Origin of the sequence: Collinsella aerofaciens (genome assembly GCF_040926185.1) — a bacterium.
Taxonomy (GTDB): Bacteria; Actinomycetota; Coriobacteriia; order Coriobacteriales; family Coriobacteriaceae; genus Collinsella; species Collinsella aerofaciens_BC.
Map to the genome: position 1 here is coordinate 1 of NZ_JBCOIQ010000022.1, position 42364 is coordinate 42364.

Genomic DNA, 42364 nt, shown 5'->3' on the forward strand with positions numbered 1-42364 from the left:
GGTATCGGGTTCCCACATTCATCCGCACATGTGCGGATGAATGTGGGAAGTGTTCGGATGAAGTTGATAATCAAGGAAGTAGTCAAAAAAGCTCCGTCCCAAATTAGCTAGCTTGCTCTGGCGGGCGGGAGCAGGTAAGATATACCGAGCGCCTAGCGCGTTCGATGGGTTCGGATGACGACATGTTCCGAATCTGGTCAGGTCCGGAAGGAAGCAGCCATAAGGAGCCTCTGTCGGGCATCCGAATCCATCGAGTGCGCAGGCGTTTTTTTGGTGCCGCGGCTACCCGCGAGTGCCGGCAGGGCGCTTGGTGTCTCGCTGGTCCTCGGCTTCGCCTGCGGGATCGCTCGACTACCAAGCGCCCTGCCGGCACTCGCGGGTAGCCGACCAAAACCGCCTGAAGGGTCACATTTATCTGAATAGTTTAATCCCGTGCCTTTTGCTGCTCGCTGGCGTTGTCTGGGCATTGATGGCTACGTAGTTTAAGAGGCGGCGGTGCTGTTGTTTGAATTTTTGCAGTTAAAGAGGTCCGTTTCCCTAGGTGGGGAAACGGACCTCTTTTTGTCTCTGGGCTTGTGGATTGGCGAAGACAATAACCGCTGGCAGCTATTTTGAGTTCTTGATGCGGCGTGTGGCAGTGGCGGTTATTCCGAGGCCTGCGGCGGCGATTGCTGCGAGTGCGATTGCGCTCGGCGCTGTGTCGCCTGTGTTTGCGAGCTTGCCGGCGGTCGTATCTGCTTGTTTGCCGCTGTTTGTGTTCGCCTGCTTGGTGGAGCTTGGCGAGGTGTCTTTACCGGTCGCGGACGAGCCGGCGGGTGGTGTCGTCTCGGCGGGTTGCGCTGAGCCGGAGGGAGGCACTGTCTCGGTCGGTTTTGCTATCTCGGGCGAGGTGGCCTTGTCTGCCGCGGCTTTTGCCTCTTCGTATGCCTTGCAGGCGTCGTCATAGGCCGCTTGCGCCTTTTCCAAATCGCCGAGGAGCGCATCTCGCTTGGCTGTCTCTTCGTCGATATCGGTTTGACATTTTTCCGCATTGGCTTCGAACTTCGCGACGACACTTTCCTGGCTTTCGAGCCGGCGTTGGCAGTGGTGAAGATCATCTTCACAAGATTTTTCTCGCCTTTCTGCCGACATGATCTCACTTCGCAACTGCTTAATAGTTTCGTTAGAAGCTCCGTCGTCGATTGCCTTATTTAATTCTGCCTGAAGGCCGCTTGTCCGGTTGTGGGCCTCATCGTATTTGGCTTGGGCTGCATCGACGTTCGCTTGTAGGTAAAGAAGAGGTCCCCTTGAGTCGTCGGCTTCCTTCAGCATCCTGTCGCGGAGCGATTGCAAATCGGTAATCACATGCTCGATAGTCTCTAATATCTCAGGACCTGCGGCGTCTTTTGCGGCTTCGAGGTTTTTGAGCGCTTCCTGCATGGCCGCATGCGCTTTTTCTTTTTCGGTGGCCGCGTCTTCCGTCTGCAAGGCAACTGCACCGGTGGGGGAGCTGGTTTCTGCCGCGATCGCCGTTACGGGGGCGATTCCCGCGGCAAGTGCCACGGAAAGGGCGATGCCCATAGTTGCTCGTCTTGCTCTTCTTGCTCTTCTTGCGAGAATGTCGTTCATCTCGGCACCTCATTTCAAGGGTTGGCGACTCACTTGGTAGCACTAATGTAAGTATGTCAGGCGATTAACCCGCTCTTGAATCTCGCCAGAAATGACGAGTTGTTTACGCTTCTTTTGGGCTCACCGTACTATCATGATTCGAATTGAGTGTGAATGATGATAGGGAGCGCCTTTTTATGATTGAGTTGCTCAGGCGTTTTGGTGGTAAGTTTCGCCGGTATATGGTGATCGGCCCTGCGTGCAAGTTGATCGAAGTGATCTTTGACCTGCTGACGCCGCTCGTGATTGCCCAGATGATCGACAAGGGCATCGGTGCGCACGATGTCAACGCCGTCGTCCACTACGGTATGCTGCTTGGCGCCATGGCCGTGATCGGCATCTCGTTTACGCTCGTTTGCCAAAAGATGGCGGCGCTCACCTCACAGGGCATGGGCACCGATATTCGCGGCGCGCTCTACGGGCACATCAATAAGCTGAGCTATGCCGAGCTCGATCGCTTTGGCACGCCGTCGCTCATCACGCGCATCACCAACGACGTCAATCAGGTGCAGCTCGCCGTGGCGCTGGGCGTGCGCATGCTTATCCGCTGGCCTTTCCTGGCGGTGGGCTCCATGGTTGCGGCCCTCGCCATCGACCTTAAACTCGGCATTATCTTTTTGATCTGCACGCCCGCCATCGGCCTGGTGTTTTGGTTTGTCATGGCGCACTGCATCCCGTACTACAAGCAGCTGCAGGCAAAGCTCGACCGCATCGCGCTTATCTGCCGCGAGGGGCTTTCGGGCGCCCGCGTGGTCCGCGCGTTTGTGCGTGAGGACCATGAGCGTGAGCGTTTCGCCCAGGCGGCCGATGACCAGGCGCATGTCGCCATCGCGGTGGGCAGGCTCTCGTCGATTCTCAACCCCGTCACGTTTTTGGTGATGAACCTGGGCGTGTGCGCCATCCTGTGGGTGGGCGGCATTCAGGTCAACGTGGGCGAGCTCACGCAGGGCCAGGTCATGGCGTTCGTCAACTACATGACGCAGACCCTGACCTCCATCGTGTACGTCGCCAACCTGGTCGTGGTCTTTACCAAGGCGAGCGCCAGCGCGTCGCGTATCAACGAGGTGCTCAATTGCGTGCCGAGCATCACCGACGAGGGCAATCAGCCGGTTGCGCTGCCCCAGGCGCCCGCGACGGACGTCGACGCCCCGGCCCCTGCGCTGAGCTTTGACCATGCGAGTTTTTCGTTTGGCGCGGGCGCGGCAAATGCCGTCGACGATGTGACCCTGGAGCTGCCGCTGGGCAAGACGCTCGGAATCATCGGCGGCACGGGCAGCGGCAAGTCCACGCTCGTCTCGCTTATTCCGCGCCTGTATGATGCGGGCACCGGCAGTGTGAGCGTGATGGGTACCGACGTGCGCACTTGGCCGCTCGATCAGCTGCGCCATGTGGTTGCGACCGTACCGCAGCGCGCGTCGCTGGTGAGCGGCACCATCCGCAGCAACCTGACCTGGCGCGACGAGGCGGCAACAGACGAGGAGCTCTGGGCGGCGCTCGATATGGCGCAGGCCAGCGAGTTCGTGCGCAACAAGCCACAGGGGCTCGATGCCCCGGTCGAGGCGGGCGGCAAGAACTTCAGCGGCGGTCAGCGCCAGCGCCTGACCATTGCGCGTGCTCTGGTGGGCTCGCCGCAGATCCTGATTATGGACGACTCCGCCTCGGCGCTCGACTTTAAGACCGACGCGGCGCTTCGCCATGCCATCCGCAAGCGCAGCGTGCGCGGTGCCGCCGAGGGCGGGCTGCCGCTGACGACCGTCATCGTGAGTCAGCGCGTCTCGACCGTGCGCGACGCCGACATGATCTGCGTACTCGATCACGGCTCGGTTGCGGGCCTGGGCACACATGACGAGCTGTATGCAAGCTGCCAGCTCTACCGCGAGATTTGCCAGTCGCAGCTGCGCCGCGAGGAGCTCGAGGGCCAGCAGGGGAGCGCGGCGTCCGCGTCCGCCCCGACTGCCCCCGCATCCGTCTGCACAAAGGAGGGCTGTTAGATGAATCCGTATACTTCCTCCGGTTCGGTCGCCACGATGACGGCCAACGTGTCCGGCAACGATAACCTCAACGACCTGGGCGACGGTCCGCGCCAGCCCGGCGATCCCGAGCGCTATCCCGTGGGTGCGGTGACTCGCCGCCTGTTGGGCTACGTCCGTCCGCATCGCATTTCGTTTGCGGCGTCGTTTGTGAGCGCCGCCATCTCCGTTATCTTGCAGCTCTACACACCTATTCTCATTGGCGAGGGCATCGACCTGATTGTTGCCGCGGGCCAGGTGGATTTCGACGCACTGCTGCCGCTCGTCACCAAACTCTCGCTCGTCGTGGTGGGAGCCGCGGCCTTCCAGTGGCTGCAGGGCTACTGCGTTAACCGCCTATCCTACGAGACGGTGCGTGACATGCGCGTGGAGGCGAGTGATAAGCTCAGCCGCATGCCGCTCGGCTTTATCGACGGCCATGCCCACGGCGACCTCATGAGCCGCGTGGTCAACGATGTCGATCAGGTGGGCGACGGTCTGCTGCAGGGCTTCACGCAGCTCTTTACCGGCGTTATTACCATCGTGGGCACGCTCGCGTTTATGCTTTCCATCAACCTGACCATGACGCTCGTGGTGGTGCTCGTCACGCCGCTTTCCATCTTTGCCGCCGGCGCCATCGCCAAGCTCTCCAACAAAAGCTTTACGGCTCAACAGCGCATTCAGGGTCAGCTTGGCGGCCATATCGAGGAATACGTGGGCGAGCAGAAGCTTGTCGACGCCTTTGCCTACGGCCCGCGCGCTCAGCAGCGCTTCGATGCCCTCAATGCCGAGCTCTACACCGCGGGCGAGCGCGCGCAGTTTATGGGTTCGCTCTCCAACCCCGGCACGCGCTTTATCAACAACATCATCTATGCCGTGGTCGCTGTGATCGGCTGCGTGGGCGTGATCACGGGCGTGCCCGCGGCGCTCACGGTGGGCGGCGTGCAAATCTTCCTGTCCTATGCTAACCAGTACACCAAGCCGTTCAACGAGGTCACCAACGTCATTACGCAGATCCAGACGGCGTATGCCTCGGCGCGCCGCATGTTCGCGCTGCTCGATGCGCGCGAGCAGGAGCCCGATGCGGCGGATGCCGTGGAACTTGCTGCCCCGCAGGGCGAGGTCGCCTTTGAGCATGTGGACTTTAGCTACGTGTCCGACCGCAAGCTGCTGCAGGACATCTGCATCGAGGCCAAGCCCGGCATGCGCTTTGCCCTTGTTGGCCCCACGGGCTGCGGAAAGACGACGCTCATCAACCTGCTGCTGCGCTTTTACGATATCGATGCCGGCCACATCACGGTTGATGGCAGGTCTTCGCGTGACTACACGCGCGCAAGCCTGCGCCATGCCTTTGGCATGGTGTTGCAGGATACGTGGCTGTTCGAGGGCACGGTGGCGGAAAACATCGCCTACGGCTGTCCCGACGCCACGCGCGAGCAGGTTATCGAAGCTGCCAAGCGCGCGCATGCGCACAAGTTTATCGTGCAGCTGCCAGGCGGCTACGATACGGTCATCGGCGAGGACGGCGGCACGTTTAGCCAGGGTCAAAAACAGCTGCTGTGCATCGCGCGCGTCATGCTCACCGATCCGGCGATTCTGCTGCTGGACGAGGCAACGTCGAGCATCGATACACGTACCGAGCTGCAGGTGCAGGCGGCATTCGACGAGCTCATGGCCGGTCGCACGAGCTTTGTCGTGGCGCACCGCCTATCGACGATCCGTAACGCCGATTGCATCCTAGTCATGCGCGACGGGCAGATTATCGAGCGTGGCACGCACGACGAGCTGCTAGCGGCAGGCGGCTTCTACGCCGAGCTCTACCGCAGCCAATTCGCCCAGTGAGCAAGACGCGGGACATGTAACGCAGCGCTAGGGCGCGAGCGTGTCAACGGGGGCAACGATGATGCCCTCGGGCGTTGTGTGGACCGGCATGCCGAACCCGATGACGATGAGTTTGGCCGCGGGAGGCCTCTCGCCGCGTTCGACCAGCTTGCGCTCGAGTCGAAGCAGGTTTGCAGACGCCTCGGGGATCTGCGGGCTTCCGAGTTTTACTTCCACGGCAATCCAAGTTCCATCGCGCCTGTGTATAACGGCATCGACCTCGAGATCGTCGGCGTCGTGGTAGTGGGACACCGATGAGTCATTTGCGGCGGCATAGACCTTAAGGTCGTGCAGGACGAGGGATTCGAAGAGCAGCCCCAGTGTCTTCGGGTCGGATGCCAATGACTCCGGATTTGCTCCGAGCAGCGCAACGGCAAGCGAAGGGTCGGCGAGGTGCCTTTTCGCACTTTGCCGCAGCTTTACCGGCGACCTGAGCGCCGGATGCCAAGCCGGGATATCGTCGATGATATTGATTCGTCTCAGAGCATCCATGTATCTGGAGACCGAATTCTTCGAAACGCCGGTACCGATATCTTTATCGATGGACTTCGATCCAGCAAGTGTCGACTCATTTCGCGCAAGCGATGTCAAAAGAGACCTGACCTTGACCGGATCACGTTTGACGCCGTCAGTTCTAGAAACATCCGATTCGCATACGCCATCAACATAAGCAGCGGCAATCCGCATAGCATTTTCAGTTGTTTTCCCCATCGCTTGAGGCCAACCACCGCGACACAGCAAATCGGCGATGCCGGCGACACCAGCGATCGATCCGACCGCCTGCTTGGCGGGGTGGCCGGAAAGCAGCGCTCTAATCGAAGCCGCGCCCGAAGAAACGCCGAGCTCAAACAGCGTCATGGTATCCATTCGCAATCTAGCTATTCGCCCAACGCCGCTATGCATTGGCTGCTTCGAATCTTGCGGCGTTGCTGAGCCCGTAAGAATAAACTGTCCGGATTCTCCCTGTCTTGCGTCACACTCGAAACGTATGGCATCCCATAGTTTTGGTTCTTCCTGCCATTCGTCGATGAGTCTAGGCGACGGTCCTGCTATTGCCTGCGCTGGGTCGATCCGAGCCAACTGGAGAGCGGAAAAATTTCCAGCCGGATCGGAAAGAGACAAGGATGATTTGGCAAAACGTCTGGCCGTAGTGGTCTTTCCGCACCACTTCGGGCCTTGAATGAGAACCGCACCGAAGATATCGAGATTATGCCTGATTGCCTTGTCGATGCATCTGTCTACATACCTATCCATACCGTCACCTTCTCAACTTGCCTTGATTATGTATTTTACCAGCTGCGTGGTGACGATTGACGGTAATCTGTGGTGACGATTGATTACGAACTATGGTGACGATTGGCGGGTATCTGTGGTGACGGTTGTCATCGATTCGGGGCATAGGGCAGCTTAGCTGTCTCAAAGCTTATAGATTTCGGGGCTTGCGCTGCGGGCGTTTTTGTCCATTGATGTCGCCTGCGTCGCCAATCGGCAGACGGTGGTTTACATCTGTCGCGTTAGTACTAAGATATTCATCTAATAAATTGCATTAGTGGCTTTAGTTTTGGGGGAAACGAGCAACGTGACTATGACATGCTCTTTGGTGGTTAACAGCAAGAGCGGTAATACCAGGATGGTTTCGGGCGCGATCAAGCGCGCTCTGCAGGCTGCGGGCGTTGAGTTTGTCCACGCCGCGGCGTTGAGTGACGATGCGGATGCCGAGCAGGTCGCGCGCGAAGCGCAGGGGGCTTGCGCGGCCGATACCGTGCTCGTCGGTTTTTGGTGCGACAAGGGCGCATGCACGCCTTCGGTCGCGGCGTTGCTCTCCGCCCTACACGGCAAGCGCGTTTTCCTCTTTGGTACCTGCGGCTTTGGTGCCGATCAGAGCTATTATCAGCAGATTATCGATCGCGTGTCGTCCAATTTGGCAGAGGATGCCGAGCTTGCGGGCTGGGCGATGTGCCAGGGCAAGATGGGCCCCGCGGTCAAGCAGCGTTACGAGGCCATGCTCGAGCAAGATCCCGACAATGCCCGTTTTAAGATGCTGCTCGACAACTGGGTCGCCGCAAAGGATCATCCCACCAAGGAGGATCTGGACAACATGGCGATGGCCGCCAAGAAGGCCGTTCTGGGGGAGTAGGTCCATCTTCTAAATGCAATGCCCTCCCGGGTGGCGGCCCTTTATCGATGGAAGGCCTCATAAGCTGAAGTTCAATCCCCGGGATGCGTCCAGAGTGGGACGTGCTTTCCCGATGGGTGGGGTTTCGGAAAGTGGGGACTGGATTTTGAGCCTAGAGTGGGACATGCTTTCCCAAAGGCCGCTCAACGGGAAACCGCATCCCACTATTAGCCCGAGAAACGGGATGCACTTTCCCAAAGAGAGCCAACGGGAAACTACGTCCCACAATCAGCTTCCAAAGTGGGACACACTTTCCCGTTGAGGGTTGTTCCGGAAAGTGCATCCCGGAATTGATACTCAGAATGGGACGTCGTTTCCCGTTGAGGGTCTCGGCGAGACCGAGTTCAAGCGTGTGGCTGCCGATGGCAACCTCGCAGCCGGGACGGCCTCGACGCTTGGGATTGACCTGACCGCAGATGATGACGGCGCGCAGTACTACTGCCATGTGGGTTACAACGATGTTGGCCTCGATACCGGTGTGACGCTCGTGAATATCGCGACCGAGGAGACAGCACCCACAACGGTGAATGCCACCCCGATCCGCACGCGCCGCCTGTTCTCACAGGCAAGTGCGGGCGCCAAGAAGTTCTTGGACCATACGCTGGTAAACACTGCCGGCCCCACCGACTCCGAAGGCTCAAAGGACCCCGAGACTCCTGAGACCCCGACGAACCCGGACAAGCCCAAGTCCGACAACGGAGCTAAGACCGACACCAAGGTCAAGACTACGACCACAGCGAAGAACCTCGCAAACACCGGCGACCAAACATTCGCCCTAGTCGCCACCGCAGCAGCAGCGGGAGCAACGCTCGTAGTGATAGCCCTCATCATGCTGATCAAGCGCCGCAAGACCCACTAGTAGCCAGTCGAACATATCGACAAAGTAAAACCCGGGTAGCCAAACAACTGGCTACCCGGGTTTTCTCTTTATTAGAAATCAGAGTCTTCAAGGCAAGAGCCCGATTCAACCAGAGACACTCCGAATACTCCCCATGACAAGTCGCGCTCCAACAACGAGGCGTCTGCCCGGGCGGCGCGGAATGTAAGGTTCATCGCGAGTTCCGCACGAGCCGGAGAGCACTTAATGTGCTCTCCGTGCGAGCAGGACTGCCCGAGCAGGGAACCTTACATTCCGCGCCGCCCGGGCAGACGAACCGGGATAGACCCGCAGCGACCCGCTACTTGATCTTGGTCGTACCTGGCGCCAGGTTGGGGTCGGTTTCGTTGGCCTCGGTCTGGAAGTGCTCGGTGTACACGTTCTTGCCGTCGCGGAACATCTCGTAGTACTGCATCTTGGCGTAATCCTCGCGTGCCTTGGTGGCGGCTGCTGCGGCGGCGTCGTCACCGGTGACGTTGGAGGAGAGCGCCCAGCGCAGGCTGGCGTCCTCGTAGCCCACGGAGTTGATAGCGGGCAGCGACTCGCGCAGCGTCATGTGCGCTTTCTGGTAGTCGGTCAGCGGGGCGCCGATCAGCTGCATCAGCTGAGTGGACAGGTAGTTGGTGGACAGGTCATCGGTCTCGCTCGTCTGGTCGCAGCCGGCGACGTCGTAGTTAGCCCAGATGATGTAGTCGGTCTGCCACAGGCGCTCCTGGTGGGTGGCGTCGTCCTCGTCGGTAAACCACTTGTCATTGAACTTGGACGGGAAGAACGGCTGGTGGTCGCCCCAGAACACCACGACCACCTTGCGGTCGAGCTTGCTCAGGGCGTTGAGGAAGTAGCGCAGCGCCTGATCGGACTGCTCGATGCACGAGACGTACTCGTCGACATCGGACAGCGTGCCGTCCTCGATGGTCTTGGCGTCCAGGTCGGTCGTGTCGATGTTCAGGTGCACCTGCTTGTCGAGCGGCACCAGGCCCGTGTCGTAGCCCGAGTGGTTCTGCATGGTCACGTCGAAGATAAACTGCGGATCGGCGTTCTGGTCGAGCAGCTCAAGAATCTTGTCGTAGGTAGCCTGGTCGGTCACCATGCCGCGCAGGGTATCGGCGCCCTGGAAATCGTTGATGGACAGGAACTGGTCAAAACCAAAGTCCTTGTAGACGTTCTCGCGGTTCCAGTTGGTTGCGTGGTTGGGGTGCATGGCCGTGGTGGAATATCCGAGCGATTTGAACTGCTCTGCCAGATTCCCGGTCGTTTCCATGTTGTAGATGGTGTAGGGGTACACGCCCGAGCCCAGGTTGGCCATGGAGTTGCCGGTCATAAACTCAAACTCGGTATTGGCGGTGCCGCCGCCGTAGGCGCTCACGTAGAGCTTGCCGCGGCTGAGGCAGTTGGACAGGTTCTTAAAGTACTGCGGGCCTTCGTAGCCGGCGCGCATGTTCTGGTAGATCGAAAGATCCGAGAAGGTCTCGTTCATGATGGCGATGACCGTGGGCTTCTCGCTGTCGAACTGCTCCTTTGCGGCGGCGCGCTCGTCGCTCTTGGCCGCGTCGGACTTGTCGTAGGCCTTGGCGTACTTTTTGAGCGTGGCCTTGGCATCGTCGACGGAGTAGTCGGCGGGTTTGGGCGGCTTGATGGACTGCGCCGCACTAATAAAGGCAGGCAGGTAGCCCTCGCGCCAGTAGCTCTCGAGCGGGCGCCAGGTGTAGACGGTGATGCCGAGGGTGTTGTAGTAGTCGATGAGCGTGACGTGTGCGGTCACACCGCCCAGGCACAGCACGGCGACGAGCAGGTTGGTGAGCAGCATGCGCTTGGCGTTGGCGGCGCCCTTCTGACGGTGCGGTGCCACCAGGCCGGCGTACTCGCACAGCAGCATGGCGATGGCGGTAAAGCCCATGGACAGCACGCAGAACAGTGAGATCGAGAAGGTGTAGCCGGTGCCGGCGACCGCGGCGGCGGTGGAGATGGCCGAAAGGTCGCCCGGCTGGATGGGCATGGATTTAAACGTGATGACGAAGAACTCGGCAATGCCCAGGACAAAGAGGGCAAAGGCCAGGACCGCGGGAGCTGCGCCGTGGCGCTGGAACAGGAAGAACAGGCCGGTCATGAGCGTGGTGATGATGGCCCACTCGAGCAGGATGCACAGGGGGTAGACCCAGGTAAAGTCGTGGTTGGACGATACCTCCATGCCTAGCAGCGCAAAGACGCCGGCGAGCAGCAGGCACAGCACGGCGGCGACGAGTGGCTTGCCCACAAAGGCGCCGCGCAGGCGGGCGAGCTTGCCGGTGGGAGCGGGGGCGTCGGGCGCGGCGAACGCAAAGACGCGCGGGGCGATGCGGTCGCGTGCGATGCTGGCCCAAGCGCAGCCGGTGAGGATGGCGTTGGTCAGGATGAGCATCACAAAGGCGAGCGGCTCGTTTTGGGCGACGAGGCCAATGGCGCCCCAAATGGTCAAAAAGACCTGGAAAAGACCGAAGGCGACGCTCCACCCAAGAGCGCTTTTGGCAACGGTGCCCGACTGAGCGCGAATGGCCTTGGCCTCGCGCAAGACAAGGTAGACGGTCGCCGCAAGACCGACGAGCGAGATGGCGGCAGCGAACATGCTGAGACTCCTCACAAACTAAAACCTACGAAAGCGGGGGTTTACCCGATTGTTACTAAGATATGCGCTGCAATTGGTGGCTGCGCACAACAACCAGCCATATTAACGCGCACGTGTGGCGGTGTGGCGCAATGGAGTGGCGACCTGCGCGATAATGGACGGGAATTACACGGAAACGTAAAGGCTTCTTAAAGAATTAGCGAGGATAGAGCTATGGGCGAGCAGGTTTGTATGACGGGCACCGAGTACTGCGGCGGAGCTGTGGGCGTGGACGCGGGCGGCTATCCGGTCGAGACTACGGGCAACGCGGCGCTGGACATCTTGGAACACCGCTCGTCCACGCGTGCCTTCGCGCGTGATGACGACGACCGCCCCGTGGCGGTGACCGACGAGCAGCGGGCGGCGATCTTGCATGCGGCGAGCCGCGCGCCGTCGGCGGGCGCCATGATGATGTATTCCATCGTGAGCATCCGCGAGCAGGCTACGCTGGACCGCCTGGCCGACCTGTGCGACCACCAACCCATGATTGCCAAGGCGCCCTGGGCACTAATATTTGTGGTCGATTATGCCAAGTGGATCGATCTGTTTGAGCACGTGGGCTGCTTTGAGCCCGAGTTTGTCGAGCGCACGGGCAAGTCGCCCCGCCGCGCACCGGGTCTGGGCGACTTTGCCATCGCGGCGCAGGATGCCGTGATCGCTGCGCAAAACGCCGTGGTTGCCGCCGAGGCCCTGGGCCTGGGGAGCTGCTACATTGGCGACATCGTGGAGAACGCCGAGGAAGTTGCCGAGCTGCTCGATCTGCCGCCCTATACCATGCCGCTGTCGATGCTCATCATCGGTACGCCCCGTAAGGAGCGCCCGGCCATTGCACATCCCGTGGTGAACCTGGTGCACGAGGAGCGCTACTGCCGTGCGGACGACGCGACTATGGATGCGCAGGTGGCCGAGATGGATGCGATGTTTCGCCCGCACGCCCGCGAGGTGGGGGAGCGCGTCGTGGATATCTACACCCGCAAGCACACGAGCCCCTTTATGGCCGAGATGAGCCGCTCCATGGAGTGGTGGTTCAAAAACTGGCTCGGAAAATGACGGACGTGACAAAGGGACAGTCCCTTTGTCACATTCCATATCGCCGCGGTGGCCTAAAGGCCGTATAAATGTTTATTTAGCTGGGAAAACAGTGCCATTCAAACATGGGCCGATTACCTATAATTCCTTCGAACATTAAAGTTGGGAGGAAACCGGCTTATGGAACAGAAGGCCAAGGAAGCAGCCTCGCACGCTGCGATTCCTGTGAGCATCTCGGCGATGCTCGTCACGCTGGGCGTGGTGTACGGCGATATCGGCACCAGCCCTATGTATGTAACCAAGGCGCTCGTTGCCGGCAACGGCGGCATCGGAAGCGTGACGGAGGAGTTCGTGCTTGGCGCGCTCTCCCTTGTCGTGTGGACGGTCACGCTGTTGACCACCATCAAGTATGTGCTCATCTCGCTGCGTGCCGATAACCATGGTGAGGGCGGCATCTTTGCCCTGTACAGCCTGGTCAAGCGCTGCGGCAAGTGGCTTATCATCCCCGCCATGCTGGGTGGCGCCGCGCTGCTCGCCGACGGCATCCTGACGCCGGCCGTTACCGTTACCACGGCCATCGAGGGCCTGCGCACCATCCCGGCGGTCCATGCCGTGCTGGGCGATGACCAGGGCCGCGTCGTCGCCATTACGCTCGCCATCATCATCGCGCTCTTTTTGGTGCAACGCATCGGTACGGCCAAGATCGGTCACGCCTTTGGCCCCATCATGACGCTGTGGTTCCTGTTCCTGGGCGGCACGGGTCTGTTTTTTGTCTTCCAGCACCCCGCCGTGCTGCTGTGCCTCAACCCGGTGCGCGGCATCGCCTTTTTGCTGAGCCCCAACAACCACGCGGGTATCATGATTCTGGGCAGCTGCTTCCTCGCTACCACCGGTGCCGAGGCGCTCTACTCCGACATGGGCCACGTCGGCCGCGGCAACATCTACGCCACCTGGCCGTTCGTTAAGTGCTGTCTGCTGCTTTCCTATATGGGCCAGGGCGCGTGGCTTATCAACAACGCCGCCAACCCCGAGCTCATGGGTATCGCCGACCTCAACCCCTTCTACCAGATGCTCACCCCGGGCCTGCGTCCCTTTGCCGTCGGCCTTTCCACCGTCGCGGCCATCATTGCCTCGCAGGCGCTCATCACCGGCGCATTCTCGCTGGTGTCCGAGGCCAGCCGTCTGGACCTTATGCCGCACATGCAGGTCTTCTATCCTGCCGAGACCAAGGGCCAGCTCTATATTCCCATGGTCAACAACGTCATGCTCGTGGGCTGCGTCATCGTGGTGCTGCTGTTCCAGAACTCGGCGCATATGGAAGCCGCCTACGGCCTTGCCATTACGCTGACCATGATGTGCACCACGCTGCTGCTCTTCTTCTACCTGCACGAGGAGCGCAAGCTCAAGGTTGCTCCGTGGATCTTCGTGGCCTTCTTCCTTTTGCTCGAAGGCTTCTTCTTTGTGAGTTCGCTCACCAAGTTCTTCCACGGCGGCTATTTCACCATCCTTATGGCTGCACTCATCATGGGCATTATGGTGTGCTGGTACAACGGCACGGCGGTCGAGCAGCGCCAGTTTACGCTACTGCCGCTGCGCAGCTACCTGCCGCAGCTCAAGCGCCTGCGCGACGACGACCGTTACGAGCTCGTGAGCGACAACATCGTGTACCTGACCAAGGACACCCATACCGACTACATCGACCGCGATATCGTTTACTCGATCTTGGATAAGCATCCCAAGCGCGCCCGCGCCTGGTGGTTTGTGAATGTCGAGACCATGGACGAACCGCACACCTTTGCCTATTCGGTCGAGACGTTCGGCACCGACTACGTGTTCCGCGTGCATCTGTACCTGGGCTACAAGATCAACCAGCGCGTCAATGCTTACCTGCGTCAGGTTGTTCAGGACCTGGCTGCCACCGGCGAGCTGCCGCCGCAGACGCATGACTACTCGGTCTACAAGGATCCGGGTAACATCGGCACGTTCAAGTTCGTCCTGATCCGTAAGCTTCTGGCGCCCGAAAGCGATGTGGAGCCCAGCGAGCGTACGGCCATCACGCTCAAGTACATCATCCGCCGCGCCGCCGGCACGCCTGCACGCTGGTACGGCCTGGAGAACTCCAACGTGAGCTTTGAGTATGTGCCGCTGTTCACCAAGTTCAAGGCTGTGAACAAGATGCAGCGCCTGGCCCCCAACGAGCGGCCGTAGTCGACGCTCGAGGTTTGTCTGCGAACGGGCGGGTTTGTATTGACGGGGATTGAGTCCTGGGAGGAAACCATGGATGCAAAGGTGCTTGACGGTTGCGATCTTGCGACCGAGCTGGTGCGTGAGGTACGCGCCGATGCTGCCGAAGATCGGTTCTTTACGAATCGGGCCAACATGGATATGGCCGACCGCGTGATTTCGATCGTGGTGACGGTGCTTGTCGCGGCGTGCGTGTGCGCACTGCTCGCGCACGTGCTGTTTGTCTAACGACCGCAGGTTGCAAAGGCTTTACACTTGGAACCACCACAAGGGGAAACCACCACAAGGGTGCCTGTCCCCTTTGTGGTGGTTTTTGTTTTTGAGAGAGGGGCGGGACGCTGATGGACGTCCGTACGGACGGCGATATTGCCGATAGCTTTTGGTGGCGGCGCACAACGCTGACGCGCCGCACTCCTCTGTATGACGCCTGCGTATCGGTGGGGCTGCTGGTCGCGGCGACGATTGTGGGCGCGCTGCTCGACCATCCGGGTCTCGCGCCGAGCATCATGATCGTCTATGTGTTCGCCGTTCAGCTGTGCGCATTCTTTACCTGGAGTCGCCTGTATTGCTTGCTGAGCTCGGCTGCCGCCGTGGCGCTCTACAACTTTTTGTTTGTCGACCCGCGCTACTCGCTGTCGCTTATCGACCGCGGCTATCCCGGCATGTTCTTCATCATGTTCGTGGTTTCGCTTGTGTCGAGCTCGATTGCGTTGGCCCTGCGCCGCGCCTTGGCACAGGCTGCCGCCAGCGACCGCCGCACGCATATGGTGCTCGAGACCAACCGCATGCTGCAGCGGTGCGCCGATCAGCATCAGATCGTTCACGCCATGGCCACGCAGCTGGCGCGTCTTTCGGGCTGTCCGGTTGTGTGGTACAGCGCCGACGCCGAGGGCGATGACCTGCTGCCGCGTGCGACGTACACGGCCGTGGGCGATGCCGCCCCGGTGCACGAGCTGGCGCCGCAGATGCCGCCGAGGCTCTCGGCGTCCGCCTACGTGGGAACGCCGCTCGACGCCACGTTTGGCGGTTCGGCGTTTTATGGCATCTACCTGACGGTTCGCACGGGCGACGGCTTCGTGCGCTCGGGCGACCCCGCCTCGGTGGTGGGCGTGCTGGCTATCGTTGCCGAGCCCGATGTGCTAACACACGAGGAGCGGACACTTGCCGATGCCATCGTGAGCGAAGGCGAGCTGGCACTCGATCGCGCCCGCGCCATGGAGGCCCGCGAGGAGGCGGCGGTGCTCGCCAAAAACGAGCAGCTGCGCGCCAACCTGCTGCGTTCCATCTCGCACGACCTGCGCACACCGCTCACCAGTATTTCGGGTAATGCCGACGTGCTGCTCGACCAGGGCTCGACCGGCACCGCCGTGCTCGACGCCCAGACGCGTCGCGGCCTGCTCCTGTCCATTCGCTCGGATGCGCAATGGCTCAACGCCACCGTCGAGAACCTGCTTGCCATCACCAAGCTCGAGGGCGACGGTATGCATCTGTCGACTACGCTCGAGCTCATGGACGATATCGTCGAGGAGGCGCTGCGCCACGTAAATCCGGCTGTGCGCGAGCACGACCTTAAGGTGGTGGCGTGCGATGAGCCGGCGCTCGTCAATGTCGATGCGCGCCTGATGGTGCAGCTGGTGGTCAATCTGGTGAACAACGCCGTCACCTATACGCCCGCAGGCTCGCATATCGTGATTTCGATTGGCGTCGACGATGGGCACGTGACGTGCTCGGTGGCCGATGACGGGCCGGGTATTGCGCCCGAGGACCGCGAGCGGATCTTCGAGTCGTTCTATACCGCCAACCACGGTCTTGCCGACAGCCATCGCAGCGTGGGCCTGGGTCTTTCGCTCTGCCGCTCCATTGCGCTGGCGCATGGCGGTAGCATAGAGGTTGCCGCGGCGGACCCGCACGGCTCGGTCTTTACGATTGAGCTTCCCGTCGCCGACGTTTCGTTTGATAAGGAGTAACGCTGTGCCGAACTCTGCCGTAAAACCGCTCATCTTGGTCGTTGAGGACGACCCCGCCGTTCGTAACCTTATCGTTGCCGCGCTCGAGGCGCACGGCTTGCGCCATATGGCCGTGGAGACCGCCCATGCCGCCATCGCCGCCGCCTCATCGCAGACGCCGAGCATTGTGCTGCTCGATTTGGGCCTGCCCGATATGGACGGCGTCAAGGTGGTGGAGTCGGTGCGCACATGGTCGGGCATGCCGATCATTGTGGTCTCGGCGCGCAGCGAGGATGCGGACAAGATCCGTGCGCTCGATGCCGGTGCCGACGACTACCTGACCAAGCCGTTTTCGGTCGAGGAACTGCTCGCGCGCATTCGCACGACGCTCAGGCGCCTTTCGTATGCGCAGACGGGCGGCGTTGTCTCCGAGGGTTCGTTCGATACCGGCGAGTTGCATATCGATTTTGATGCCGGCATCGCCACGATGGATGACGAGGAGCTGCATCTGACGCCGATCGAGTACAAGCTCCTGTGCCTGCTGGCGCATAACGCCGACAAGGTGCTGACGCACCAGTTTATCCTGCACGAGATTTGGGGCACGGCAACTAAGAGCGACCTGGCGAGCCTGCGTGTCTTTATGGGCACGCTGCGCAAAAAGATCGAGTCCGACCCCGCGCATCCGCGCTATATCCAAACGCATGTGGGTATCGGTTACCGACTGGTCACCCAAGGCTAGATCGCCAACCACCATTCCAATATGAGTTGCGGTGAAATACGGTCTAAATATGCCTAATTCCAGGCAAAACAGTCCGTATTCCACCGCAACGTTGTTTATTTGCCCTTGGGCTTGCTGGCGTAGAACTTCTTCTTTTTGAGCTTGCCGGTGGGGGAGGGCTTGCCGGCAAAGTTGGACTTGCCGTTGCTGGCCTGCGCGTGCGCGGGTGCTGCCGCGCGAGGCTTGCGGGCCTCGGGGTTACGCAGCTCCTCGGTTCGCTCGGCAATCTCCTCGGCGCTAAAACCGACCTCGGCCATGGCGTCCTCGATGGGCAGTCGGCGCACGATATAGCAATGGTGCACCTTCTGGTTGCGCGCGAAGTCCTCGGGGATGGTCTGTGCCGTAATGTCCTCCAGCACGACGCCCGCGCGCGCGAGCTTGCGCGTCTCGGGGCGGAAGCCGCGCAGGTTGCAGCTAAAGATGGCATGGCCGCCCTGCGCGAGCAGGCGCGATACGCCGGCCAACAGCTCAACATGGTCGCGCTGGACATCCCAGGTACGGCGGCCCATCTTGGACGAGTTCGAAAACGTGGGCGGGTCGACAAAGATCAGGTCCCAGCGGTTGCGCGTCTGACGCTGGTCACGAATCCAGGCGAGCACGTCATCGCGCACAAAGTGATGCTGCGGCCCCACAAAGCCGTTCTGACGCATATTGCGCTCGGCCCAGTCCAGATAGGTGTTCGAGAGGTCGACCGTCACGGTCTCCTCGACGCCGCCGTCTGCCGCGTAGCAGGTGGCGGTGCCGGTATAGGCGAACAGGTTGAGGAAGCGGCGCGCCTGCTTGGCGTGCTCGCGCACCAGGTTGCGGGTGACGCGGTGATCCAGGAAGATGCCGACGTCCAGATAGTCGTCAAAGTTGACGGCAAAGGTGAGCCTGCCCTCTTCGATGAGCGGCAGGCGACGGCGCGCGATGTTGGCGCGCTCGCCCGAGCCGCCCTTGCCGGCGCCCTGCTTGCCGTACTGCGAGCCGCCGCGCGAACGCATGCGGGCCTTGGCGTGCACATGCTCGGCCGGAACATCAAGGATGCGCGGTGCGATGGCCAAGATGTCGAGCATGCGGGCCTGGGCCAGCGCGGGATCGATGGTCTTAGGCGCGGCGTATTCGGCGATGACGAGCCAGCGGCCCGGCGTCTGCGGGCAGCCCTCGTACAGATCGATAGCGGCAGAGTAATCGGGCAGGTCGGCATCGTAGACGCGGTAGCAGCTCACGCCCTCGCGCTTGGCCCACTTGCGGCGCAGACGGGCATTCTTGCGCAGGCGGTTGGCGAACTGCTCCGACTCCGGGATGAGCACGGGCAGTGGCTTGCCATCGCCCAGGTCGAGTGTGGCGGCAGGCTCGGGCATGGGAGTGCCGGCGGCGTTGTCGTTGACTTCGTCGGCATCCGTGACCTCGGCCTCGGCATCTGCGCTGGTCGCAGCCTCAAACGCCGCGGCGGCGTGGTCGAGCGAAGGCCAGACTTCGACGGTCGCCTCCTCGTTGTTGGGCATGACGGCGATCGAGCGCTCGGGCTCGGCGTGGAGCGCGCGGGCCAGCAATCCGTCGCGGGTGAGCGCGGCGACCGGCGCCGAAGCGAGCTCGGGCGCGCGGCGCAGCTCACCGACCAGCGTCATGGCGTCGTGCATGAGCGAAAGCGGGGTCTCGGTGGTGTCTGCGACCACGGCGGCGCCGGCGACGGCGCCCGCGTGGTCCAGTACGGTTGCGGACTTGGCGGCGCAAAAATCGACAAAGCGCTTGTAGCCGGCGCACTTGACCATGCGCTCGGCGGTCTTGCGGGCGGCGGGGTCAACATCCGCGGCCACGATGCGTGCCTGGCGCTCGCGTGCTGCCGTCTCGCGCTCGCGTGCCTCGGTAAGCAACTGCTCCCACAGAGCGGCGTCGTGCAGCTGCCAGCCCTCAAAGCCCCAGCGCTCGCGTGCGGCGCCTGGGGCGCGGTCGGTCAGAATATTCACGGCCTCCAACAACAGACCGCCGCCGGCGCACGAGGCGTCGATCAGCGTAGGAAGGGCTTCGTCCTCGTAATCGTCGGCCGTTAGCTCGCGCTCGCACAGTGCGGTCCAGCCGACCTGTGCCAGCACCAGGGCAGCGTAGTCGGGGCGCAGCACGTGCGTGCCCTCGCCGGCACGAGTCGCGGCGGGCGGCAGGCGCTTGAACAGCGGGTCGCCCGAAAGGTCCAGGCTTATGCTCGCGCGGCGCTGGCGCAGCGAAAGCAGCAGGTGAACGTCGGGATCGGCGGCGTCGACATCGGCGCGACGGCCCGTGGTCTCGGCCAGACGGTCGCACAGCGCGTCTTTGGCGCGCAGGGCCGAGAAGCGCGTGTTGCGCAGCTGCTCGGTCACGCCGCGGGCGGTGATGGCGATGGTGGCGCCGGGGCGAACAATGCCCTCCCAGGCGATGTCGTAAACGCTATCGTACAGTTCATCGGCATCTTGCGCCTCAAAGCGCCCAAGCATCACGAACACGCGGCTGGCCAGGCGCGACCACAGACAGGCGCGGTAGCCTTCTTCGAGCTCGCCCTCAAATGTAGCGCGGCCTTTCAGGCGGCGGACATGCGAAAGTCCGAGGCGTTTAAGCTCATCGGCGAGTGCGGACTCAAAGCCCTCGGGGCAGCTTGCGTAAAATTCCATGGGTGACCTCTCTGGTTGCGTCGCTCCATTATATGATGGATGCTTCGTTTGCCCTTATCCTCGAAAGGAACCCATATGATTGATGCGTGCTCCTTGATTCCCATTTTCATTGCAACAGCCTCAGGACTCGGGGCCTCGCACAGGCTCCCGCCGCCTTACAGAACTGAAAGCTGGGCGTAGGGCAAATCCATGGCACGTGACCTGCGATTGCTCGGCCATAGATGGCGTAATCGAGGCCAAGGGAGGGCATCATGTGCGAGGGAAACGAGAGCTGGTTCTGGCACGCGAACGACATGGTGGTGGCGGGCGACATGAACCTCGTGGTCCGCGTCCTGTGGGTCGCGCTCATCGTAGGCATCGGCGTCGCGACGATGGCCACGCTCTGGATCGTCACGAGGTAGCGCGCCACGAACGGATGACGAGGCACGCGGCGCATGCCACGCTGGCGGAACCCTAGCCTCGCTGCTGGACAATCTGTTCGATGAGCTCCGCGACGGAGTCCTCGGCTGCGTCCCCGATCAGGTGATGGGCCGCGGCCTTCGCCTCTGGCATCGCGCCCGCGACTGCGTAGGAGTTCGGCACCTTTTCGAGGAGCGTCACGTCGTTTTCCGAGTCTCCGATAAAAGCGACCTCGTCCAGCGTGACCCCAAGGCTGCCGAGAAGCGCGTCGAGTCCGTTTACCTTGCTCCAGCCAGCCGGAACAACATCGAGGAAGAATGGGACGGGCGAGGGGAAATCAAGCTCTGGGCAGGCTTCCTTGCATCGACTCCGAACGACTTCCGTCGGGGCGGAGCTGACGTTGACGAAGATGCCGGCGGTGATGACGTCACGGTTCGTGGGCACGTCTCCGAGCGCCATGTCTCTTCCGGAGTCCTTAACGATTTCCAGGGCGAATTCGTCGCCAGGCTCGACGGCGCAGAGGAACTGCTCGCAGCGTTTGCCTGTCTCATCGACATCGGCGACTAGCCAGAGTGACGTCCCCGCGTAGGGGCGTACGGCGCTATCGAGCTTGACGAGGGCCTCCGTCGAGAGCGTCTTTTTGAACACGAGTTCGCCGCTGGAGAAGACCTTCTTTCCGTTGGCCATGATGCCGGTCGAGAAACAGCGCGCGTCGCCGTCAAAGGCATCGGCCAGGTCGGCGTAGTCGCGGCCGCTTGCGGGGCCGAACGCGATGCCCGCATCAAGCGCCGAAAGAATCGCGCTGTGCGTGCGCTCCGATACGACCCTTGAGCCAAACGGCAGCAGGGTCCCGTCCATGTCTGCGAGGATGAGCTTTATCAAGGGGTCCTCCCGTTTCGGTCTGGGCGTCGGTGCGCCGGTGTGCGTCGTCCTAGCTGTATTGCCTGTCTCCCAAGAGATTCTTCGAGATGATCCTGTTAAACTCTACCGGGTCATCCCAGCAAGAGGTCAGGAAGAGGAACAGCAGCTCGATGACGAAGTTGATCGAGCTGTGCGAGAAGGCGACCTCGGTTCCGGTGATGGCCTGATCTCGCGAGATGGCTCGGATGATATACGTGGCACGCTTCGCGAGCGGCGTATCTGGGTTGTCTGTGATCATGATGATGGGGGTGTTCGAATCCTCGGCAGAGTCGAATATGTTGACGAGGCGCTTCGAGTATCCGGACGTCGAAATGACGAGCAGGATGTCATTCTCCTTGAGGCTGGTTGCGGCGGAGACCATGGCATCGGTGGTACTGGGGCAAAACGCCCTGACTCCAACCTGTGAGAGCTTGAACGCCGCGTTTACGCCCATGCTAATCGAGTTGCCGACGCCCGCAATCAGGACGAGGTTGGCGTTGTGGAGCAGATTGACGACTGCCGAAAAGTCATCGGAGTCAATGAGCGAGGCGGTTTGGGAGAGCTCCTTGACCTTGTGAGACAGGACGTACTTAATGGAGCCCTCGACGTCGTCCAGAGTAACCTTGCCGCCCGTGGCCTTTTCCTCGCCGGAGGCCCTGCTGATGGATATGCCGAGCGCCAGACGCATGTCCGAATAGGTTCGGTAGTCAAGCGTCCTTGCGAACCTCGAAACAGACGCCGGTGACGTACCGGTTCCTGCGGCGAGTTCGCGGACGGTCATCGTTGCGACGTCCGACGGGTGGTCGAGCACATACGTTGCGATTGCCTTCTCCGAGGGGGATAGGCTGTTCATGACCGCGCAGATGTGGCTGAGCACATCCCCTGTCTTATCCATGGTTACTCCTTGGCCCTAGTTTGCTTCGTATCTTAGGTCAAGAGAGGTGAAAAAAAAGCAAAATGTTTCATAAGCGGTGAGCTGCTATCTTATGAGCCGTGAAACAACGGCACGAAAACGATGAAACAACAGAACATTGTTCCAACGCCTCACAACTTTGTTTCACGCTAGATGGCGAATCACTTCGAAGCCCAGACAGGCACCCGGCGAGCAAGAAGGGAGAAGCACGATGCACAACGCCAGGACAAACGCAAGCATAACTTCGCTGTTCTTCGCGAACGTCCTCTACTGGGTCTGCGCGGGCGTGTACTCGCCGTTCCTCTCCGCTCACTACACGAGCCTCGGCCTCAGCGCAGCCCAGACCGGCATCCTCCTCGCGGCGACCCCGGTGTGTGCGCTCGCCATCCAGCCGCTCTGGTCGACGATCGCCGACAAGCTCGGGCGCCGCCGCGCGGTCATCGTGATCCTCTGCCTTGCGGCGGCGGTACTCGCTCCGCTGTATTACCTGGCGTCGACGTTCGTCCCGGTCCTTCTCGTAACCTTTGCGTTCTCGGCGTTTTTCTCGGGGCTCCTGCCCCTGAGCGACTCCCTCGTCATCGAGCTCGCGGATCGCTCTGGCCTGGACTTTTCTCGCATTCGCATGGGTGGCACTATCGGCTATGCCATCGTCGTCCTGATCGTCGGTCGGCTGCTCGACATGGCTCCTCAAATCCAGTTCGCGGTGGTCTCTGCCGCGCTGGTGGTCTTCGCGGCTCACATGTGGCGCCTCCCCGAGGCGGGAATTCGCGCCAATGCCGCGGACGATCCCAAGGTCTCCCACGGAAAGGGCCTCCTCTCGCTGTTTACCAGCAATGAGATCGCCTTCGTCTTGGTCTTCGCCTTCATCAGTTCGGCCGCGATTGGCTTCATCGGGGCGTTCTTGGGCCGCTACGCGGTCGAGCTTGGCGAGGGTCAGAACCTCGTGGGCGTCCTGAGTGCGGTCTCCGCTGCGAGCGAGATCCCCATCCTGCTCGTTTCCTCCAAGCTGGTCAGGCGCTTCGGCGAGATGAACCTCCTGATCTTTTCCTGCTTCATGGCGGCGCTCAGGCTCGTGCTCGTGGGCACCGGCATCGTCCCGGTCATGATCTGCGGCCAGCTGCTGCAGAGCGTGAGTTACATGACCGTCTACTACTCCTGCGTTACCTACATTGCCAACCACACTTACGAGGATTGTCGCGCTCGAGGTCAGAGCGCCTTCGCGATGGTTCAGAGCGGTCTGTCCGTCGTGGTTGCGAACCTGTTTGGCGGTTGGGCGTGCGACGCGCTCGGCACGCACACGGGTTTTCTGGCCTTCGCCCTCGCTTCAACGATTGCTGCGGTCGTTGCTTTTGTGGCGTACGTACTGTGGCGTCGAAGCGCAGCGCCACAGCCTGAGGGCCAGTCGGCCGCATAGGCTCCACCGCGTTTTGCAAGCGCCTGCCTGCTTCGCGCTTCTCTTCGTGTTCAACCAGCTGACGAGCTGAGAACTGTCCAATCCAATGGTTATCCAAGTGAAAGGAAGACAAAGATGTCTCTCATCAAGGTCAACGAGCTTCTTCAACATGCGACCGAGCACCACTATGGCGTGCCCGCGATCAACGTCATCAACACGGAGACCATCCGTTATGCGATCCAGGCCGCCGAGGATGAGCACATGCCTATCATCATCCAGTACTGGCCCGGCTTCGAGGACCACTGTGCCCTCGACATCATCGCCTTCGCCGCCCGCTATTACGCCGAGCGCGCGAGCGTGCCCGTCGCCGTCCACCAGGATCACTCCGCTGGTTACGAGATCGCCGTCAAGGGCGTCAAGGCCGGTTTCCCCTCCGTCATGGTCGACGGCTCCTCGCTTCCCTATGAGGAGAACTTCCAGCTCACGAAGGACGTCGTCCAGGTCGCCAAGATCTTCGACGTTGACATCGAGGCCGAGCTCGGCCACGTCGGCAACGGCTCCGACGCCAACGACTTCGTGAACAGCGACCACTATACCGACCCGAACCTCGCCGAGGAGTTCGTCGAGGGCACCGGCTGTGGTTCGCTCGCCATCGCCGTCGGCAACGCCCACGGCCCCTACGTCAAGGTCCCGAACCTCGACATGGAGCGCATCAAGGCCTGCAGGGAGGCCGTCAGCGTCCCCCTCGTCATGCACGGATGCTCCGACATCCCCGACGAGCAGCTCCAGGAGGCCGTGAACCTCGGCATGAGCAAGTTCAACATCGCCACGGAGTACTTCCGCTCCATGTACCGCGCCTTCGAGAAGGACATCAGCTCCGGCAAGAACGACGGCAACGGCGTTGGCCTCCTGATGGACGCCGCCCCCGACATGCGCGCGTTCGTCGCAAGCAAGATCCAGCTTCTGAACCCCAACCACTATTCGCTCTAGGAGAGACTCGATGAAGAAAGTTCTTGTCGCGTCGCACGGTCACCTCGCAAGCGGAATCAGGAGCTCGATCGAGATCCTGACCGGTATGGCGGACATGGTGGAAGCAGTTGACTGCTACGTGGACGACTCCGATTTCACTCCTCGCATCCAGGCGTTTATTGACTCGGTGGGCCCTGAGGACGAGGCCATCATCTTCACCGACATCTACGGTGGCTCCGTCTTCCAGAAGGTCGTCCTCATGGAGCCGGAGAAGCGCGGGATCGTCCATGTTACCGGTATGAACCTCGGCCTCGTGATCGAGGCGCTCCTCGGCGCTGAGCCGGTCACGGCAGATTCGATCAAGCAGAGCGTCGAGCTGGCGAGGGCGACGATGCAGGTCGTCGAGCCTTCGAGCAAGGCCGCGGACAACGAGGGGTCCGACGGAGACTTCTTCGATTAGAGAGCACTAATAGGTAAGGAGAGGAAGCAATGATTGTTCAGGTTCGAGTCGATGACCGTCTGATTCACGGGCAGGTCGCCCTGGTGTGGACCAAGGAGCTCAACACCACCAGGATCATCGTCGCCAACAAGCACGCCGTGGAGAGCGATGCCCTTCGCATGACGCTTTCCATGGGTACGCCGGCGGGCCAGAAGCTCCTCGTCAAGGATGTTCCGGATGCTTGCCGCATCGCGAACGATCCGCGTGCGGACTCCATGCGCATCTTCGCGCTCACCAACTGCGTGCGTGACGTGCTTGAGCTCGTTAAAGGCGCACCGGGCAAGATCGAGGGCGTGAACGTTGCCAATGTCGGCCGCTTCGACAAGTCCGATCCGGATAGCAAGGTCGCCCTCAACTCCACGATCATGCTCAACCCGGATGAGCTCGAGGCCGCGAAGGAGCTTTGCGAGCAGGGTATTCCGGTTTTCCATCAGCTTATCCCGTCCAATCCCAAGACTCCTCTCAAGAGTCTGATCGAGGCGGCGGAGAAATAAGGGGATTTGGCCAGCGGTCAAATGAAATGAGAGAAAGGAAGTCAAATGATTGGGTTAGCAGTAATGGCCTGGTTGACCGTGCTGATTTGCTACGGCGGCAACTGGGTTCTCGGTCAGTGTATGATCGAGCGTCCTCTCGTGGTCGGCCTCGTTGCGGGCCTTCTGATGGGCGACGTCAAGACCGGTGTCATCATCGGTGCCTCTCTCGAGGCAATCTTCATGGGCGCGGTTAACATCGGTGGCGCCATCTCCGCCGAGCCCGTTACCGCGACCGCCCTCGCCGTCGCCTTCACCGTTGGCGCCGGCATCGACCAAGGCGCCGCCATCACGCTGGCCGTTCCCGTTGGCGTCGTCACCGCGTTCCTCTCGATCTTCATGAACAACGTGTTCCTCGCGTTCTTCGCCGCCACCTTTGACAAGATGGCCGCCGAGGGCAACGAGAAGGGCCTCGCGCTTCAGCACTTCGTTCTCTGGTTCGTTAAGTACGCCGCCTTTGGCCTCATCGCCTTCCTCGGCGTTTACCTTGGCGCTGAGCCCGTTGCCGCTATCGTCAACCAGATTCCGGCCAATGTCATGAGCGGCCTCAACGCCGTGGGCGCCCTCCTGCCCGCCGTTGGTATGGCGCTCCTGCTCCAGATGCTGTGGAGCACCGAGCTCAGCATCTACTTCTTCCTGGGCTTCACGCTCTACCAGTACCTCGGCCTCCCGATGATCGCCATCGCGGTTCTCGGCGTCATCATCGCGGTTGCCTCCGCCCTCCGCGACAAGGAGATTTTCGATCTCACCAAGAAGGGCTTGGCCACCCAGGCCGTTTCCAACGACTCTGTAACCAGCGACGAGGAGGATTTCTTCGCATGAGCAACCTGACCAAGAATGTGAGCCCTGAAGACAAGAAGATGCTCAACAGCATTTTCCTGCGCTCTTTCTCCGTGTTCGCCTCCTGCGCCGGCGGTTCCGTCAAGGCTGGCGCCGACGGCTGGCTGTACTCCGTCCAGCCCGCGCTTAACCGCTACTACGCCGATGACCCCGAGGCCCGTGCCGAAGCCATGAAGCGTCACACGACTTGGTACAACATTACCCAGAACGTCGGCACGTTCGCCATGGGCCTCGTCGCCTCCATGGAGAGGGAGAACTCGCAGCACGAAGACTTCGACACCGAGTCCATCGACGGCATCAAGGTTTCCCTGATGGGCCCGATGTCCGGCATCGGTGACGCAATCTTCTGGGGCGTCCTGCGTGTCATCGCTGCCGGCATTGGCATCAACCTCGCCATGAGCGGCTCGCCCCTCGGCGCGATCATGTTCTTGCTGATCTACAACATCCCGTCGATCCTCTGCCGATACTTCATGACCTACCTCGGCTTCAGCATGGGCACCAACTTCATCTCCGAGATGTACGAGGGTGGTCTCATGAAGCTCATCACCAAGGCGACCTCCACGGTTGGCCTCGTGATGATCGGTGCCATGACTGCGGCGAACGTCCAATTCAACACGATCCTGTCCATTCCGGTTCAGGACTCTGACCCCGTCATGATCCAGACCTACCTCGACTCGATCTTCAAGGGCATCGTGCCCCTGGGGCTTACGCTCGTCGTCCTCTGGCTCCTGCGCAAGAAGAACGTGAACGTCAACATCATCCTGGTTGGCATCATGATTCTGGCGCTCGTCCTCGGCCTCGTGGGCATCGTGTAGGGCGGCTTCCGGATCATTCGAAGCTTGTTTAAGGCAATTCCCGGCGGCACGCGATCGAGGACATTCGACGCGTGCCGCCCCATTAGAAGGAGAGAACATGCGCTACACGCACCTCAAGAATTCCGATGTCGACGTCTCCCAGCTCGCTGTGGGCACCTGGGCGATCGGCGGCGACTCCTTTGGTGAGAACGATGACGCCGCCAGCATGTCCGCCATCCGCACCATGCTCGATCACGGCGTCAACCTCATCGACACCGCGCCGTGCTATGGCAACGGCACGTCCGAGAAGGTCGTCGGCAACGCGCTCAGGGGCGTCGACAGAGAGAGCTACCTGCTCTCGACCAAGGTTGGCCTGATCACCAGCGCCGCCGGCTATGACCGCGACTCCTCGTTCAAGAACATCATGAGGGAGGTCGAGAGCTCGCTGCGCAACCTCCGCACCGACTACATCGACTTCTACTTCGTGCACTGGCCCGACGCTAAGACTCCGTTCTCCGAGACGATGTGCGCCCTCCAGCTCCTCAAGGAGCAGGGCAAGATTCGCCACATCGGCGTCTCCAACTTCACGACCGAGATGATCGAGGAGTGCGAGAAGGTCGCTCAGATTGACGTCCAGCAGCCGCCCTACTCTATGGTTGACCGCTCCTCCGAGGACCTCATCAAGTGGGGCTACGAGCGTGGCATCGACTCCTTCACCTATGGCTCCCTTGGCGCGGGCATCCTGTCGGGCAAGTTCCGCGAGCTGACGAAGTTCGAGGAAGGCGACGTCCGCGGTGGCTTCTACGACTACTTCCGGGAGCCCAAGTTCTCGCGCGTCCAGGAGCTGCTCAAGGTCATGGACGAGATTGCCGAGGCCCACGACAAACCCGTGGCGCAGGTTGCCGTGAACTGGAGCACCCAGAAGGAGTACGTGGGCACCGCTCTCGTGGGCGTGCGCACGGACGCCCACGCGATTCAGAACTGCGAGACGTTCGAGTGGGAGCTTTCCGCCGACGAGATGGCCAAGCTCGACGCCAGGCTCGACGAGCTGAAGATCGGCTAGCCATGAGCGCCGAGGATAGGAAGTACCCCACTTCCGAGCTTGAGGTGCTTGAGAGTGGCGCGAGGGAGGTTGTCGAGCCTAACGGCCTGAGGCTGATGCTGAAGCCCGTGCCGGGTGACGACCGCGAGCACGTGCTCGATCCGCGCGTCTATGCTCGTGCGCACGCGAAGCTCGCTGCGGCTCCTGCGGCGGGGTCGGCGCCGGCCGGACCGGTGGACGTGATCGCGTGGCGCTCCGCGCCCAACAAGGAGACCCACGTCGTGAGGGGCGCGAACGTTGCCAAGAGGACCGTCGTCATGAACTTCGGCGACAAGGGCATTCCGCTGCACATCTTCACGCCGGAGGGGCACGAGGATGGGTCTGCCGCGCTCGTGTTCATCCATGGCGGCGGGTTCATGGTGGGCAACATCGGCCAGTACGAGAACTGCCTGCGCGACATCGTGGAGCGCACGGGTTGCGTCGCGATCTATCCGGAGTACCGCCTGTCTCCCGAGACGATGTTCCCGGGTGGCGTCGAGGACTGCGTGAAGACGCTCGACTGGCTTGTCGATCACGCTGACGAGCTGGGCGTTGATGCGACTCGCATTGCCGTGGCTGGTGACTCTGCGGGTGGCAGCCTGTCGAATGCCGTCGTGCTCGAGGGCTCTCACGCGGATAGGATCAAGGCGGTTGTCGAGCTTTATCCGCTCGTTGATGGCGGTCCCGTTCCGGATGAGTGGTCCTATGACCTGTACGAGGTCGTGGATGAGCAGAGGCCCGAGGCGCTGAGCAGGGTTGATCGCATTCGCCTCGCCAACAACGACCTTCCGCCCATGTACGTCAACGGCGATGCGGACAAGATGCTCGACCCGCTGATTTCCGCGCTGTTCGCGGAGGACGTGAGCGCGTTCCCCCGCACGGTCATCATCTCTTCCGAGTATGACTATCTGCGCTATCAGGACGAGCTGTTCGCGAAGAGGCTGCAGGATGCGGGCGTTGACGTCACTGCGATTCGTTATCGCGGCTGCGACCACGGCTTCTTCGAGATGTACGGCGTGATGCCTCAGGCTGAGGATGTCTGTCGCGTCATCTCCGAGGAGCTTGCGAAGATCTAGGGGCTCGTCGCGGCGACCTCCTGGACGAGTGACGGTCCGGCGGGATGCTAGGTGCGTCCCGCCGGACCTTTGCGTTGGCGGGCGCGTGCCGCTTGCCGGCGGGCGCGTGTGGGGTTTGCCTCGGCGGTGCCGGATTGACTGGGAGACGCGTTTACCGCCGATCTTCCAAGCGAGCCCAGCAAGCAAACCGCGAGCTGAGCCCCAAGGGCATTGACAAGGGCGTGGGCGTGGCGCAAGCACTGGAGTATCTGGGATGCAGCCGTAACGCGCACACCTTTGGCTTCGGCGATTCGGGCAACGACCTGGGCATACTCGCCGCTGTCGAGATGGCTGTCGCCATGGGCAACGCCATGCCCGAGGTCAAGGCGGTCGCCGACTATGTGACCGACGACGTCGAGCACGACGGCACCGTCACGGCGATGCGCCACTTTGGGTTGATCTAGCGGGAACCGCCCAATTACCGTTCACCCGCGGCGGGCGGCTCAAATGGGCCCGCCCTGCAAAATCGTTTTGCTGCTGGAAGGTGTGCTCAAAAACGCTAAAGCGTTTATACCGTTCGCCGAGAAGATAAAAAACCGCAGTTCACGCCTTGATAAACGTAGGTAAAGTGTTTAGCAGTTTATCGGCCGTATGCTAACGAAAGGAATCAGGCAGATGGCAATCAAGGTGTTCGCTGATGGTGCAAACCTCGAGGGCATGCTCGACATGTACGAGAACGGCAACGTTCAGGGTTTCACGACCAACCCGTCCCTTATGAAGAAGGGCGGCGTGACGGATTACCGCGCGTTTGCCAAGGAGGTCCTGGCCCACATCACCGATGTATCCGTCTCGTTTGAGGTATTTGCCGACGACGTCGAGACCATGGAGGTCGAGGCCCGCGAGATCGCTACCTGGGCCGAGAACGTCTACGTCAAGATTCCGTGCGTGACCACCAAGGGCGAGTCCACCGCCGAGCTGGTGCGCAAGCTTTCGGCCGACGGCATCAAGGTCAACGTCACCACCATCTTTACTCCCGGGCAGGTTGACGAGATGGTCGAGGCCGTTGACACCGAGACGCCGTCTATTATCTCGCTCTTTGCCGGCCGTATCGCCGATGCCGGCGTCGACCCCATTCCGTTTATGACGGAGTCGGTCAAGAAGGCCGCTGCCAAGCCCAACTGTGAGGTCCTGTGGGCTTCCACGCGCGAGCTCATCAACATTTACCAGGCCGAGGCCTGCGGTTGCCAGATCATCACGGTGCCCAACAGCATCCTGGCCAAGCGCAAGAACATCGGCCGCGACCCGTACGAGGTCTCGCTCGACACCGTCCGCGGCTTTGCCAAGGATATCGCCTCGCTCGGCTTTCATATTCTGCCGTAAGCAAGGGTACCCCCTGTAGCGACGTGCAAAATCGCGAGTATTCAGCAAGGTAAAGGTCTTTATCAGTTAACCGAAGCATGGAACGGCCCCCGTTTTGGCTCTGACGACGCTAAAACGGGGGCTGTTTTTTGCTTTTTCGTCTCTGAGGGGCATCCGGAACGGTGGAATTTGCAGAATACTCGCGATTTTGCACGTCGCTACAGGGGGTACCTTTGCTTTGGCGGTTTACTTGCCCTGTACCATGGTGAGCGAGATCTTCTTGCGGTCGCGATCGACCTTCTCGACCCACACCTTGACCGTGTCACCGACGCGCACCACGTCGCTGGGGTGCTTGACGAAGCGGTTGGCCAGTTTGGAGATGTGCACGAGGCCGTCCTGGTGCACGCCCACGTCGACGAAGGCGCCAAAGTCGACGACGTTGCGCACTGTGCCCTTGAGCTCCATGCCGGGCTCCAGGTCGTCGATGGAAAGTGCCGAGCGGCTAAAGACCACCTCGGGCGCGTCGTCGCGCGGGTCGCGACCGGGCTTCTTGAGCTCGTTGACGATGTCGATGAGCGTCAGGGTGCCGCAGTCCAGGTCGCTTGCCAGCGCCGAGATGCTGCCCAGACGGCGCTCGATATCGGGCACGCCGCCACGGCTGAGCTCGCTGGCTTTAACGCCGGCGCGTTCCAGGACGGACGTGGCCACCTCGTAGCTTTCGGGGTGGACGCTCGTCGCGTCGAGCGGGTTCTTGCCACCGCTGATGCGCAGGAAGCCCGCGGCGTTGAGATATGCCTTGGGCCCCAGCTTGGAGACCTTCTTGAGCTGGCGGCGATCGGTAAAGGCGCCGTTTTCCTCGCGGAAAGCCACGATATTCTTGGCCACGCTCGGCGTGATGCCCGATACGTATCCCAGCAGGCTCGCGCTCGCGGTGTTTACATCGACGCCCACACGGTTGACGACGTCCTCCACCACGTGGCCCAGCGTGCGCGAGAGCTCGGCCTGGTCAAGGTCGTGCTGGTATTGGCCCACGCCGATGGACTGGGGCGGAATCTTGACGAGCTCTGCCAGCGGGTCCTGCAGGCGACGACCCAAGCTCATGGCGCCGCGCACGGTGACATCCAGATCGGGATACTCCTGGCTCGCGAGCTCGGAGGCGGAATACACCGACGCGCCGGCCTCGTTGACGATGGTGTAGCGAAGGCTGGGCGCCTGCTCGGCAATGAACTCCGAGACGACTTCCTCGGTCTCGCGGCTGGCGGTGCCGTTGCCGATGACGATGGTGTTGACGCCGTCCTTCTTGACGAGGCGGGCGAGCTCGCGCTTGGTGCCGGCGACGTCGTGGCGCGGCTTGGTGGGGTAGACCACGCCGTGGTCGAGCAGCTTGCCGGTCTCGTCCATGACGGCGACCTTGCAGCCGGTGCGGTAGCCCGGGTCGAGCGCGAGTACGCGGGCGCCACGGACGGGGCGTGCCGAGAGCAAGCCCTCGAGATTCTTGGCAAAAACGTTGATGGCCTCGGTCTGGGCGCGAACGGTGAGTTTGGCGCGGGCCTCGCGCTCCAGCGAGGGGGCCATGAGGCGCTTGTAGCCGTCGGCGATGGCGGCATCGAAGACGGGAGCAAACACACCCTGGCGTCGGGGCCAACGGCTGCCGAGGCGCGCCGTGGCGGCAGCGCCGTCGACGTTCACGCGCACGCGGAGCTTGCCCTCGCGCTCACCGCGGTCGATAGCCAGCACGCGGTGGTTGGGTATACGGCGCAGCGGCTCATCATAGCTGTAGTACGGCTCGTAGGGAGTCTTTTCGGCGGGGTCGGTGGCCTCGACGACGATGTCGGCGGTGTTTTGCGTAAAGGCGCGCAGGTCGGCGACGTTCTCGGGGTCTTCGGCCACCGTCTCGGCCACGATGTCGGCCGCGCCGGCGAGCGCCTTCTCGGGCGTGTCGAAGCCGGCCTCCTCGTTGACGTATGCCGCGGCGGCGTCGAGTGCGCTGCCCTTGGCCGAGGCCTGCATGATGATCATGTTGGCGAGTGGCTCCAGGCCTGCCTCGCGAGCCTTCTGCGCGCGGGTCATGCGCTTTTTGCGGTAGGGCTTGTAGAGGTCCTCGACGCGCTGGAGCTGCGTGGCCTCGCGAATCTGCTGCTCGAGTTCGGGCGTGAGTTTGCCCTGGGCGTCGATGAGCAGAATGACGTCCTCTTTGCGCTGCTCAAGATTGCGCAGGTAGGACAGGCGCTCGTCGAGTGCGCGCAGGGCGACGTCGTCCATGCCGCCCGTGGCTTCCTTGCGGTAGCGCGAGATGAAGGGGATGGTGTTGCCCTCGTCGATGAGCTTGACGGCCGCCTCGACATTGACGGCCTTAAGGTTGAGCTCGCGGGCAAGCTGGGCGATAAGATCCATGGGACTCCTTGCGTTTAAGGTGCGTTTGCAGCACAGGGCTACCAAGGATACCACCCGCCGCTCTATCAAAGCAGTCAATTTGAACTGCCAAATCGTCCCCAAGTTGCCAAAATGCCCCGCGGGCAGGGGCTGCTCGCGGGGCAAAGAAGAGGGACTTGTTGACAGCGGGCCGAGGGGCTCGGCACAGGGTTGCTGCCGCGGCCTGCCCTGGGGCATTACAACTCGACGAGTTGGCCGGTCTCGGCGGCCTCCTTGACGGCGTTGAGAAGCGTGAGCGTCTTGACGTTGTCGGCGGGGGTCACGACGGGCTCGACCTCGCGGCGGACGACCTTCACAAAGTGCTTGAGCTGCATCTTGTGCGGCAGCGCCGGGTCCACGGCCGGGATCTCCATCTGCAGCGGCTTGTGCCAGTTGGAGGCGCCGTCGTAGGAGAACTGGTGCAGGCGGGGCAGCGACAGGGCGCCCTTGGTGCCGCCGATAAAGTAGGCGTCGGCGTCGAAGGGACGGTACTGCGGATCCTCGCGAGCAGTGGCCTCCCAGTTCCAGGGGCTGGCGGTGGCGTCGGAGATGGTCATGCTCGCAAGCGCGCCATCGGCAAAGCGGACGTTGACTACGGCGGAGTCCTCGGTCTCAAAACCGCGGGCGGCGCTGGACTGCATGCCCTGGACGGCGACGGGCTCGCCCAGCAGGTAGCGGAGCAGATCGACGTCGTGCACCAGGTTGACCAGGATCGGGCCGGCACCCTTCTTGCGGCGCCACTCGACATCGAAGTACTCGTCATTCTTATAGATCATATAGTGGAAGCTCGACACGGTGAGCTTGCCCAGCTCGCCGGACTCGATGATCTCCTTGGCCTTGTTAACGAAGGGGTTGTGGCGACGGTGCTGACCCACGAGCACGGGCACGCCGGCGGTCTCGGCCTCGGCGGCGAAGGCCTGGGCATCCTCGAGATCGTTGGAGATCGGCTTTTCGACCAGCGGCACGATGTTGCGCTTGATGGCCTCGCGAGCAACGCCCAGGTGCAGGTCGTTGGGGGTGGCGATAATGACGGCCTCGGGCTTGACCTCGTCCATCATCTGGGCGGGATCGGTATAGAACGGCACGCCGGCGGCCTCGGCCGTGGCGCGGGCGCCCTCAAAGGCGTCGGCGATGGCGACGAGCTCGGCCTCGGGCTCCTCGGTGACAAAGCGGATGTGGTTGCGGCCCATGGCGCCGGCGCCGATAACGGCAATGCGGACGGGGTTGAGCTCAGACATTTCGACTCCTTAATACTGGTGGCGGTGGAATGCGGCAAGGGGGCGGTCCTTGCCGCATCAAGCAAAACTAGGCGGACTTCTTCTTGCTGTCGGAGACCATCATGTAGACGGTGAGCACGACGGCGATTGCGGCGATTACGATGGCACCGTAGAAGGACTGCTGGTAGGCGGCGCTGCCGGCCTCGGCGTGATACAGCACGGCGGTGATGGGCTGGCTGATCCAGGTGGAGGCGGCGTAACCCAAAAACATGATGCCGTAGTTGACGCCGATGTTGCTGGTGCCGAAGGCGCCACCAGTGAGCGGCGGGTAGATGACGAGCAGGGCGCCAAAGCTAAAGCCGAGCAGGGCGAGCGCCACAAAGAACATGCTCTGCGTAAAGCTCATCGACATGATGACGAGCGCGACGATGGTGACGACAAGGCTGATGAGCAGCGACTTATAGGCGCCGAGCTTGTCGATGATCTGGCCAAAGGACAGACGACCGACCAGGTTGGCGCAGGTGTTGACGGAGACGACCACACCGCCGAGGGCGACGGCCGCGGCGCTCGTGGGGTCGGCGAAGAGCTGGACGGCGGCGATGGAGGCAACCTTGCCCACGAGCAGGGTGCCCGCGGTGGCGGCAAAGGCGAAGGTGACGATGAGGACCCAGAAGCGCGGGGTCTTGACCATCTCGCCCGGGGTGAGGTCACCGAAGGTGCCGGCATGTGCGCCACCCTTGGGGGCCTCGAAGCCCTCGGGCAGCCAACCGGCCTCGGGGGCCTTCAGGAACAGGGCGGAGGCGGCGATCGTCACAAAGAAGATGACGCCGAGTGCCTTGAGGGCGCCAAAGATGCCCAGGCTCGGGATGAGCAGCGAGGCGAGTACCGGGGACAGCACGGCGGGACCGGCGGTCGAAGCGGCCAGGGTGATGCCGGAGGCGAGACCCTTCTTGTCGATGAACCACTTTTGGCCGGTGGTGAGCGCCGGGTTGTAGCCCAGGCCGTTGCCGATGGCGGCGACGAGCGAGAACCACAGGTAGAACTGCCATGGCTCGGTGACGGTGCCGGACATGAACCAGCCCACGCCGTAGCACACGGCGGCGGCGATCACGACGTTGCGCGGGCCGATTTTGTCGGAGATGCGGCCGGCGAAGATGCCCGTCACGGCCATGATGGTCTGAAAGACCGGGAAAGCCCAGGCAAGAGCGCTCGACCACTCGGGGTAGACGGCGAGCAGGTTCTTGCTCACAACGGAATACAGAGCGATGGAGCTGATGAAGAACATGGTGACGCACGCGGCGGAAAGCACGACGGCGCGACCCTTGTTGGAGTTGGTGGAAGCCATTGGACTCTTTCTAATCGATGCGGGGGGGGGGGGGGGGGATTTGTCCCGCGCCCCTCTCTACCGGGCTGGTTTACTGGTCGGTCGGCTTAGCGACGCCGGATTCATCGGACCAGAGCTCGACACCCTTGTTCTTAAGGTAGTTGTCGGCGTATGCGCGACGGCCGCCGGGCTTAGCGGTGAGGTCGCCCATCATGTTGGAGAAACCGCCATCGACCTTGATGGCGTCGCCGGTAGTAAAGTCCGAGCGCTTGGACGCCAGGAACATGACGGCGTTGGCGATATCGCTGACCTCGCCGATGCGGCGCGTGGCGATCAGGCGGCTGCGGCTCTTCTCGACCTCGGGGTCGGCATAGAAGTTGGCCGACATGGGGGTCTTGACGAAGCAGGGCTCGACGCAGTTGGAGCGCACGCCATACGGGCCCCACTCGGCGGCAAGCATCTTGGACATCATGTTGACGCCGGCCTTGGTGGAGCTGTATACGCCAGAGAACGTCTCGGGGGAGTGGCTGGCGACGGTGGAGATGTGCACCAGGCGGCCCTGGCCGGCCTTGATCATCTCGCGACCAAAGCGCTGCGAGGTGATGAAGTAGCCGGTGAGGTTGACGTTGAGCACCTGCTCCCAGTCGCTCAGCGGCAGGTCCTCCATAGCGGCGAAGCGCAGGATGCCGGCGGTGTTGACGAGGACGTCGACGCGGCCGAAGTTGGCGATGGTGGCGTCGACGGCGGCCTGAACCTCGGCCTCGTCGGTGGCGTTCATCTTGTAGCCCTCGGCGTGGATGCCAAACTCGGCAGCGAGGTCGGCGGCAGCGGCCTTGACCTTCTCCTCGTCCAGGTCGAGCATGACGACGTTGGCGCCATTGCGGGCGAACTCGCGGCAAATCTCGACGCCCATGCCGCCGAGTGCGCCGGTCACGGCGCAGACATCGCCCTCGAGCTTAAGCCAGTTGCTCATAGGAACTTCCCTTCTTGTGCCTCCCTGTGGGTCGCTCCCATTAATCGACCCACGTGGTTTTCGCTGGTTATAGTATGCTTTGGATTTGCGCAGGTGAATTGCATATTTGTTAGAATGGCGTAAACCAATGGTTTATAGCTCGCAAGGCGGTTTGTCCTTAATTGAGTATGTGACCTGCCAAAACGACCCCCTTCGGCCGCGCATGGCCATACGTCTGGAAACGGGAGATTGACGTGTACGATCGACGACTCGAGGCCATATCGGCCGCTGCGGAGCTGGGAAGCTTCTCGCGCGCCGCGGCAAAATTGCGCGTATCGACCCCGGCACTCGTCAAACAGGTGTCGGGCTTTGAGGCCGAATTTGGCATCACGTTGTTCGAGCGCTCGCATTCGGGCGTCAAGGTGACGCCGGCGGGCGCTCTGCTGGTGGACGACGCGCGCTCGATCATGCGCCAGTCCGAGGACGTGCTGCGTCGCGCCCGACGCGCGGCAGGCGATGGCGGCGCCGTGCGCCTGGGCGTGTCGATGATGTGCCCGGGGCGCCAGACACTGTCGATGTGGACGGGCATTCACGATCTGGAGCCGTCGCTGCGATTTGAGATTGTGCCGGTAAGCGACCTCTACGACGAGCGCGAGACCGTCATGTGCAGCTTGGGCCGCGAGGTCGATGTGGTGCAGTCGAGTTTTTCGACTCCGCGCTGGGGCGACACCTGCCAAAAGCTCCGCATCGTCAACGTGCCGTTTTATATCGACCTGCCGCGCACGAGCCCGCTGGCGCGCAAGACGCGCATCACGGTCGCCGACTTGGAGGGCATGCGCCTGCGCGTACTGCGCCACGGCAACGATGCCATGGATAGCCTGCGCATCGACCTGTTGGCCGACGGCGGTGTGGACGTGATCGATGTGGATAGCTTTGACTTTGCGCTCTTTAACGAGGCGGAGGAAAAGGGCGACGCGGTGCTCACCTGCGGGGCGTGGTCGGGGGTGCACCCGGCCTTTGTGGGCGTGCCGTTCCTGTGCGGCCGCGAGGTGCCGGTCTTTCTGCACTACCCGCTCGAGCCCACCCTTCAAGTGCAAAAATTCGTCAACGCCATGGCCCAACTCCTCAAGTAGTTAATTTGTGTGACAAAGGGACAGTCCCTTTGTCACACAAAACGAGGCCCTGGCCAAACGGCCAGGGCCTCGCAAACTTTTATTCCGTTTTTAATGACGGGCTGATCGCGCGCAGGAGGGCGCCCCCGGGGCGCCCTCCGTCAGTAACCGGTCCTACTCCAGCTCAAACGCTCCGGTATAGAGCTGGTAGTAATACCCGCGCTTGGCGATCAGCTCGTCGTGGTTGCCGCGCTCGATGATGCGGCCGTGGTCCAGGCAGATGATCGCGTCGGAGTTGCGCACGGTGCTCAGGCGGTGTGCGATGACAAACGTCGTGCGGCCCTCCATGAGCTTGTCCATGCCCGCCTGCACGATTGCCTCGGTGCGGGAGTCGATGGAGCTCGTGGCCTCGTCCAGAATCATCGCCGGCGGATCGGCGACGGCGGCGCGCGCGATCGAGATCAGCTGGCGCTGGCCCTGCGACAGCTGCGCGCCGTTACCGGTGAGCATGGTGTCGTAGCCGTCGGGCAGGCGGGTGATAAAGTCGTCCGCTCCCGCGAGCTTGGCCGCCTTGATGCACTCCTCGTCGGTGGCGTCCAGGTTGCCGTAGCGGATGTTGTCCATGACGGTGCCGGTGAACAGGTTCACGTCCTGCAGCACCACGCCGAGCGAGCGACGCAGATCGGACTTGCGAATCTTGTTGACGTTGATGCCGTCGTAGCGGATCTTGCCGTCGGCAATGTCGTAGAAGCGGTTGATGAGGTTGGTGATGGTCGTCTTGCCGGCACCGGTGGCGCCGACAAACGCGACCTTCTGGCCCGGCTTGGCGTACACAGACACGCCGTGCAGCACCTCGTGGTCGGGCGTGTAGCCAAAGTCCACGTTGTCCATGACCAGGTCGCCACGCAGCGGCACGTACTCGATCTCGCCGGTCGCGCGGTGCGGGTGCTTCCAGGCCCACATACCGGTGTGGTGGTCGGCCTCCTCGAGCTGCCAGGTGTCGGGATTCACCTGTGCGTTGACAAGCGTCACGTAGCCCTCGTCGGCTTCGGGCTCCTCGTCGAGCAGCTCAAAGATGCGCTCGGCGCCGGCAAGGCCCATGACCACGGCGTTGATCTGCTGCGAGATCTGGCCGATCTGGCCGCAGAACTGCTTGGTCATGTTGAGGAACGGCACCACGACGGCGATGGAGAGCGCCATGCCCGAGAGGCTCAGGTTGGGCACGCCCAGCGCCAGGAAGATGCCGCCGGTCAGCGCGACCAGCACGTAGAGCAAGTCGCCCAGGTTCCCGAGGATCGGCATGAGGATGTTGGCGTACATGTTGGCCTTCTGCGAGACCTCGAAGAGCTTCTCGTTGCGCTCGTCAAAATCGGCCTCGGCAGCGGACTCGTGACAGAACGCCTTGACGACTTTCTGGCCGTTCATGACTTCCTCGATATGGCCCTCGACCACGCCGAGCTCGGTCTGCTGCGCGATAAAGAAGCGTGCGGAGTTGGAGCCGAGCAGCTTGGTCATAAAGGTCATAAAGGCGACGCCGGCAATGATGACCAGGCACATCCACGCGCTGTAGTACAGCATGATGAAGAACACGGTGACGATGACGATGATCGTCATGAGCAGGTTGGGCAGCGACTGGCTGATCATCTGACGCAGCGTGTCGATGTCGTTGGTGTAGTGGCTCATGATGTCGCCGCGCTGGTGCGTGTCGAAGTAGCGAATCGGCAGGTCCTGCATGCGGTTGAACATCTTTTCGCGCAGCTTCTCGAGCGAGCCCTGCGTGATGACGGCCATGGCACGGTTCCAGAAGAGCGAGGAGGCGACGCCCACGGCGTAGATGCAGCCGAGGGTGGTCACGAGCTTCAGAATCTTGGGCTGCGCGGCCGTCCAGTCGCCCGACTGCCACGATTCGCTAATGACCTGCAGCGCGCTCTGGAGAAACGTCGCGCCGATGGAGTTGATGATGGCGCAGAGCACAACGCCGGCGACGACGAGGGGCAAAAGCACGGGGTAGAAGCCAAAGAGCATCTTGATCAGGCGCGTCATGGTGCCGCCCTTGCGGTTGCGCGCGCGCTCGGCGGTAGCTGCCTTACTCATGTGCCTCGCCTCCTTCCTGGGTCTGAGCTTGCGGCGCGGATGCCTCGGTGTTGGCTGCGACGGTCTCGGCCGCCTCCTCGCCCTCGGCACTCATCTTGTTTTGCGAGGTAAAGGTCTCGCGGTAGATCTCGCTCGTCTTGAGCAGCTCGTCATGGTTGCCGATGTCCTTGATGCGGCCACCCTCCATGACGATGATGCGGTCGGCGTCCTGCACGGAGCTGATGCGCTGGGCGATGATGAGCTTGGTCGTGTTGGGCAGGTAGCTCGCCAGGCCCTCGCGGATCTTGGCGTCGGTCTTGGTGTCGACGGCGCTCGTGGAGTCGTCCAGGATCAAGATCTTGGGGCGACACAGCAGGGCACGCGCGATGCACAGGCGCTGCTTCTGGCCACCGGAAACGTTGGAGCCGCCCTGCTCGATCCAGGTGTCGTAGCCCTTGGGGAAGCCGTCGACGAACTCGTCGGCGCAGGCCAGATGTGCGGCCTCGCGGACTTCCTCGTCGGTAGCGTTCGGGTCGCCCCAGCGCAGGTTCTCGGCGATGGTGCCGCTAAACAGCACGTTTTTCTGCAGGACCATGGCTACCTGGTGGCGCAGCGCGTCCAGGTCGTAGTCGCGCACGTCCACGCCGCCGACGCGCACGGTGCCCTCGGTGACATCGTACAGGCGGGCGATCAGGTTCACGAGCGTCGACTTGGCCGAGCCGGTGCCACCGATAATGCCGATGGTCTCGCCGCTCTTAATATGCAGGTCGATATCGTCGAGCGCCTGGCGGCGGGCATGCTCGGAATACTTAAAGCTCACGTGATCGAAGTCGATGGAGCCGTCGGCAACCTCGTGCACGGGCTCGGTCGGGTTGGCGATCGTGGGCTCGGCGGCCAGCACCTCGGTAATGCGGTGCGCCGACTCGTCTGCCATGGTCACCATGACAAAGATCATTGACAGCTGCATTAGGCTCATCAGAATCTGGAAGCCGTAGGTAAAGATGGAGGAGAGCTGACCCACGTCGAACAGGGTGCCCTGGCTCGTGATGATGAGCTTGGAGCCCAGGTAGATGATGACGACGAACGCGCCGTTGACGCAGATGTTCATCATGGGGTTGTTGAAGGCGAGCAGCTTCTCGGCGCGGGTGAAGTCCATCTGGACATCGCGCGCGGCGGTGGCGAACTTCTCCTTCTCGTAGTCCTGGCGCACGTAGCTCTTGACCACGCGCATGCCGGTGACGTTTTCCTCGACCGACTCGTTGAGCGCGTCGTACTTGCGGAACACGCGGGCAAAGATCGGGCGCACCCTATAGATGATAAAGAACAGGCCAAAGCCCAGCAGTGGGATGATGACCAGGTAGACAAACGAGACGCTGCCGCCCATGGCGTAGGCCATGGTAAAGGCGAAGATCAGCACCAACGGCGAGCGCACGGCGATGCGGATGAGCATCATAAAGGCCTGCTGCACGTTGTTGATGTCGGTGGTGAGGCGGGTGACGAGCGAGGAGCTCGAGAACTCGTCGATGTTCGCGAAGCTGAACGTCTGGATCTTGTAGAACAGGTCGTGACGCAGGTTCTTGGCGAAGCCGCAGCTCGCATGGCTGCAGGTGACGCCGGCTGCCGCACCAAAGGCGAGCGACGTGAGCGCGATGAGTACGAGAAGGCCGGCGGTGGGCAGCATCTCGGTAACGGCGGTGCCGTCCTTGATGGCGTCGATCATGTCGGCGGTGATAAACGGGATCATCATCTGGCAGATTACCTCGCCAAGCACCAGCAGCGGCGTGGCGATCGTGACCTTCATGTAATCGCGGATGCTGCCCATAAGGGTTTTAATCATCCAGTTCCTCCCAGGTTACGCGGATTTTCTCGAGCATCTCGGCAAGCTGTTCACGCTCGTCGTGGTTGAGGGCACTAAAGGCCTGCTCTCTAAAGCGGATGCGGGCGGCTTGGTCGATGCGGGCCTTCTCCCAGCCGATCTCGGTCAGGCGAATGGTGAGCTGCCGGCGATCTTTTGGATTGCGGCTGCGCTCGATGATGCCGGCGCACTCGAGCTTGGACAAGATTTCGGAAAGCGACCCCGGCTTGAGGTCGAAGTGCATGCCGAGTTCCTGCTGCGACATCTCGCCGTTTTCCTGCTTGGCAAGCAGGCAGACGATGGGCGCCTTGCCGGACACGCCGCCGCCGTGAAAGTGCATGTAGTGGCCGCAAAAGCCTAGGCCGCTCAGGATGCGCTTGGCGAGCTTGTCTTCGCCGTTAACTGCTTCGGGCACGTCTGCCGGCTCCGAAGGATCGCCGCCGGGCTCATGCGGGCGAAGGTTAAGGGGTTCATCGCACATGAATTCGTATCGCTCCTTTCTTTAGTTAGGTAGTGGAATTGTTTTGTGCCTAACTAATCTAGGAGTGCCACACAAGAATGTCAAGGTACCAAACTTATTTAGTTACGGCGCCGCAAAACATCGGGGTAGTCGTTGGGGACGTTCTTAAACGACTAGTCGTTGGGGACGTTCTTGTTTGACTAGTCATTTAAGAACGTCCCCAATGACTAACTTCAAAACTATGCCGGGTTACGGGGCTGAACTGCGGATTGTCGACCATACCGAAATTGGTAAAAAGAAAACCGACGCTCCTATAAGTTGTCAATAGGCAGTTTGCGGGAGCGCTCCCTTCAATTCGCACAGGAGCTCGTAATA

34 protein-coding genes and 1 other RNA gene are annotated in these 42364 nt (G+C 61.7%); 22 read left to right on the top strand and 13 right to left on the bottom strand.

Annotated elements, in window-relative coordinates; genetic code table 11:
• The first annotated feature begins 161 nt into the window (after window positions 1-161).
• Window positions 162-257: signal recognition particle sRNA small type (gene ffs / locus AB5750_RS08320), an RNA gene on the top strand.
• Window positions 258-606: 349 nt separating this feature from the next.
• On the opposite strand, the gene AB5750_RS08325 is transcribed toward ffs, so the two are convergent.
• Window positions 607-1608, bottom strand: coding sequence for a hypothetical protein (locus AB5750_RS08325; RefSeq protein ID WP_368145996.1), 1002 nt, complete (start codon window positions 1606-1608; stop codon window positions 607-609).
• Window positions 1609-1784: 176 nt separating this feature from the next.
• Here AB5750_RS08325 and AB5750_RS08330 point away from each other — a divergent pair, with 176 nt between their 5' ends.
• Together AB5750_RS08330 and AB5750_RS08335 are read left to right on the top strand one after the other, a co-directional pair.
• Window positions 1785-3638 carry an ABC transporter ATP-binding protein gene (locus AB5750_RS08330; RefSeq protein ID WP_368145997.1) on the top strand — a complete coding sequence of 618 codons (1854 nt, stop codon included), beginning with the start codon at window positions 1785-1787 and terminating at the stop codon, window positions 3636-3638.
• The gene (locus AB5750_RS08335; RefSeq protein WP_368145998.1) at window positions 3639-5498 is read left to right on the top strand and encodes an ABC transporter ATP-binding protein; all 1860 of its coding nucleotides are present in this window, start codon (window positions 3639-3641) and stop codon (window positions 5496-5498) included.
• A gap of 27 nt (window positions 5499-5525) precedes the next feature.
• On the opposite strand, the gene AB5750_RS08340 is transcribed toward AB5750_RS08335, so the two are convergent.
• Window positions 5526-6791: an ATP-binding protein gene (locus tag AB5750_RS08340; RefSeq protein ID WP_195622320.1), complete on the bottom strand. Its 1266-nt coding sequence runs from the start codon at window positions 6789-6791 to the stop codon at window positions 5526-5528.
• A gap of 331 nt (window positions 6792-7122) precedes the next feature.
• Between AB5750_RS08340 and bilS the strand changes: the two genes are divergently transcribed.
• Window positions 7123-7674 carry a flavodoxin family protein BilS gene (bilS, locus tag AB5750_RS08345; protein WP_368145999.1) on the top strand — a complete coding sequence of 184 codons (552 nt, stop codon included), beginning with the start codon at window positions 7123-7125 and terminating at the stop codon, window positions 7672-7674.
• A 316-nt stretch (window positions 7675-7990) separates the two neighbouring features.
• On the top strand, window positions 7991-8572 hold the full coding sequence (locus tag AB5750_RS08350; RefSeq protein ID WP_368146000.1) for an LPXTG cell wall anchor domain-containing protein: 582 nt from the start codon (window positions 7991-7993) through the stop codon (window positions 8570-8572).
• Between the two features lie 319 nt (window positions 8573-8891).
• Here the strand turns inward: AB5750_RS08350 and AB5750_RS08355 are convergent, their stop codons facing one another.
• Complete coding sequence (locus AB5750_RS08355; protein WP_368146001.1) at window positions 8892-11192, bottom strand: LTA synthase family protein; 2301 nt, start codon at window positions 11190-11192, stop codon at window positions 8892-8894.
• Between the two features lie 213 nt (window positions 11193-11405).
• On the opposite strand from AB5750_RS08355, the gene AB5750_RS08360 reads away from it, so the two are divergent.
• The 5 genes from AB5750_RS08360 to AB5750_RS08380 all read left to right on the top strand — a co-directional run bounded on the left by AB5750_RS08360 (window position 11406) and on the right by AB5750_RS08380 (window position 17189).
• Window positions 11406-12281 carry a nitroreductase family protein gene (locus tag AB5750_RS08360; RefSeq protein WP_368146002.1) on the top strand — a complete coding sequence of 292 codons (876 nt, stop codon included), beginning with the start codon at window positions 11406-11408 and terminating at the stop codon, window positions 12279-12281.
• 159 nt (window positions 12282-12440) lie between these two features.
• Window positions 12441-14468: a KUP/HAK/KT family potassium transporter gene (locus tag AB5750_RS08365; protein WP_368146003.1), complete on the top strand. Its 2028-nt coding sequence runs from the start codon at window positions 12441-12443 to the stop codon at window positions 14466-14468.
• A 69-nt stretch (window positions 14469-14537) separates the two neighbouring features.
• Window positions 14538-14732: a hypothetical protein gene (locus AB5750_RS08370; protein ID WP_006235656.1), complete on the top strand. Its 195-nt coding sequence runs from the start codon at window positions 14538-14540 to the stop codon at window positions 14730-14732.
• 113 nt (window positions 14733-14845) lie between these two features.
• Window positions 14846-16471, top strand: a complete 1626-nt coding sequence (locus AB5750_RS08375; protein ID WP_368146004.1) for a sensor histidine kinase — start codon at window positions 14846-14848, stop codon at window positions 16469-16471.
• Window positions 16472-16475: 4 nt separating this feature from the next.
• Window positions 16476-17189, top strand: a complete 714-nt coding sequence (locus AB5750_RS08380) for a response regulator (protein ID WP_368146005.1) — start codon at window positions 16476-16478, stop codon at window positions 17187-17189.
• A gap of 95 nt (window positions 17190-17284) precedes the next feature.
• Here the strand turns inward: AB5750_RS08380 and rlmKL are convergent, their stop codons facing one another.
• Window positions 17285-19852 carry a bifunctional 23S rRNA (guanine(2069)-N(7))-methyltransferase RlmK/23S rRNA (guanine(2445)-N(2))-methyltransferase RlmL gene (gene rlmKL, locus AB5750_RS08385; RefSeq protein WP_368146006.1) on the bottom strand — a complete coding sequence of 856 codons (2568 nt, stop codon included), beginning with the start codon at window positions 19850-19852 and terminating at the stop codon, window positions 17285-17287.
• 251 nt (window positions 19853-20103) lie between these two features.
• Between rlmKL and AB5750_RS08390 the strand changes: the two genes are divergently transcribed.
• Complete coding sequence (locus tag AB5750_RS08390; protein WP_158567043.1) at window positions 20104-20253, top strand: hypothetical protein; 150 nt, start codon at window positions 20104-20106, stop codon at window positions 20251-20253.
• A 52-nt stretch (window positions 20254-20305) separates the two neighbouring features.
• Here AB5750_RS08390 and AB5750_RS08395 read toward each other — a convergent pair whose 3' ends face one another.
• On the bottom strand, window positions 20306-21133 hold the full coding sequence (locus tag AB5750_RS08395; protein ID WP_368146007.1) for an HAD hydrolase family protein: 828 nt from the start codon (window positions 21131-21133) through the stop codon (window positions 20306-20308).
• Window positions 21134-21182: 49 nt separating this feature from the next.
• Window positions 21183-22046, bottom strand: a complete 864-nt coding sequence (locus AB5750_RS08400) for a MurR/RpiR family transcriptional regulator (protein WP_055251936.1) — start codon at window positions 22044-22046, stop codon at window positions 21183-21185.
• A 229-nt stretch (window positions 22047-22275) separates the two neighbouring features.
• On the opposite strand from AB5750_RS08400, the gene AB5750_RS08405 reads away from it, so the two are divergent.
• The 10 genes from AB5750_RS08405 to AB5750_RS08450 all read left to right on the top strand — a co-directional run bounded on the left by AB5750_RS08405 (window position 22276) and on the right by AB5750_RS08450 (window position 30605).
• Entirely contained in the window at window positions 22276-23478 is a 1203-nt protein-coding gene (locus AB5750_RS08405) for an MFS transporter (RefSeq protein ID WP_368146008.1), read from the top strand.
• Between the two features lie 114 nt (window positions 23479-23592).
• A complete protein-coding gene (locus tag AB5750_RS08410; RefSeq protein WP_055251940.1) occupies window positions 23593-24447 on the top strand; it encodes a class II fructose-bisphosphate aldolase in 855 nt (284 codons plus the stop codon).
• Between the two features lie 10 nt (window positions 24448-24457).
• Window positions 24458-24886 carry a PTS sugar transporter subunit IIA gene (locus tag AB5750_RS08415; RefSeq protein WP_368146009.1) on the top strand — a complete coding sequence of 143 codons (429 nt, stop codon included), beginning with the start codon at window positions 24458-24460 and terminating at the stop codon, window positions 24884-24886.
• A 29-nt stretch (window positions 24887-24915) separates the two neighbouring features.
• The gene (locus AB5750_RS08420) at window positions 24916-25419 is read left to right on the top strand and encodes a PTS sugar transporter subunit IIB (RefSeq protein ID WP_055251944.1); all 504 of its coding nucleotides are present in this window, start codon (window positions 24916-24918) and stop codon (window positions 25417-25419) included.
• 63 nt (window positions 25420-25482) lie between these two features.
• Window positions 25483-26277 (top strand): PTS mannose/fructose/sorbose/N-acetylgalactosamine transporter subunit IIC, encoded by a 795-nt coding sequence (locus AB5750_RS08425; RefSeq protein ID WP_199412185.1) that lies wholly within the window; start codon window positions 25483-25485, stop codon window positions 26275-26277.
• Window positions 26274-27110 carry a PTS system mannose/fructose/sorbose family transporter subunit IID gene (locus AB5750_RS08430; protein WP_055251948.1) on the top strand — a complete coding sequence of 279 codons (837 nt, stop codon included), beginning with the start codon at window positions 26274-26276 and terminating at the stop codon, window positions 27108-27110. Before AB5750_RS08425 ends, AB5750_RS08430 begins: the two co-directional genes overlap by 4 nt.
• 97 nt (window positions 27111-27207) lie before the next feature.
• The gene (locus tag AB5750_RS08435) at window positions 27208-28152 is read left to right on the top strand and encodes an aldo/keto reductase (protein ID WP_055251950.1); all 945 of its coding nucleotides are present in this window, start codon (window positions 27208-27210) and stop codon (window positions 28150-28152) included.
• A gap of 2 nt (window positions 28153-28154) precedes the next feature.
• Entirely contained in the window at window positions 28155-29246 is a 1092-nt protein-coding gene (locus AB5750_RS08440; protein WP_368146010.1) for an alpha/beta hydrolase, read from the top strand.
• A 44-nt stretch (window positions 29247-29290) separates the two neighbouring features.
• A complete protein-coding gene (locus AB5750_RS08445) occupies window positions 29291-29689 on the top strand; it encodes an HAD family hydrolase (RefSeq protein WP_368146011.1) in 399 nt (132 codons plus the stop codon).
• A gap of 211 nt (window positions 29690-29900) precedes the next feature.
• Window positions 29901-30605 (top strand): transaldolase, encoded by a 705-nt coding sequence (locus AB5750_RS08450; RefSeq protein ID WP_368146012.1) that lies wholly within the window; start codon window positions 29901-29903, stop codon window positions 30603-30605.
• Window positions 30606-30830: 225 nt separating this feature from the next.
• Here the strand turns inward: AB5750_RS08450 and AB5750_RS08455 are convergent, their stop codons facing one another.
• From AB5750_RS08455 to AB5750_RS08470, 4 genes are all read right to left on the bottom strand, one after another.
• Entirely contained in the window at window positions 30831-32978 is a 2148-nt protein-coding gene (locus AB5750_RS08455) for a Tex family protein (protein WP_368146013.1), read from the bottom strand.
• A 215-nt stretch (window positions 32979-33193) separates the two neighbouring features.
• Window positions 33194-34234 carry a Gfo/Idh/MocA family protein gene (locus tag AB5750_RS08460; RefSeq protein WP_368146014.1) on the bottom strand — a complete coding sequence of 347 codons (1041 nt, stop codon included), beginning with the start codon at window positions 34232-34234 and terminating at the stop codon, window positions 33194-33196.
• 67 nt (window positions 34235-34301) lie between these two features.
• Window positions 34302-35558, bottom strand: coding sequence for an MFS transporter (locus AB5750_RS08465; RefSeq protein ID WP_368146015.1), 1257 nt, complete (start codon window positions 35556-35558; stop codon window positions 34302-34304).
• A 70-nt stretch (window positions 35559-35628) separates the two neighbouring features.
• Window positions 35629-36510 (bottom strand): SDR family NAD(P)-dependent oxidoreductase, encoded by an 882-nt coding sequence (locus tag AB5750_RS08470; protein WP_368146016.1) that lies wholly within the window; start codon window positions 36508-36510, stop codon window positions 35629-35631.
• Between the two features lie 233 nt (window positions 36511-36743).
• Between AB5750_RS08470 and AB5750_RS08475 the strand changes: the two genes are divergently transcribed.
• Window positions 36744-37622 (top strand): LysR family transcriptional regulator, encoded by an 879-nt coding sequence (locus AB5750_RS08475; RefSeq protein ID WP_368146017.1) that lies wholly within the window; start codon window positions 36744-36746, stop codon window positions 37620-37622.
• 153 nt (window positions 37623-37775) lie between these two features.
• Here the strand turns inward: AB5750_RS08475 and AB5750_RS08480 are convergent, their stop codons facing one another.
• The 3 genes from AB5750_RS08480 to AB5750_RS08490 are packed head-to-tail and all read right to left on the bottom strand — an operon-like array spanning window position 37776 to window position 42010.
• Window positions 37776-39695, bottom strand: a complete 1920-nt coding sequence (locus AB5750_RS08480) for an ABC transporter ATP-binding protein (protein WP_368146018.1) — start codon at window positions 39693-39695, stop codon at window positions 37776-37778.
• Window positions 39688-41511, bottom strand: a complete 1824-nt coding sequence (locus AB5750_RS08485) for an ABC transporter ATP-binding protein (RefSeq protein ID WP_368146019.1) — start codon at window positions 41509-41511, stop codon at window positions 39688-39690. The genes AB5750_RS08480 and AB5750_RS08485 overlap by 8 nt, the downstream gene beginning before the upstream one ends.
• Window positions 41504-42010: a MarR family winged helix-turn-helix transcriptional regulator gene (locus tag AB5750_RS08490; RefSeq protein ID WP_368146020.1), complete on the bottom strand. Its 507-nt coding sequence runs from the start codon at window positions 42008-42010 to the stop codon at window positions 41504-41506. The genes AB5750_RS08485 and AB5750_RS08490 overlap by 8 nt, the downstream gene beginning before the upstream one ends.
• Between the last annotated feature and the right edge of the window lie 354 nt (window positions 42011-42364).

What these genes read in the sequence shown, in the direction of transcription:
- AB5750_RS08325 (WP_368145996.1), bottom strand. Translation starts at nt 1,608, where the DNA reads ATGAACGACATTCTCGCAAGAAGAGCAAGAAGAGCAAGACGAGCAACT.
- AB5750_RS08330 (WP_368145997.1), top strand. Translation starts at nt 1,785, where the DNA reads ATGATTGAGTTGCTCAGGCGTTTTGGTGGTAAGTTTCGCCGGTATATG.
- AB5750_RS08335 (WP_368145998.1), top strand. Translation starts at nt 3,639, where the DNA reads ATGAATCCGTATACTTCCTCCGGTTCGGTCGCCACGATGACGGCCAAC.
- AB5750_RS08340 (WP_195622320.1), bottom strand. Translation starts at nt 6,791, where the DNA reads ATGGATAGGTATGTAGACAGATGCATCGACAAGGCAATCAGGCATAAT.
- bilS (WP_368145999.1), top strand. Translation starts at nt 7,123, where the DNA reads ATGACATGCTCTTTGGTGGTTAACAGCAAGAGCGGTAATACCAGGATG.
- AB5750_RS08355 (WP_368146001.1), bottom strand. Translation starts at nt 11,192, where the DNA reads ATGTTCGCTGCCGCCATCTCGCTCGTCGGTCTTGCGGCGACCGTCTAC.
- AB5750_RS08360 (WP_368146002.1), top strand. Translation starts at nt 11,406, where the DNA reads ATGGGCGAGCAGGTTTGTATGACGGGCACCGAGTACTGCGGCGGAGCT.
- AB5750_RS08365 (WP_368146003.1), top strand. Translation starts at nt 12,441, where the DNA reads ATGGAACAGAAGGCCAAGGAAGCAGCCTCGCACGCTGCGATTCCTGTG.
- AB5750_RS08370 (WP_006235656.1), top strand. Translation starts at nt 14,538, where the DNA reads ATGGATGCAAAGGTGCTTGACGGTTGCGATCTTGCGACCGAGCTGGTG.
- AB5750_RS08375 (WP_368146004.1), top strand. Translation starts at nt 14,846, where the DNA reads ATGGACGTCCGTACGGACGGCGATATTGCCGATAGCTTTTGGTGGCGG.
- rlmKL (WP_368146006.1), bottom strand. Translation starts at nt 19,852, where the DNA reads ATGGAATTTTACGCAAGCTGCCCCGAGGGCTTTGAGTCCGCACTCGCC.
- AB5750_RS08390 (WP_158567043.1), top strand. Translation starts at nt 20,104, where the DNA reads ATGTGCGAGGGAAACGAGAGCTGGTTCTGGCACGCGAACGACATGGTG.
- AB5750_RS08400 (WP_055251936.1), bottom strand. Translation starts at nt 22,046, where the DNA reads ATGGATAAGACAGGGGATGTGCTCAGCCACATCTGCGCGGTCATGAAC.
- AB5750_RS08405 (WP_368146008.1), top strand. Translation starts at nt 22,276, where the DNA reads ATGCACAACGCCAGGACAAACGCAAGCATAACTTCGCTGTTCTTCGCG.
- AB5750_RS08410 (WP_055251940.1), top strand. Translation starts at nt 23,593, where the DNA reads ATGTCTCTCATCAAGGTCAACGAGCTTCTTCAACATGCGACCGAGCAC.
- AB5750_RS08415 (WP_368146009.1), top strand. Translation starts at nt 24,458, where the DNA reads ATGAAGAAAGTTCTTGTCGCGTCGCACGGTCACCTCGCAAGCGGAATC.
- AB5750_RS08420 (WP_055251944.1), top strand. Translation starts at nt 24,916, where the DNA reads ATGATTGTTCAGGTTCGAGTCGATGACCGTCTGATTCACGGGCAGGTC.
- AB5750_RS08425 (WP_199412185.1), top strand. Translation starts at nt 25,483, where the DNA reads ATGGCCTGGTTGACCGTGCTGATTTGCTACGGCGGCAACTGGGTTCTC.
- AB5750_RS08430 (WP_055251948.1), top strand. Translation starts at nt 26,274, where the DNA reads ATGAGCAACCTGACCAAGAATGTGAGCCCTGAAGACAAGAAGATGCTC.
- AB5750_RS08435 (WP_055251950.1), top strand. Translation starts at nt 27,208, where the DNA reads ATGCGCTACACGCACCTCAAGAATTCCGATGTCGACGTCTCCCAGCTC.
- AB5750_RS08440 (WP_368146010.1), top strand. Translation starts at nt 28,155, where the DNA reads ATGAGCGCCGAGGATAGGAAGTACCCCACTTCCGAGCTTGAGGTGCTT.
- AB5750_RS08445 (WP_368146011.1), top strand. Translation starts at nt 29,291, where the DNA reads ATGCTAGGTGCGTCCCGCCGGACCTTTGCGTTGGCGGGCGCGTGCCGC.
- AB5750_RS08450 (WP_368146012.1), top strand. Translation starts at nt 29,901, where the DNA reads ATGGCAATCAAGGTGTTCGCTGATGGTGCAAACCTCGAGGGCATGCTC.
- AB5750_RS08455 (WP_368146013.1), bottom strand. Translation starts at nt 32,978, where the DNA reads ATGGATCTTATCGCCCAGCTTGCCCGCGAGCTCAACCTTAAGGCCGTC.
- AB5750_RS08460 (WP_368146014.1), bottom strand. Translation starts at nt 34,234, where the DNA reads ATGTCTGAGCTCAACCCCGTCCGCATTGCCGTTATCGGCGCCGGCGCC.
- AB5750_RS08465 (WP_368146015.1), bottom strand. Translation starts at nt 35,558, where the DNA reads ATGGCTTCCACCAACTCCAACAAGGGTCGCGCCGTCGTGCTTTCCGCC.
- AB5750_RS08470 (WP_368146016.1), bottom strand. Translation starts at nt 36,510, where the DNA reads ATGAGCAACTGGCTTAAGCTCGAGGGCGATGTCTGCGCCGTGACCGGC.
- AB5750_RS08480 (WP_368146018.1), bottom strand. Translation starts at nt 39,695, where the DNA reads ATGAGTAAGGCAGCTACCGCCGAGCGCGCGCGCAACCGCAAGGGCGGC.
- AB5750_RS08485 (WP_368146019.1), bottom strand. Translation starts at nt 41,511, where the DNA reads ATGATTAAAACCCTTATGGGCAGCATCCGCGATTACATGAAGGTCACG.
- AB5750_RS08490 (WP_368146020.1), bottom strand. Translation starts at nt 42,010, where the DNA reads ATGTGCGATGAACCCCTTAACCTTCGCCCGCATGAGCCCGGCGGCGAT.